At 50.7% G+C, this 49,347-nt stretch carries 46 protein-coding genes; 12 read left to right on the forward strand and 34 right to left on the reverse strand.

Annotated features, from left to right (window positions below; translation table 11 throughout):
* Window positions 1–135 precede the first annotated feature (135 nt).
* A complete protein-coding gene (locus ACSZLD_RS15630; RefSeq protein ID WP_444685725.1) occupies window positions 136–1,182 on the reverse strand; it encodes an acyl-CoA dehydrogenase family protein in 1,047 nt (348 codons plus the stop codon).
* Window positions 1,183–1,205: 23 nt separating this feature from the next.
* Window positions 1,206–1,730: a DUF4242 domain-containing protein gene (locus ACSZLD_RS15635; RefSeq protein WP_444685726.1), complete on the reverse strand. Its 525-nt coding sequence runs from the start codon at window positions 1,728–1,730 to the stop codon at window positions 1,206–1,208.
* Window positions 1,731–1,881: 151 nt separating this feature from the next.
* On the opposite strand from ACSZLD_RS15635, the gene ACSZLD_RS15640 reads away from it, so the two are divergent.
* Entirely contained in the window at window positions 1,882–2,328 is a 447-nt protein-coding gene (locus ACSZLD_RS15640; protein WP_377910461.1) for a winged helix-turn-helix transcriptional regulator, read from the forward strand.
* Window positions 2,329–2,648: 320 nt separating this feature from the next.
* Here the strand turns inward: ACSZLD_RS15640 and ACSZLD_RS15645 are convergent, their stop codons facing one another.
* The 6 genes from ACSZLD_RS15645 to ACSZLD_RS15670 all read right to left on the reverse strand — a co-directional run bounded on the left by ACSZLD_RS15645 (window position 2,649) and on the right by ACSZLD_RS15670 (window position 7,887).
* Complete coding sequence (locus ACSZLD_RS15645) at window positions 2,649–3,563, reverse strand: phosphate/phosphite/phosphonate ABC transporter substrate-binding protein (RefSeq protein ID WP_444685727.1); 915 nt, start codon at window positions 3,561–3,563, stop codon at window positions 2,649–2,651.
* A 166-nt stretch (window positions 3,564–3,729) separates the two neighbouring features.
* A complete protein-coding gene (locus ACSZLD_RS15650) occupies window positions 3,730–4,494 on the reverse strand; it encodes an ABC transporter permease (RefSeq protein WP_168004497.1) in 765 nt (254 codons plus the stop codon).
* On the reverse strand, window positions 4,494–5,462 hold the full coding sequence (locus tag ACSZLD_RS15655; protein WP_444685728.1) for an ABC transporter substrate-binding protein: 969 nt from the start codon (window positions 5,460–5,462) through the stop codon (window positions 4,494–4,496). Before ACSZLD_RS15655 ends, ACSZLD_RS15650 begins: the two co-directional genes overlap by 1 nt.
* Before the next feature lie 21 nt (window positions 5,463–5,483).
* Entirely contained in the window at window positions 5,484–6,266 is a 783-nt protein-coding gene (locus ACSZLD_RS15660; RefSeq protein WP_444685729.1) for an ABC transporter ATP-binding protein, read from the reverse strand.
* A gap of 132 nt (window positions 6,267–6,398) precedes the next feature.
* Window positions 6,399–6,944: a GNAT family N-acetyltransferase gene (locus ACSZLD_RS15665; RefSeq protein WP_444685730.1), complete on the reverse strand. Its 546-nt coding sequence runs from the start codon at window positions 6,942–6,944 to the stop codon at window positions 6,399–6,401.
* Complete coding sequence (locus ACSZLD_RS15670; RefSeq protein WP_444685731.1) at window positions 6,937–7,887, reverse strand: GNAT family N-acetyltransferase; 951 nt, start codon at window positions 7,885–7,887, stop codon at window positions 6,937–6,939. Before ACSZLD_RS15670 ends, ACSZLD_RS15665 begins: the two co-directional genes overlap by 8 nt.
* Before the next feature lie 155 nt (window positions 7,888–8,042).
* On the opposite strand from ACSZLD_RS15670, the gene ACSZLD_RS15675 reads away from it, so the two are divergent.
* A complete protein-coding gene (locus ACSZLD_RS15675; protein ID WP_444685732.1) occupies window positions 8,043–10,847 on the forward strand; it encodes a DUF3427 domain-containing protein in 2,805 nt (934 codons plus the stop codon).
* Here the strand turns inward: ACSZLD_RS15675 and ACSZLD_RS15680 are convergent.
* The 4 genes from ACSZLD_RS15680 to ACSZLD_RS15695 all read right to left on the reverse strand — a co-directional run bounded on the left by ACSZLD_RS15680 (window position 10,844) and on the right by ACSZLD_RS15695 (window position 14,584).
* The gene (locus tag ACSZLD_RS15680; protein ID WP_377910471.1) at window positions 10,844–11,245 is read right to left on the reverse strand and encodes a (deoxy)nucleoside triphosphate pyrophosphohydrolase; all 402 of its coding nucleotides are present in this window, start codon (window positions 11,243–11,245) and stop codon (window positions 10,844–10,846) included. The genes ACSZLD_RS15675 and ACSZLD_RS15680 overlap by 4 nt on opposite strands.
* Before the next feature lie 444 nt (window positions 11,246–11,689).
* Window positions 11,690–12,823 carry an alcohol dehydrogenase catalytic domain-containing protein gene (locus ACSZLD_RS15685; RefSeq protein WP_377910474.1) on the reverse strand — a complete coding sequence of 378 codons (1,134 nt, stop codon included), beginning with the start codon at window positions 12,821–12,823 and terminating at the stop codon, window positions 11,690–11,692.
* A gap of 113 nt (window positions 12,824–12,936) precedes the next feature.
* The gene (locus ACSZLD_RS15690; RefSeq protein WP_444685733.1) at window positions 12,937–13,473 is read right to left on the reverse strand and encodes a transcription repressor NadR; all 537 of its coding nucleotides are present in this window, start codon (window positions 13,471–13,473) and stop codon (window positions 12,937–12,939) included.
* Window positions 13,445–14,584, reverse strand: coding sequence for a cysteine desulfurase family protein (locus ACSZLD_RS15695; RefSeq protein ID WP_444685734.1), 1,140 nt, complete (start codon window positions 14,582–14,584; stop codon window positions 13,445–13,447). The genes ACSZLD_RS15690 and ACSZLD_RS15695 overlap by 29 nt, the downstream gene beginning before the upstream one ends.
* An 85-nt stretch (window positions 14,585–14,669) precedes the next feature.
* Between ACSZLD_RS15695 and ACSZLD_RS15700 the strand changes: the two genes are divergently transcribed.
* From ACSZLD_RS15700 to nadA, 3 genes are read left to right on the forward strand one after another with little or no spacing between them, the layout of a single operon-like run.
* Window positions 14,670–16,118, forward strand: a complete 1,449-nt coding sequence (locus ACSZLD_RS15700; protein ID WP_444685735.1) for an L-aspartate oxidase — start codon at window positions 14,670–14,672, stop codon at window positions 16,116–16,118.
* A complete protein-coding gene (gene nadC / locus ACSZLD_RS15705; protein WP_444685736.1) occupies window positions 16,075–16,911 on the forward strand; it encodes a carboxylating nicotinate-nucleotide diphosphorylase in 837 nt (278 codons plus the stop codon). Before ACSZLD_RS15700 ends, nadC begins: the two co-directional genes overlap by 44 nt.
* The gene (gene nadA, locus ACSZLD_RS15710; RefSeq protein WP_444685737.1) at window positions 16,908–18,023 is read left to right on the forward strand and encodes a quinolinate synthase NadA; all 1,116 of its coding nucleotides are present in this window, start codon (window positions 16,908–16,910) and stop codon (window positions 18,021–18,023) included. The genes nadC and nadA overlap by 4 nt, the downstream gene beginning before the upstream one ends.
* Window positions 18,024–18,106: 83 nt before the next feature.
* Here the strand turns inward: nadA and ACSZLD_RS15715 are convergent, their stop codons facing one another.
* The 7 genes from ACSZLD_RS15715 to ACSZLD_RS15745 form a co-directional block, all read right to left on the reverse strand.
* The gene (locus tag ACSZLD_RS15715) at window positions 18,107–18,550 is read right to left on the reverse strand and encodes a GNAT family N-acetyltransferase (protein WP_444685738.1); all 444 of its coding nucleotides are present in this window, start codon (window positions 18,548–18,550) and stop codon (window positions 18,107–18,109) included.
* Window positions 18,547–19,419: an immunoglobulin-like domain-containing protein gene (locus tag ACSZLD_RS15720; protein ID WP_444685739.1), complete on the reverse strand. Its 873-nt coding sequence runs from the start codon at window positions 19,417–19,419 to the stop codon at window positions 18,547–18,549. The genes ACSZLD_RS15715 and ACSZLD_RS15720 overlap by 4 nt, the downstream gene beginning before the upstream one ends.
* Window positions 19,420–19,537: 118 nt before the next feature.
* The gene (locus tag ACSZLD_RS15725; RefSeq protein ID WP_444685740.1) at window positions 19,538–20,083 is read right to left on the reverse strand and encodes a GNAT family N-acetyltransferase; all 546 of its coding nucleotides are present in this window, start codon (window positions 20,081–20,083) and stop codon (window positions 19,538–19,540) included.
* 39 nt (window positions 20,084–20,122) lie between these two features.
* Window positions 20,123–20,674 carry a GNAT family N-acetyltransferase gene (locus ACSZLD_RS15730; protein ID WP_444685741.1) on the reverse strand — a complete coding sequence of 184 codons (552 nt, stop codon included), beginning with the start codon at window positions 20,672–20,674 and terminating at the stop codon, window positions 20,123–20,125.
* A 19-nt stretch (window positions 20,675–20,693) separates the two neighbouring features.
* Window positions 20,694–21,893, reverse strand: a complete 1,200-nt coding sequence (locus ACSZLD_RS15735; protein WP_444685742.1) for an MFS transporter — start codon at window positions 21,891–21,893, stop codon at window positions 20,694–20,696.
* A gap of 509 nt (window positions 21,894–22,402) precedes the next feature.
* Window positions 22,403–22,522: a SpoIIAA family protein gene (locus ACSZLD_RS15740; RefSeq protein WP_444685743.1), complete on the reverse strand. Its 120-nt coding sequence runs from the start codon at window positions 22,520–22,522 to the stop codon at window positions 22,403–22,405.
* Window positions 22,519–22,758 (reverse strand): SpoIIAA family protein, encoded by a 240-nt coding sequence (locus ACSZLD_RS15745; protein ID WP_444685744.1) that lies wholly within the window; start codon window positions 22,756–22,758, stop codon window positions 22,519–22,521. The genes ACSZLD_RS15740 and ACSZLD_RS15745 overlap by 4 nt, the downstream gene beginning before the upstream one ends.
* A 243-nt stretch (window positions 22,759–23,001) precedes the next feature.
* Between ACSZLD_RS15745 and ACSZLD_RS15750 the strand changes: the two genes are divergently transcribed.
* Window positions 23,002–23,607, forward strand: a complete 606-nt coding sequence (locus ACSZLD_RS15750) for a potassium channel family protein (RefSeq protein WP_444685745.1) — start codon at window positions 23,002–23,004, stop codon at window positions 23,605–23,607.
* A 24-nt stretch (window positions 23,608–23,631) separates the two neighbouring features.
* Here the strand turns inward: ACSZLD_RS15750 and ACSZLD_RS15755 are convergent, their stop codons facing one another.
* From ACSZLD_RS15755 to ACSZLD_RS15765, 3 genes are all read right to left on the reverse strand, one after another.
* Window positions 23,632–25,368 carry an EAL domain-containing protein gene (locus tag ACSZLD_RS15755; protein WP_444685746.1) on the reverse strand — a complete coding sequence of 579 codons (1,737 nt, stop codon included), beginning with the start codon at window positions 25,366–25,368 and terminating at the stop codon, window positions 23,632–23,634.
* Between the two features lie 111 nt (window positions 25,369–25,479).
* Window positions 25,480–25,725 (reverse strand): hypothetical protein, encoded by a 246-nt coding sequence (locus ACSZLD_RS15760; RefSeq protein ID WP_377910511.1) that lies wholly within the window; start codon window positions 25,723–25,725, stop codon window positions 25,480–25,482.
* Between the two features lie 342 nt (window positions 25,726–26,067).
* Window positions 26,068–29,367 carry an efflux RND transporter permease subunit gene (locus ACSZLD_RS15765; protein ID WP_444685747.1) on the reverse strand — a complete coding sequence of 1,100 codons (3,300 nt, stop codon included), beginning with the start codon at window positions 29,365–29,367 and terminating at the stop codon, window positions 26,068–26,070.
* Window positions 29,368–29,499: 132 nt separating this feature from the next.
* On the opposite strand from ACSZLD_RS15765, the gene ACSZLD_RS15770 reads away from it, so the two are divergent.
* The gene (locus ACSZLD_RS15770) at window positions 29,500–30,111 is read left to right on the forward strand and encodes a TetR/AcrR family transcriptional regulator (RefSeq protein WP_444685748.1); all 612 of its coding nucleotides are present in this window, start codon (window positions 29,500–29,502) and stop codon (window positions 30,109–30,111) included.
* Window positions 30,112–30,212: 101 nt separating this feature from the next.
* Here ACSZLD_RS15770 and ACSZLD_RS15775 read toward each other — a convergent pair whose 3' ends face one another.
* Window positions 30,213–30,428 carry a hypothetical protein gene (locus tag ACSZLD_RS15775; RefSeq protein WP_444685749.1) on the reverse strand — a complete coding sequence of 72 codons (216 nt, stop codon included), beginning with the start codon at window positions 30,426–30,428 and terminating at the stop codon, window positions 30,213–30,215.
* 117 nt (window positions 30,429–30,545) lie between these two features.
* Here ACSZLD_RS15775 and ACSZLD_RS15780 point away from each other — a divergent pair, with 117 nt between their 5' ends.
* On the forward strand, window positions 30,546–30,764 hold the full coding sequence (locus tag ACSZLD_RS15780) for a hypothetical protein (RefSeq protein ID WP_444685750.1): 219 nt from the start codon (window positions 30,546–30,548) through the stop codon (window positions 30,762–30,764).
* Between the two features lie 77 nt (window positions 30,765–30,841).
* On the forward strand, window positions 30,842–31,378 hold the full coding sequence (resA, locus tag ACSZLD_RS15785; protein ID WP_444685751.1) for a thiol-disulfide oxidoreductase ResA: 537 nt from the start codon (window positions 30,842–30,844) through the stop codon (window positions 31,376–31,378).
* 514 nt (window positions 31,379–31,892) lie between these two features.
* On the opposite strand, the gene ACSZLD_RS15790 is transcribed toward resA, so the two are convergent.
* From ACSZLD_RS15790 to ACSZLD_RS15805, 4 genes are all read right to left on the reverse strand, one after another.
* Window positions 31,893–32,987 carry an acyltransferase family protein gene (locus ACSZLD_RS15790; protein WP_444685752.1) on the reverse strand — a complete coding sequence of 365 codons (1,095 nt, stop codon included), beginning with the start codon at window positions 32,985–32,987 and terminating at the stop codon, window positions 31,893–31,895.
* Window positions 32,988–33,380: 393 nt separating this feature from the next.
* Complete coding sequence (locus ACSZLD_RS15795) at window positions 33,381–35,621, reverse strand: heavy metal translocating P-type ATPase (protein ID WP_444685753.1); 2,241 nt, start codon at window positions 35,619–35,621, stop codon at window positions 33,381–33,383.
* A 103-nt stretch (window positions 35,622–35,724) separates the two neighbouring features.
* Window positions 35,725–35,934: a copper chaperone CopZ gene (gene copZ / locus ACSZLD_RS15800; protein WP_377910519.1), complete on the reverse strand. Its 210-nt coding sequence runs from the start codon at window positions 35,932–35,934 to the stop codon at window positions 35,725–35,727.
* A 21-nt stretch (window positions 35,935–35,955) separates the two neighbouring features.
* Window positions 35,956–36,243: a metal-sensitive transcriptional regulator gene (locus ACSZLD_RS15805; RefSeq protein WP_168004467.1), complete on the reverse strand. Its 288-nt coding sequence runs from the start codon at window positions 36,241–36,243 to the stop codon at window positions 35,956–35,958.
* A 640-nt stretch (window positions 36,244–36,883) separates the two neighbouring features.
* Between ACSZLD_RS15805 and ACSZLD_RS15810 the strand changes: the two genes are divergently transcribed.
* A complete protein-coding gene (locus tag ACSZLD_RS15810; RefSeq protein WP_444685761.1) occupies window positions 36,884–37,264 on the forward strand; it encodes a methyl-accepting chemotaxis protein in 381 nt (126 codons plus the stop codon).
* An 88-nt stretch (window positions 37,265–37,352) separates the two neighbouring features.
* Here the strand turns inward: ACSZLD_RS15810 and ACSZLD_RS15815 are convergent, their stop codons facing one another.
* The 7 genes from ACSZLD_RS15815 to ACSZLD_RS15845 form a co-directional block, all read right to left on the reverse strand.
* Window positions 37,353–37,520 (reverse strand): hypothetical protein, encoded by a 168-nt coding sequence (locus ACSZLD_RS15815; protein ID WP_444685754.1) that lies wholly within the window; start codon window positions 37,518–37,520, stop codon window positions 37,353–37,355.
* Between the two features lie 20 nt (window positions 37,521–37,540).
* A complete protein-coding gene (locus tag ACSZLD_RS15820; RefSeq protein ID WP_444685755.1) occupies window positions 37,541–38,218 on the reverse strand; it encodes a hypothetical protein in 678 nt (225 codons plus the stop codon).
* A gap of 292 nt (window positions 38,219–38,510) precedes the next feature.
* The gene (locus ACSZLD_RS15825) at window positions 38,511–38,714 is read right to left on the reverse strand and encodes a hypothetical protein (protein WP_444685756.1); all 204 of its coding nucleotides are present in this window, start codon (window positions 38,712–38,714) and stop codon (window positions 38,511–38,513) included.
* Between the two features lie 258 nt (window positions 38,715–38,972).
* On the reverse strand, window positions 38,973–40,466 hold the full coding sequence (locus ACSZLD_RS15830; protein ID WP_444685757.1) for a sensor domain-containing diguanylate cyclase: 1,494 nt from the start codon (window positions 40,464–40,466) through the stop codon (window positions 38,973–38,975).
* Between the two features lie 305 nt (window positions 40,467–40,771).
* Window positions 40,772–42,223 carry a S8 family peptidase gene (locus tag ACSZLD_RS15835; RefSeq protein WP_377910524.1) on the reverse strand — a complete coding sequence of 484 codons (1,452 nt, stop codon included), beginning with the start codon at window positions 42,221–42,223 and terminating at the stop codon, window positions 40,772–40,774.
* Between the two features lie 139 nt (window positions 42,224–42,362).
* Window positions 42,363–43,004: a response regulator gene (locus ACSZLD_RS15840; protein WP_377910525.1), complete on the reverse strand. Its 642-nt coding sequence runs from the start codon at window positions 43,002–43,004 to the stop codon at window positions 42,363–42,365.
* Complete coding sequence (locus ACSZLD_RS15845) at window positions 42,964–44,823, reverse strand: sensor histidine kinase (protein WP_444685758.1); 1,860 nt, start codon at window positions 44,821–44,823, stop codon at window positions 42,964–42,966. The genes ACSZLD_RS15840 and ACSZLD_RS15845 overlap by 41 nt, the downstream gene beginning before the upstream one ends.
* A 252-nt stretch (window positions 44,824–45,075) precedes the next feature.
* On the opposite strand from ACSZLD_RS15845, the gene ACSZLD_RS15850 reads away from it, so the two are divergent.
* Entirely contained in the window at window positions 45,076–46,860 is a 1,785-nt protein-coding gene (locus ACSZLD_RS15850) for a bifunctional metallophosphatase/5'-nucleotidase (RefSeq protein ID WP_444685759.1), read from the forward strand.
* A 558-nt stretch (window positions 46,861–47,418) separates the two neighbouring features.
* Window positions 47,419–49,203 (forward strand): bifunctional metallophosphatase/5'-nucleotidase, encoded by a 1,785-nt coding sequence (locus tag ACSZLD_RS15855; RefSeq protein ID WP_444685760.1) that lies wholly within the window; start codon window positions 47,419–47,421, stop codon window positions 49,201–49,203.
* Window positions 49,204–49,347: the final 144 nt, after the last annotated feature.

The raw sequence follows: 49,347 nt of genomic DNA on the forward strand, positions 1-49,347 counted from the left end.
TTGGTTTTGTCGCTTACACACACAGGTTCGGCGATTTTTTTCTGTTTCCTTCTATAAAATTACTTCTATACATAAAAAGGGGCTGTCCCGTCGATAATATCGACTTATGGGACAGCCCCATTTATTATTCTTAATCTAATTGGCCAGCATTCGCTCCAGATGACGTGCTGTCGGAGTCAGGTTGAGGAAGAAATATGCTTCACGAAGCCTTCTTCCGTCTGCACTCGTCTGCAGATACGCCGAGCCGCCTGCGTGCATCATCGCCGCCTGCACCGCATCGAGCGTCAGATAGACTGTACTGCGGCGCACTTCCAGAATCCCTTTCCACGTCACGCCTTGCTCAAGCTGATCGCGAAACGATTGGTTGACGTGGTCAAGCCGCTCCTGAATATGCTCCGGCTGAACCGGCAGCACAGCGTTGGCGCCGTTTTGCTTGCTGCTGCACTTATTCATTGATGCAACCGCCGCTTCTGTGACTCCAATTCCAAGCGGCACCTGGTACGTGACGAAGTACGGGCGCATTTTCGGAACGAAGGTGTCCGCATCCTCCGCTAAAATCTGTTCATCCGGGATGAAGACATGTTCAAACTTGCAGGCGTACGTCGCACTTCCGTTTAAGCCAAGATAGGAGACCTTCTCCTTTAGACTGAGGCCTTTGGCATCGCAGGAGATAAACGCCATCACCCTCGTATTCTCAGCGTGCGCAATCGCACCGAACCAGTGGCCCTCGCCAAGATTGGAGACTGCCGGCAGTGCCCCGTTCAGCACGTATCCGCCTTTTACACGCTCCGCGCGAAGATGAAGCTTTTCCAGATCAGCGTAAAATTTCATCGGGTTGGAAAGTCCGGTTGCACCGAGCAGCTCACCGTTTTCAAGCGGCTCCAAAAACCGCTCGCGCAGTGCCTCATTGTCCGTATGGCGCACATACGTGAGAGCTGCCAGGTGACACCAGAGGTTAAAACCGGTCGTCATGCAGACAGAGGATACCGCCCGTACGACTTCCGCCTCGGACTGCGCGGCTTCGGCGATCGTTTTCCCTTTTGAAGACAACAGGCCGTGACGGCCCAGAGAAAGCAGAAACGATTCTGGATAGTACGCTTTCTCATCCACGGCTCGGACGAGCGGCTTCAATTCCTCCTGGAGGAGACTGCTGAGCACTTCTTCCTGGTGTACTGTCTGCACGGTCGGATTCCCCTTTCAAAATGTTACTTCTTTTTGGAAAGCTGCGTGATGCTGTCGATCGGTGCTTTTACTGCTTCACGGGCACGAACGACGGCTTCGTCATCCGGTGCATCATAGAAGCAGAGGCACTTACTCATATCTTCACAGACGTACGTGCGGGAAAACTGCACTTCCGGTACTTCCGCGTAGTGAACGGAGTTTTTCTTTTTACGTTCCAGGTATGCGTCCATCGTCAGGTTTTCCGGCAGGTTCCATTCGACGAGATAGTTGATTTTATCTGTCTGCTTTTTCGCTTCTTCCAGATCCTGACCGACGATGCGGACCTCTTTCTTCAAATCAACCGGCAGTCCCTGCGCCTGCAGGTTCATTTCCAGCAGCGTATCGTCATCTGCTTCAAAAATAAAAAATGCACGGCCGAAGTCAGCGGAAACTTGCACTTCAATCAGTTCTTCCTGCAGCTTCTCCTGCAGCTGTGCCACCTTTGCTTCAAATGCTTCTTCCGTTTTTACGTCCTCGTTTAATGATGATTCAATGAGATACAGTGCCATATGATAAAATCCTCCTTGAATTAATTATTCCTATCAATCTTATATGTTTTATCATACAGGACTAAGTTAGAAAAAACAACCCAACCACACTTTTTTAATTCCGAGTTTTTTGATATACTAAGTGCAACTTAGAAAACAGGAGGCTGACCTGATGAAGAACCGCTATCCGCTGGAGTGCAACATCGCCCAGACGCTGAATCTCGTTGGAGACCGATGGACGATGCTCGTCCTGCACGAAGTGCTCGTCGGCCGGTCTACCTTTAATGCGATGAAGCAGGAGTTAACTGTCATTTCAGCGAACGTGCTTTCCGATCGCTTAAAACACCTTGAAGAACTCGGATTAATTACGAGTACGATCTATTCCCAGCATCCGCCGCGCTATGCGTATGAACCGACCGAAAGCGGACGTGCTTTTACGACCGTCTTTGATGCCATGCTTGTCTGGGGACGGGATCATTTGGATGAGTGCTACAAAAAGCTCGTTCATACTGAATGCCGTACGGAAGTCGAGATCGGCTACTACTGCCCTTCCTGCGAAACGCGCGTCGATGCAGATGCCGTCGCACCGGAAAAGCTTACCGTAACCGAAACCGTCTGACGTACAATTCCGAGTCCATGCCCCTGTGATAGAAAAGCAGGAAAGGGAGGTCCCGAATCGGGGCCTCCCTTTTTCATGGTGAAAGTTGCTTTTGTTCGGTTTTGTGTTCGTTTTGAGAGAGCTTAAGTTGTTTTATTCGTTATAAGGGCCTGTTAAGTTGCGCAAATCACTTTTGCCCGCTGCAAAGTTGCTTTTGAACAGAGTTACGTTCGTTTCACGCGGCGTTAAATCGCTTTCCGCCCTACTTACGTTACTTTCCAAGGCGGCTGTCTCTCGCCGCTTCAGCCGAAAGCCTCCTTCATAGCGCTTCAACTAACAGATTACAAGTCATCGACGTCGATTTCATCACGGAAAGCTTCGTACGTTTCGCGCACGATGTCGTAGTCGCTGTCTTCCGCTTCGACAATAGCGTCCCAGCGGTACACAACGTTCATGATCTGAATCATCTCTTCCTCTTCATTGAACTGCAGAAACGCTTCCTTGATGTCATCTGCGAGCCCCTCATCTAGCTCCGGCATGATGCTGATCGTGTCATTCGGAATGTTGTCTGTATAATCGATCACCGTTAAGTCTTCCATAGCGTCTGGATAGTCGTCCAACATAACCTCTCTTGCGTCCTCGTACGTAGTTGCCACATCCATTTCGCCTTCCATGACAGCAATCAAGGCATTGTCATGCGAACCGGCTTCAAGCACGCCGCTGAAAAATTCCGTTTCTGCGTCCTGAACACCATCGATCTCTTCACCAATATGAGCTGCCGGGAACAGATAGCCGGCAGGAGAAGCAACGTCCGGAAACGTCCACTGTGTTCCTTCCAGATCCTCCAATGTTTCCAGTCCGGAATCTGCTCTCACGACGTACTGAGCTCGATAGGAATCCGCCCCGTCACGCTCGGACTTCAGCATAACCTCAATGCCATACTCTTCATTTCCCTGCACGTAGCCGAAGGCCGGTAGAAATCCGATATGTGCCTGGCCGTTGCCCATCGCTTCCACGAGCACCGAGAAGCTGGTCATGACCGTCCCCTCAACCGGACGATCCAATATTTCTGAAAGGCGTTCGGCAAGCGGCTCCACAGTAGAGGCGATCTCATCCGAATCGGTTGTTGGCACAAACCCCATGACAATTTCATCAGGGTTTCCTTCTGTTTCTGCGGCTTCGTTATCATCGTCTCCGCAGCCTGACAGCAGCATTGCTCCTGTCAAGATACTGAACATGTACACATAACGCTTCACACTTCATTCCCCCATCATGAATTGATTCAGCCTCCACCTTACAGGACGATTATCAAGCTCATGTAAAGCACGGATAAAGATTGAATCAAGTTTATGAAGGAATCATGAACGGCCGGAGCTTGCCTGAACGCGAAAAAACCGGCGCTTAGGCCGGTTCTTCGTATTCCTATGATGTTTTCGCCCCCCACTGCCGGCCGATCCAGCGCTCGAACAATCCGAGGGACTTGTCGAGAATCAAGCCGAGAATCCCGATGAAGAAAATGCCGGCCAGTACGAGATCCAGGTCGAGGGCGTTTCTGGAATCGACGATCAAATATCCAAGACCGGACTGGGCGCCGATCATTTCCCCTGCGACAAGGAAAATCCAGGCCGTCCCTACCGCGATGTGCAGGCCGTTTGCAATGTACGGAAACGATGCCGGAAAGATGATTTTCCACAGCAGCGATGTGCGGCTTAACTCCATGTTGCGCGCGAGCTTCACGTAGGTCGGATCAATTTTTTTCACCGCAGATACGGTCGACAGCAGCACCGGGAAAAAAGCGGCGATGAAAATGATCACGATCGCGGGCATATTGCCGATACCGAACCAGAGTACAATGAATGGTGACCAGGCGACCGGCGCGACCGGGCGCAGCACCTGCACGATCGGATCAACGATGCGCCATACGTGCGTGGACTGCGACAGCAGCAGCCCTAAGATGACCGCGACGACAACGGCACTGATATAGCCGGTAAAGAAGCGGAACAGGCTGATGCGGACGTGTTCAAACAGCGTCCCGTCAACCGTGATGGAAACGATGCCTGAAAATACCGCGAGCGGTGACGGCAAAAGCGCCTCCGGATAATCTCCGACGAGGACGACAGTCTGCCAGATTGCGATAACGACGACGAATGCGATGGCTGCATACCCTAGTGATTTGAAAAATGACATCAGCTCTCCCTGCCTTCCAGATACGTCCGATTCACGAGCTCTTCATAGCGCGGCGGCTGATCGACGAGCTGCATTTCTACCAGCTTGCGGCGCAGGTAATCAAATTCCTCTTCTTCAATGTCGAGGTTGCTGTAGGAAATCCACTCCAGCGACAGCTCCAGCGCACTCTCCTCTACCGGCAGATACGACGCATGCACGGCTCTAGACTCTTCGGAATTTTCACCGGCACGTTCGCTCGCTGCAAAATACCCCTGCATAAATTCATCGGCAGCGTCCGGAAATTCCTCCATAAAGTCCTCGCGAAGGACAAGGGCGCAGCAGAGGCAGTTATCCGGGCAAAAATCATTTGACTGGTACAGCACTTCGCCAACTTCGTTCTGCACCCCGAGCGCTCCGAAGGGCTCTGCCACAATATAGCTTGATACCCGCCCTTCTGATAAAGCTGCCGGCATTTCCGGCGGCGGCATTTCCACGACGTTCACATCGCCATACTCCATACCGGCCCGCTGCAGCATTTCATCCAGCAGCAAATTGTGCGCAGAAAGCGTGTGCGGGATAGCAACGGTCGTGCCCTCGAGGTCTTCTACACGATCCACCTCGGGGTCTACGATGATTGGGTTTCCTTCCCGATGTCCAAGGGCCACAGCTTCGATGCCGATTCCGCGTTCGCGGGCTTTAATCGCCAGCTCAAACAGCACCGATGCGCCGTCGATACGGCCGGCATTCAGCGCATCCATCAGCTCAATCCAGCTGCTGAAGCGGATCAGCTCGACTTCGACCCCATCCAGCAGCTCGTCCTGATAGTGATCAAGAAAATAAGCAGGAGCTGCATGCGTGATCGGCAGGTGACCAATGCGGATCACCTGCTCTCCTTCTGCCGTCTGGCCTCCGCCGGGCTGGGCACATCCTGTAATAATGAGCGAGGAGACGAGCCCCCAGCTCATGAAAAATTGCTTGCGACGTTTCATGCCTTATCCTCCTGCCTGACGTTAAATGTTGTATTCAAGCTGCTCTTCCTGGCGGCTGAAATTGAATTCATCCAAAATGAGCCTGCGGTAATACTGAAAATCCCGGTCACTCCGGTCCCGCGGCTTCGGCAGCTCAATCGGCACCGTGCGGCGGATTCTGCCGGGATTTGCGTCCATGATGAACACCCGGTCCGCCAAATAAACGGCCTCATCAATGTCGTGCGTGACGAGCACGATATTCGTCTTTTCTTCCTGCTGAATCCGCAGCAGCTCATCCTGCAAATAATAGCGGGTGAACGTATCGAGTGCCGCAAATGGCTCATCCATCAGAATCATTTCCGGCTGAATCGCAAGCGCGCGGGCGATGGCCACACGCTGCTGCATGCCTCCGGAAAGTTCTGACGGGAACTGGCCAAGGCTGTCTTCCAATCCAACAAGTTTTAAGTATTTCTCTGCACGAGCCCGCTGATCGTCAGCGTTTAATCCTTCCGGCTCAAGCGCGAGCTCCACGTTGGCAAGCACGTTTTTCCACGGCAGCAGCGCATAGTGCTGGAAGAGCATAATCGCTCTTCTCGACGGTCCCTGCACTTTCGCCCCATCAAACAGCACGGTTCCTTCTGTCGGTTCGTGAAAGCCGCCGATCAAGTTGAGGAGCGTGCTTTTACCGCAGCCGCTTTTCCCAAGCACGGCAACTGTTTCCCCTTTTTTAATTTCCATCGAAATATCCTTCAGCACGAGTTCGGCTTTTTCGTTTTTGACAAAGGATTTTTGCAGCTGTTGCACATGTACCAGGGTGTCTGCCACGGCGTAATCCCCTCCATTATTTATAATACATACCTGTTTACTTTGCTTTAGGTTATCATAATATACCTGGTCAGAAAAAACAACCCGTTCTCTAAAAAGAGACGGGCTGTATGAGAGCAGTCTTGTGCTGCGTTACGAGGTCAGCCACTCGCTTCGAAGCAGTCCGAAAATCGTGCGGTCCAGAAAGCGGCCGTGCAGCTTTTCGTAGCTGCGGATCGTTCCTTCCTCTTGAAAACCGAGCCGCCTTGCTACGGCAGCGCTTCGTTCGTTTCCCGCAGCTGCACCGATCTCGATTTTGTTTAATTCTAATTCTGCAAACGCGGTATGTATGAATTCTCTCGCCGCGCGGGTCACGATGCCTTTTCCTTCAGCTTCTTTCACGAGCCAGTAAGCAAGCTCTGTTTTTCCCGTATCCTGGTCGACATAGAGCAGCCCGATTGATCCGACAAGCTGGCCCCCGTCCCAGATGAGCGCCCACCAGCCATCCTCCTCCGCCCAACGGAGAAGCGATCGTTCGATGAAGGCCTCGGTATCGCTCACCTGCTTTGTATGCATTGGAAACGCCAGCCAGGCGCCGATGCTTTCCCGGTTCTGATCAATGGCCGCAAACAAAGTCGTTGCATGACGTTTTTCGAGCAGCGTCAGCTTCAGTCCATCCCCCAGATCGCGCTTAAACATAGGTTTCCTCCCTCACTATCGGCATCGACAGCACCAGCTGCCGCCCTTTCGGTCCCTCGTATCGCTCCCCTTGATCAGTGAAACCATAGCCCAGGTACAGCGACTGTGCCGCTTTGTTACGTTCGTTCACACCAAGCACTACTTCATTCACCTGAGGAAAATGGAGCCGGACATAGTCTTTGAGCTCTAAAAGAGCATTAGCAGCCACACCTTTTCCCTGGAACGCTGTAGTTATAGAGAAAGAAGTGAGCAGCACAGCTGAAGGATTGGCCGTATAACGGTCTTTTTTCTCCCCCTGCTCCAGGCAGAAATACCCCGCCGCTTCCCCGTCTTTCACTACGACGACGTGATGTGCATCGGGTACCATTGCTATTTTTCTCAGCGGAAGAGAGGTAAAAACGTGCTGCTCATCCGGGAGCTCGAACCGGCTGAGTGCATCGCGGAACGTTTCGTCGAACGGCTGCAGCTGGACTCCTGCTACGCGTTTCACAAGCTTCCACTCGTCCCGCACCGCGATCCCGCCATCACCTGTAAATGGAATAGACGGCTTTTGTTTGCGCGCCTCATCTGCAGCACCCACGATAACCTGCGTGAGGCGAAACCCGTTTTTCTGATAGAACGCAAGTGCACGTACGTTATCATTTGTCGTTAAAACGGTTATGGCAGCAAATCCATCCATTATCGCTTCCTGCTCGACCCGCTTCAGCAGCCGCTCTCCAATGCCTTTGCCTGGCACCTCGCTGTTTAAGGAAATGATCATCAGCTCATGATCGACTTTGGCATATGTCACGATCCCCGTCAGCTGATCATTTTCTTCATACACAAATCCATCCAGCTCGTCATAGCGGAACGTGCCGGCGGAGAGCACCATTTCTTCGCCGCCCCAGCGCTCCCGCAAAAAATCCTGAACACACTTCTGATTCACCTGCTTCAATGACAACATCTGCATCGTTTCCTTTCTCACCGAATTCCGTCTATACCTTCACGTTCGACTCTTTGCTCTATTTTCCTTTTTTTTGCATGTTTGTTGTTTTATCCTGCTTTATTATTCTCTACAATGGAAGAGCACAGGATTTTAAAGACTGGGGGCTGAGCCCGATGACAGAACGTTTATTAATTAATGGCGGTACTGAACATTTATTAAAGGAGCTTACCAGCTCGCTTGAGACATGCGAACGGTTTTATTTCGGAGTCGCATTCTTAACATACAGCGGTGCACAGCTACTGCTTGATACGTTAAAAGAAGCAGGGGAGCGCGGCAAATCGGGTCGCATTCTCTCCTCCACCTACTTGAACTTCACTGATCCAGAGGCTGTAGCACGACTGTCGGCCTTTCCGTTCATCGATACAAAGATGTTTAATTCTGAGGAAAACGGTGGCTTTCACACAAAAACGTACATATTTGAGTACAAAGAGCATTACAAAATAATAATCGGTTCTTCTAATTTAACGAGAGCTGCATTAAAAACAAATGTCGAATGGAATGTCGAAATCATCTCTAAAAAGGACGAATCGTTCGTACAGCAAGTATTAACAGAATATCAAACGCTGTGGAATCGAAGTCAGATTCCGACCGAAGACTTTCTTGATCAATATAGAAACATCTATCGAAGTACACGACAAGTGAAAGAGCGTCAGCAGTCCCTGCATACACTTCCAGCGTACATCGCACCGAACAGCATGCAGAGCCGGGCAATGAAAAGCCTAGAGCGCCTCCGATCTCTTGGTGAAAACAAAGCATTGGTTATTGCTGCTACTGGAACAGGGAAAACGTACATGGCTGCTTTCGATGTGCAAAAAACACAGCCGAAACGCCTCCTGTTTCTCGTTCATCGTGAAGACATTTTAGTAAAAGCGAAAGAAACCTTTTCACACCTGCTTCACCAGCAACACTCGTTTGGCCTGATGACCGGCTCCAGAAAAGATACCGAGGCTGATTATCTATTCGCTAACATACGCACGATGGCGAATCACTACAGCCAGTTTGATCCTGCCCATTTTGATTACATCGTTTACGATGAAGCTCACCATACAACCGCACCTCAATATCAGCAAGTGATGGACTATTTTCATCCAGCTTTTGCACTCGGGATGACGGCGACTCCAGAGCGCAGTGTTGAAGCTTCTGTATTTGAAGTGTTTGATCATAACGTAGCAGCAGAAGTTCGGCTTCATGACGCACTGAAGGATGAAATGATTGCACCTTTTCACTATTTTGGCATCACTGATGTAGATGGCATTCGTTTAGACGACGTTGCACCGAACGATCAAGCCGAGCTTTCCAGAAGACTGCAAGTGCACTTTCGTGTGGAACATATTTTAACGAATATGTATTTTTACAAGCATGATGGCGCTGTACGAAGAGGGCTCGGTTTTTGTGTCAACATTGATCATGCTATCTATATGGCGGATGCATTCAGCCAGGCCGGGGTGCCGAGCATTGCCCTGACCGGTGATGATCCTGCACCCGAGCGAAAAAAAATGATTGAAAAACTCGAAGACGAGCACGACCCTCTTGAATTTATTTTCACTGTCGATATTTTTAATGAAGGTGTCGATATCCCGAGTGTGAACCTTGTTCTGATGCTGCGTCCTACAGAATCTCCAATTGTATTTATTCAGCAGCTTGGCCGCGGCCTTCGAAAGCATCCGGACAAAGAATTTTTGACCGTACTCGATTTCATCGGCAATCATAACCGCGCCTTTCTAGTCGCTATCGCGTTAAACGGTAGCCGCTACTACGATAAGGAAAGCTTAAAAGTTGCTGTTGCAACCGATTTTGCGACTGTTCCGGCCCCCGTTCATATTCAAATGGACCGGATTGCCAAGGAGCGGATCATTGCGCAAATTGATCAGGAATCCTTTTTCAGCATGAAATACTTAAAAGAGGCGTACTTGCAGTTTAAACAGATTCGCAATGGCAAAGCTCCTAGCGCATTAATGGATTATTTTACGTACGACGGCGCTCCGGATCCGATACCATTTATCGAAAAAAGCGGCAGCTATCTTCATTTTTTAGCAAAAGTAGAAAAGAACGATTTGTTTCAGATTCCATTTGAAGAAAAGTCCTCGGAGCTTGTCTACAAGTCCCTTTCCAGCCACCTTCCATTAAAGAGACCGCATGAATTTGCACTTCTGGATGCGTTAATGACAAAAGACAAGTTAACAAGGGAGGATGCAGAAGCCGCCATTCTGCACTGGCTGGATACGGTACCACCTTCATCTGTCGCCCATGCCATGAACACAGTTGCACAGCAGTATATGGATAAAAGAGAGCAGCAGCGTTCACCTGCGTTAGCAGAGTGGCAGCATGATTGCTTAGTAAGAACCGAACATTTTACACACTTGCTAGAAAGTCGGGACAACTATGAACGCCTTCATGATGTGATCGAATATGGTCTGCACCGCTACGAGCGTGATTTCGGTTCTGCCGATCATGGACTGCCCTTTTTAAAGGTAGGAGCACAATACCAAATGAAAGACGCCGCTTTGTTATCCAATTTTTCTAAGACCCACTCTTCCTTCAGAGGATCCGGTCTGCTGGCCAATGAGAAAGATTATTTTTTGTATGTCGACTTGCATAAAGACGCGGACGTTGCAGAGCGGCTGAACTATCACGATGAGTTCCTTGACCGCTCAACGTTTCTTTGGGACAGCCCAAATAATATGACGCCAGATTCGCTGCGAGGGCGCAATATAATGGAACACGAAGCAAGAGGCTACAGGCTGCATTTGTTTGTCCGTAAGTATAAATCAATCGAAGGAAATCGAACGGAGCCGTTTATTTATGTCGGAGAATTGACAGTGGTTGAAGCGAGCGGCAGCAGACCCATCCAGTTTCGCATGCACCTGAAGCAGCCTCTCCCGTCGATTTTGTATAAAGAGCTGATCGAAAAGGTTTAGCGACTGACTTTTGTTGTAAGAAAATCAACTGCTGGAATATCTGCCGGAGCCCAATGCAGGGAGGTCAGGTTTTCTTTAGGCAGCCAGAGCAGCTTAGCATGTTCAGATGCGTGAGGCTCCCCTTTCTCAATCACTGCGCTCAAGCAGTTAAGCTCGACGATCGCTTTTTCATATTCATGAACGTGTGTATGGAGGAGTTCACCAGCTCGGATGCTGCAGTGGAGCTCCTCTTTTATTTCCCGCTCCAGCGCTGTGCCAAGATCTTCACCGTTTTCCACTTTCCCACCGGGAAATTCCCAAACGTTAGGCAGTGACATGTCGTGACTCCGCAGCGCACAGAGAAGCTCACTTTCACTATTTTCAATTACAGCTGCTACTACTTTCACGCGTTTTTTCATGTATGTACAACTCCTCATTCCAATATCGTCTTCTATTTATCTAAACGCGTTTGATGAAAAAACGCAACCGGCTACATGCAGTATCAGACAATTAACGTTATGGCAACGTTTGATACCATTACGTAAGGCTTTTCTTTTGTATGTATTGGCTGACCTATTAGGACATGACTCCGAAAAAAAGTTAAACGTTTGTGGCAAATGTTGAACGTTTTGCCGCTCTGAATGAACGTTTTTTCGTTATAGCAGTCCTAAGTTGATGCTCGTAAACATTTTCCGTCCGAGGATAATGCTTTTGCAGCTGAAGTTGAAGCTTTCATGAGCCAAGTTAACGCTTTTACACGAGAGGTTAAACACTTTCCCTGCAGCAGCCTTGCTCCCATCAGAAAGAGTGCCGCCTTCCGCCCCCAAAAAAGGCTCCCGGCATCAGCCGGAAGCCTCTTCTGCTTATGGTTTCAGCACGAATTTGATGCTGTTTTCTTCCTTTTGATCGAACATGCGGTATGCCTCTGCTGCCTGATCGAGCGGAACTGGATGGGTGATAATATCTTTCGGATCAAACAGCTTGTTCTCGATCATTTTGTACAGTGCCGGCATCATGTGAATGACAGGAGCCTGTCCCATCGTGAGCGCGACATTGCGGGTGAAGAAATCGCCGATCGGGAAATTGTTGGCTTCGGTACCATAGACGCCGGTTAGCTGCACGACGCCAAATTTCTGAACGGCCTGGGAGGCTGTAATGATCGGGCTGATCGTACCAAACTGATTGTCTCCATCAGATCCGTGCTCCACTCCCGGCGGCACAGTGCCGTCCATACCGACACAGTCAATGACAACCTGTGCGCCGCCCTTTGTTTTTTCGTGAAGCAGCTTGCCGATCTCCGGATTCTTCTCAAAATTGTACGTTTCCACGTTATTGGTGCGGCGGGCATGCTCCAGCCGGTATTCATAGTGGTCCACCGCGATCACGCGTTCAGCACCTTTGAGCCAGGCAAACTTCTGCGTCATCAGCCCGACCGGTCCACAGCCGAGTACGATGACGGTATCACCGTAGGAAACACCGCTGTTTTCCACGCTCCAGTAAGCGGTCGGGACAACATCGGATAAAAACAGCACGCTTTCGTCATCCAGTTCGCTGTTTTCCGGCACTTTAAACGACGTGAAATCTGCATACGGAACGCGCAGGTACTCCGCCTGTCCGCCTGGGAAACTGCCGAAGTCTTCCGAAAATCCAAACAGACCGCCCATTTCCGCGTGCGGATTCGACTCGTCGCACTGGCTTTCCATCTGATTTTGACAGAAGTGGCACTGCCCGCATCCAATGTTAAAAGGAATAACGACGCGGTCGCCTTTTTTCAAGGATTCAACGCCTGGACCGACTTCCTCCACGATGCCCATCGGCTCGTGCCCGACGATATAATCCTGCGGTGCGGGAATTCCGCCTTTGTATAAATGCAGGTCAGAGCCGCAAATACCGCTGGCGGTGATTTTCACGATCATATCGGTATCTTTTTGAATCGACGGGGCCTCTACTTCTTTTACTTCCATGTGATCCTTGCCTTGATACGTTACAGCTTTCATCGAACCATCCTTTCATCCATGGTAATGGGCTTATTGTATGTACCATTCACGAACGAAAGGAAAGTAAAACAAAAAATGGGCATATTGAACAGTTTGTCCTAGCAGGGGTATTTTTACGCTTCGTGAAGCAGCAGACCGGCTTGCTTCAGCGCCTGAACGGCTTCAGACAGCTCTTCTTCGGTGTCCGCCTCCAGCGTATGAAGGTGAATGCCGTCGGTCAGCTCAGACAAATAGCTTGCTTCGGTCCTGCGAACTTTTTCAAGAAACTGCTGCACCTGACGACGGTTTTTGACCATGATGCTCGCGCGCAAATCTCCGTAGACGGGATGCTCCACGCGGACGTCCTTCACGGTCACGCCGTGGTCTACCAACAGCAGCAGTTCTTCCTCTGTCCGTTCCGGGGGATGAATACAGGCGACAATTTTCTCAATCCGGCCGCTTCCTTCATCACGCCAAATGTAGCCTTGGCTCGTCGCCGTGATCGGCAGGTTCTGCGCCTTTAAGAGCGTAATATCCTGTACGATCACCTGCCGGCTGACGCCGAACTGATCTCCGAGCGCTTTGCCGGTGCGCGCCTTCCCGGACTGCTTCAGCTCCTGAATAATAGCTTGACGCCGTTCTTCACCGAGTACTTTTGCTGACATGTTCATTCCTCCTGACTGCTTCCACGATATCACAAATTGCTTCCGCTGCCTGAATAAGCTCCTCCGGCGTTGTCGTATGCGTAAACGAGATCCGCAGAAACCGCGATCGTTCAGCATGGCTGTCCGGGTGCAGCGCCTGCATCATCATCGAGGCATCGGTTTCTCCCTGTGTGCACGCTGTTCCCGTCGACACGTAAATTCCCTTCCGATCGAGAAGAGCCAGCAGGTACTGACCTGAAACACCCGGCACACGAATACCAATGATATAGGGGGACTGCTGAGGCGCTTCATCCACCTCTGCTCCTGCAGGCCTCAGCGCCCGGATGAACAGCCTCCGCTTTTCCAGCGCTTCCCGGGAGGCAACGCGAAGGTCGGGTAACGCCTGTACAGCAGCTGCAAACGCAGCCGTACCCGGTACGTCAACCGTACCCGGTCGGAAGCCGTGTTCCTGCGTTGTATTCGGCCACACCTCTTTCCAGCACATCCGATCTTTCAAATAGACTGCTCCCATGTGCTTCGGTCCGCCGAGCTTGTGGGCAGATACGCTTGCCGCCTCCACTCCCAGCTTGTTCAGAGAAAGAGGCAGCTTTCCAAAAGCTTGCACCGCGTCCGTATGAAATAGCGTATCACCGGCTGCCTGTTTCAATGCCGAAACCGGCTGCATGATTCCAGTCTCGCTGTTTACAAGCTGGATCGAAATCAACGCCGTGTCCGGTCGCAGCACGCGAGTAAGCTGCTCTGAAGTCAGCACCCCGCTGCGATCCGGCACGAGTCTCGTCACCTCTGTTCCGTTTCTTTCCAGCCGCCCGAAAAATGAAGCAGCAGAGGGATGTTCAATCGTTGTCGTGACCACATGCTTCGGGTCTTTCCCCTGCAGCAGGCTTCCGAGTGCTAACTGATTCGCTTCGCTGCCCCCTGCTGTGAAATACAGCTGCTCAGTTTCTGCGTCCAGCCTCGCTGCTGTTTCCTTTCTGGCAAGCTCCAACAGCCGCGCGGTCCTTGTTCCCGGCTCATGCAGGCTCGACGGATTGGCGGCAAATTCGTTCTGTGCCCGGCACCATGTGTCTATCGCTGTTGGGTGCATCGGGCTTCCTGCTGCGTGATCCAAATATATCATCGCTCTTCTCCTTTCCAGTACTTGTCCTTAGTGTAGTTTTGTGTAAAGATAAGTGTCAAGACACTTATAAAGACAGGTGACGTTTATGAACGTGATTGTAATAGGAGGCGGATTAGCTGCCTGCAGCGTGCTCTCTCATCTGCCGCCAGAGGCGAGCTGCACGGTGCTTCTAAAAAACAGCCGGTACTCCGGCAATTCTTATCTTGCCCAAGGAGGCATTGCCGCGCCGTTTCATCCTGATGATTCGGTTGAAAAGCACTGGCTCGACACAATGGAGTGCGGGTCGTGGAAAAATAACGGTACACGGGTGCGGGAGCTGATACAAAATGGGAAGCAGCTTCTGACCGAACAGCTTGATCTGTTCGATCAAAATCATGAAGGATCGCCGGCTCTGGCAATGGAGGGGGCCCATTCCCTCCCGCGCATTCTTCATGCTGGAGGAGATCAGACCGGATCCAGACTCATGGAGCAAGCAAACGGCATTCTGAAGCACGTCCGTGTACTCGAACAGGCACCGGCCGAGGATCTGCTCATCGAGCACGGACGCTGTACCGGTGTCATCTACCGCCATCGCGGCGAGCGGTTTCAGCTTCGAAGCGACGCTGTCATCCTTGCCGCCGGCGGAAGCGGATCGCTGTTTCCCTATACGTCAAATGCTCCCGGGACGACCGGAGACGCAGCCGCAATGGCCTCCAGAGCCGGCGTGATCCTTACTGATATGGAATATATGCAGTTTCATCCGACGCTTTGGGTCGAAAACGGGCGCACCATACAGCTCATTTCAGAAGCCGTCCGCGGCGCAGGTGCTGTGCTGCGCAGGGAGGATGGCTCGAGATTGATGCGGGAAGAGGACGGCGGTGACCTGGCTCCGAGAGACGTTACTTCCCGGGCAGTCGACCAGGAGCGCCAGCAGGGCCGGAGCGTTTGGCTTGATCTCAGCGCCGTCGAAAAGCTGGCTGAACGATTCCCGTTTCTCTATCAGGAAATGAGCCGCCGTAAATCCGGCCTTCGTCTCCCGGTCGCCTGCGGCGCTCACTTTCATATGGGCGGGGTTCCGGCCGACTTGGACGGCAGAACTGAGCTCCCTGGGCTTTTTGCTGTCGGCGAGGCAGCCTGTACCGGGGTTCACGGAGCGAATCGTCTTGCAAGTAATTCACTGCTTGAAGCCATCGTTACCGGAACGCGCTGCGGAGCTGCTTTACGCGAAGAGCCGATTCCAGGCCTTAAAGGGGTGACAAAGCTCGCCCCTCCACTTCCTGCTGAAGAGCCGGATGTGAAGGAGCTGCAGCGTCACATCCATGAAGGGCTCGGCGTGGTCCGCAACAATGCAGCGCTTGACGGACTGCTCGATTATTTACGGTCCTTTTCTCCTGCGCTTGAAAAGACAACGGCGCTCGAGACAGCTAATAGGATCCAGACAGCGACTTTAATGGCCGAAGCAGCCAGAAAAAACAATACGCCGCTTGGCGCCCATTGGAAGGAGACTACACATGAACCGATTGCTTTTACGCGAACAGCTGATCCAGTTTTTTAATGAGGACATCGGCTTTGGAGACCGCTCAGCAGCTGCACTAGGCAGAACAGAAGCTGAAGCCGCGATTATGATGAAGGCAGATGGATGCTTTTACGGACATGACATTATACATACCGGGGCTTCTATTCTGGGACTGTCCGTGTCGTTATGTCTGGAAGACGGCGTCAACGTAGAGGCTGGAGATACAGCGGTACTGCTTCACGGACCTGCCTCAGCCCTATTGTCTGGAGAACGAGTGCTGTTGAACCTGCTGCAGCGGCTGAGCGGTACGGCGACGCTCACACAGCAGGCGGCGGCCCGTCTTGCAGGAACCGGCATAAGGGTGACCGATACCCGGAAAACAACACCCGGACTTCGTATGCTGGAAAAGGACGCAGTTCGTGCCGGCGGCGGTGTCAGCCACCGGGCCCGGCTTGATGACGTCTGTATGATAAAAGAAAATCACATTGCAGCGGCAGGGTCGATCACGAACGCCGCGGAAGCGATCCGTCGCACCGCAGGACCGCTCACCGCGTTAGAAATCGAAATTGAAACAGAAGCTGAGCTTTTAGAAGCTGTGCAGTGCGGACCTGACGTGATCATGCTCGATAACTGCACGAACGAGGAAGCGATTCGCTGGGCCCGCCTCGTGCCTGAAACCATTCGAATTGAACGTTCAGGAGCGATCACGCTCGACACGATCCGCGAAGCAGCCGTTCCAGGCATTGATTATATATCTCTTGGAGCACTGACGCATTCAGCACCTGCTCTTGATATGAGCATGCGACTGACAATAAAGGAGGCAGTTCGATGAAGTCTATGCTGTTCGACCAGTTGACACCGGCAATTCCCGCTGCATACAAGCAGCTGTCTGATAACGAGCTCCAGCAACTTGTCCGGGAAAAACGGGCCGCACTTGGCAGCTCGCTGTTTCTTCCCGGCCACCACTATCAGCGCGACGAAGTGATCCGCTTTGCTGATGTCACCGGTGACTCACTTCAACTCGCCAGACAATCGGCAGCCCGTCCCGAAGCGGATGTGATTATCTTTCTCGGTGTGCATTTTATGGCAGAAACCGCTGATATCCTCACCCCGGACAGACAGCGCGTGATTCTGCCCGATTTACGCGCCGGATGCTCGATGGCTGACATGGCCGATGACCAGCAGTGCGAAGAGGCTTGGGGACTGCTGACGGGCCGATATGGAGATACTATTCTTCCTGTTACCTACGTCAATTCTTCTGCGGCTGTAAAAGCGTTCGTCGGCCGGCACGGCGGTACAACCGTTACGTCTTCAAATGCCAAGCAGGTCATGGCGTGGGCCTATTCGCAGAAAAAACGGGTGCTGTTCCTGCCCGATCAGCACCTTGGACGAAACACTGCGTATAAAGGAGGCATGAGCCGCGAAAAAATGGCAGTCTGGGATCCGATTCGTGCCGAACTGGTACCGGATCAGCCGGGTGCGGCACTGGATGACGCGGAGCTGCTCCTTTGGCGGGGACACTGCTCCGTACACGAGAATTTCAGAATGGAACACATTCAGCAGTTTCGCAGCGAAGAACCGGACAGACAGATTCTGGTGCATCCCGAATGCACATGGGAAGTGACGCAGGCAGCCGATTTAGCAGGATCCACCTCCTACATTATTAACCAGATTCAGCAGGCTGCCCCGGGTTCAAAGTGGGCCGTCGGAACAGAAATGAACCTCGTGCAGCGTCTCGCTGCCGAACATCCGGAGCAGTCCATTGTGTCGCTTAATCCGGATATGTGTCCGTGCCTCACGATGAACCGGATTGATCTGCCTCATTTGGCGTGGGTGCTTGATGAAGTTGCATCTGGAAAAATCGTTCATGAAATACGCGTACCGGATAACATAGCAGCAGATGCCGGGCTCGCTATCGAACGAATGATGAGCCTAACATCGTAGGATGCTCCTATTTCCCGGGAAATAGCGAAGAGGCTGTACCGCCTTATACGTGGGAACAGCCTCATTCTTTAAATGTCTGACAGCTATTGTTGCGGTTTAGTGAGCGCTTTTTCCAGCACTATTTTTAACCCTTTTTCTCCTTTTTCTGTGCCGGTGATGAAGAATTCGTGCTTCAATGCGAGGATCAACATTCCGCGCCAGCGGTTCATCGTTTTCATGCAGACGCTTATATACCCCTGTTTCCTGAGCGCTTCATGCTGACCTCTCATTAGTGCGCTGCCAACTCCGGCCCGGCGTCGGTCCGGATCGACCGCTCCAAGCCAGCTGTAAAACGTCGTTGCTCCTGTCCTATACCCGATCTTAAATCCAATGAGAGTCTCACGCTCCCAGGCTGCTGTAACGTGCAGAGCAGGCTTTGCAGCTGCTTTTTCCTGAAGCGTTCGGACGTCGCTAAACACACGCTGGTATAACGGCTCCAAACGAGCAAGCAGTGCCTCGTCCGCCTCTTCTGTCACCTGAACCTTCATGGCCGCTCCACCTCGAACGGCACGGCCAGTATGCCCTCATCGGTAAAACCATCGGGATGGACCTGCTTGACGAGGCGGTACTCTCCCGCTGTCAGCTCCGGAAGCTCTACCGGCTCTTCCACGCTCTCTCCAATGCCAATAACAATAGCTTCATTTGTAAACGCCTGCTCAGTCGGTACGGTGCGCCACGTGTCGTTAACACGCTTTTCGACCGTATAATTGCTCCCTGTCACAAGCGGAACAGGGCCGGTGTTTTTGAGAATCATTGCATCGTTCTCATACGACAGCGCTGCTCCAATTTCGTTCGGTGTGGTCAAGATAAATCCGCTCAGCGTATCCTCTGTCTCCCTGGTGTCAGGATGAAGCACGCTCAGTTCTGACAGATAGAGCATGCCGTCCGGTCCGGGAATCTCACCGGAAAAGAACGTTTTCTTCTGATCGAATGAGCCGATCCCGATACGCTCCTGTACAATGGTTTCTCCTGCTTCACAGCTGCTGTAATCCATTACCTTCAGCTCCAGCTCCCGATCAACATCCACGCTTTCCGCTTCATGCTCAAACAGGACCACTTCGTACGCTGTTCCGGATGGCATCGTTCCATGGGGCCATCCGTAGCCGAAAATACCAGCACCATCATGCAGAAACCATTCTCCGGTAAGCTTTTTTGGTTCTGGTACTCCACCGAAATCCGCGCCATGATTCAAGTCGTTCTCACGCAGACAGGCGAGGATGTCTTCCTCATGAGCGAATTCACTTTCGATGGCCTCAGGCAATTCGCCGTGCCCTTCTTCCCACTCTGTTTCAGCACTCAATTCTCCTGATCCGCAGGCGGCCAAAAGCAGCACCATTCCAAACCCTGCTTTACGCATAGGCGTCATTCCTCTCTCTTTTATTCAAAAGACGCTGTTAAAACTCTTCTGTTTCAGCCTCTCTTATTATGTTTACAAAAGCAGCTGGAGCCTTTACTACCTGCAGCTTTGCATGCAGCTATGGCTTCATGTTTGCTTGTAAGTAGGACATGCTTTCTTCCAGATGATTAATACGGGTGCCGAACCGCTCCCCTGTTAGAAGCTGAAATCCAATATCTGCATAGAGACCGACAGCACGATAGCTTTCCGGTTGTGTATGCAAGTAAACCGGCAGCTTAGCCTCTTCGAGAAGCTGGGTCATCAGCGCCCTTCCGATCCCCTTTCCTTCCCAATCCGGAACGGTTTTCAGCCAGTGTACGGTTTCCAGCTTGCCGTATGCCTTCCACCTCGTACAGACACCGATGATTCGCTTTTCGTCTTCCACAATCGTCGTTTGCCTGAAGAAGCGCTCCATGTCAGAGCTATAGACGCGTTTCACGTACTCTTCCATAAACGGTCGGTACGCGCTGGCATCTGCCGGATCGTCAAACGGCATCGCCATCCAGGCTGGTAAATCTTCCGCTCTCATCGACCGCACGGACACGTCACTTGGAAATGCCGTAAAGGCCTTCCTGTTCGGTTCATGACAAACCATAAACAGATTTATCTCAGGCAGCTGTGCCATTTTCCTTCCTCCTCAAATCGCAGCCTGACACCGAGTTCATCAGCTGCCTCGTGCCTCCCATTCCCGCTTCAGCATGCCATATACGACATGATCCACCATGCCGCTCTGAAGGTTCTCCGCTTCGCGTATCGTTCCTTCTTCGATAAAGCCGAGACGCTCGGGTACCGCCCGGCTCGCCCGGTTATTATCGGCTACCCGAACCTCCACTTTGTTCATGGAAAGCTCCTTTAAGGCGAAATCCGTCAATGCTTTTACCGTTCGCGTCATAATCCCGTTCCCTTGAAACTCTGCAGCGAGCCAGTAGCCGACAGAAGCAACGCCATTTGTCGTATCGATCCGATTGAATCCGGCTATCCCGGCAGCCTCCCCGTGATACAAAATAACAGCCTCAAGCGATTTCTGCCCGGCAAACCGTTTTCTGCAGCTCTCAATAAAAGCAGCCGTATCTTCTTCCCGCTCGACTTGATCGACCCACGGCAGCCACTTTCCAAGATACGCCTTGTCTTTCGTCGTCAGTGTAAAAATATCTTTTTTATGCTTTGCCGCCACAAGCTCCAGCTTCAGCTCTTTATCAATATCGAATGTAAACATTGGTCTTCTCCTCTCCTGTCTATGGTTCCAGCTCCTGTACTGGCGAACGTCCTCCCCGAAACCAAAAGCTTGTGCCCGCACTTCCAGCGAGCAGCACGCTGAGTCCCATCAATCCAAATGCCGGGAAAAACCATTCGGATACACTTCCTGCAAATGCATTACCTGCAATGGCAGCGGCCCCTCCGATGAAGGCGGAGCCTGCCAGCACGCGCGCCAGCCGGTCATCGGTTGTCACTGCTGTACGGGCAGATCCATTCAGCACAAATGCCATCGACAGCGCTCCGTCAAACAAAAACATGCCAAGTGCCAGAAGCAAAAGTGCTTCTGTCACACTGATGAGAAGCAGGCCTGCAGCTGCGAGCAGCATCAGGCCTCCGTAGAGGCTGCTCCATGCCAAGCGGCTGACGCTCCGCAATAGGAGCACCGCTGTGATATTGCCCGCACCGGCCGCTGAGAGAACAACGCCCGTTTGCCAGGCGGCAAATCCGACTGATTCACTCGTATAAATAATGACGAGCAGTACAGCGGCCGTTGTGGTGCTGTTCAGGATGACGTGCTGCATCGTGATAAATTGTTGGCGACTGCCCGTGATCAGCATGCGCATCCCCGCAAGCAGCGGCTCTTTGGACGATGGCTGCTTCGCTACCGGTTTCTCCTTCAGCGTTAAAAAGGCGATCCCTAAAAAAGAAACAGCATACGTAGCAGCATCCACCGCCAGTACAGCAGCCGTTCCATAGGCCGACAAAATCACTCCGGCTAAAACAGGACCGGCAAAGGTACTGACAGCATCCGCTCCTTCAAACCATCCGTGTGCTTCGACGAGCCGCTTGCGTCCTGCAACCTGCGGCACTAGTGCTCCAAAAGAAACCCGAAAGAAAAGGCCCGCAGCCCCGATGACGAACAAGCCTGCTCCGAGCAGCCAGACGGTAAGCAGGTCAAACAAAACGGCCAGCGTAAATGCACTCATTACCGTAAAGCTGACTGCTTCCGCCGACATCGCCACCGCACGTTTCCTGCGGCGCTCCATCCAATTTCTGGCCGGCAGCGCAAGGATCAGCGGAGCTGCTTGGGAGCAGATGACTACCAGCGCCGCCTGCAGGGGTGACCCCGTTACCTGCAGCACAATCAGCGGAATCGCAATTTCACTGAAGCGGTTTCCAAAAATCGTCGCAAGCTGGCCGATCCACATTGTCAAAAACGATCGTTCTGTAATCAGCATAGTTTTCACACCTTTATCGATATTCAGTTATGTTTTTTGATAAAGGTGCTTTTACATGGCGTCTGCCCTCCGTTTCAGCTTCATCTTTGCTCTATCTCTTTTGATTCGATAAGTGGGAGAAAATTCCTGCCAACATTTGACGTCTCTTTTACCAGGCCATTGGATGACAGCTGCCTTTCGCGCGTTACTCTAGGCGATAAACGTTATACAACGCCGGCCTGATCGGCGCCGTTGCCTATCACAAGCTGAAGTATGCCAAACTGGAAGACGCCGGCCGATTAAGCCTGTAAAAATTATGATGAAAGCCCGGCCGGATTCTATTCCGGACGGGCTTTTTTGTACTGAAGAGGGCGCCCTTTCAAAAACAACTTAACAGCCGGCGAAAGCTGCACAACTACCTGCGAAAGGAACACTGAGGCAAAAGCAGCATTAGATATTCACGGGTACGGTGAAGAAAAAGCCTCCGGCGTCATGCCGAAAGCTTTCCTAATTCATTGATACATCTTCCCTTACTCCTTCACCCACGTCCTCGCCTGCTCCAGCTCGTCTGGTGAGAAGGTCTGAAAATCGGTTTGTGCGAGCTTGTCGTAGAGTGTCACCGCTGCGGCGGCTGTGTTGGAATCCGTCACAAGCGCGTACTTGTCGATGAGCTGAGGTGTTCTTTAGCAAAGCGCAGCCGGTCGTTTACAGCCGATGCTTCAATCGATGGAAACTCCGGGAGCACGACAAGCAGTCTAATGGTTCCATATTTGTGAATTCGCTCCTTTAACTCTGTAAAAACGCGCTCATGTTCCTCCTCCGTCAGCTTGCCCTCCGCCTCATACTCCACGTAATTACCTTCCGTTTGCGGACGCATATGAATCATGCGAATCCCTCCTTTCTAGTCTGTATCACCGCCGTGCTCCATATAAACCTCACCGCCTTTCTGCCCGTGTCATCCTGCCTTCTCTCCTGTATACTTTTTGTCAGATGCTTAGGGGGTATTCATGTATGAAGCAGAAGCTGCAAATTGCCTATGAAGTGATGCTCGTCCTGCTGATTCTCTGGTCAGCTTCTACTGTTTTTTTATGAATCGAATCTCGTTTCTCTCGATCATCTCGTCTGGATCGTGCTGCTTACAGATGTCCTTATACGTCTTTTCCGTTCAGATAACAAAGCTGCATTTATCAAGCGGAATCCGTTTGATTTTATTGCTGCCATCCCGCTTGATTCGATCTTTCAATTCGCCCGTCTGATCCGGCTTTTCCGTCTGATCCGGGTCGCTCTGCTGCTGAAACGGACGCCGATTTATACCATTTTACGGACGAATGGTCTGATGAAAACACTCGCTGCAGTCGGCATCTTAATCTTTCTCTCTGCCATCCCGGTCACCTACCTTGAACCGGGTGTCGAAACCTTTATGGACGGCGTATGGTGGTCAGTCGTCACGGCTACAACCGTCGGCTACGGTGATATTGCGCCGGTGACGACCACGGGACGGGGTATTGCCGTGCTTCTGATGGTGTTCGGAATCGGTCTGATCGGAATGGTCACGAGCTCCATTGCGACCTATTTTCTCGACAAAAAAGAGGACCCTGTCGATAACGACACGGTCCAGTTTATCCAGAGTCAGCTGCAGCAGTATGAGACGCTCTCCGCTTACGAGTATGACCGTCTGATTTATATGCTCAGCTCGCTTAAAGACGAGCAGACGGCTGAAAAAAAGAAGCTGTAAGACGTATTTAAGCTCATCCTTTTGTTAAGAGCCTGCACGTCGGTAGGTATTCAGCTTCAGTTTTTCCTTAAGAGATTCAAGCGGCATTGGGCGTGCAAAGTAATAACCCTGTACGAACGGACAGCCGCACTCTTTTAAAAACGCCAGCTGCTCCTCCGTCTCGACTCCTTCTGCAATCACTGACAGCTGGAAACGCCGCCCCATCGTCACCATCGCTTTGACGAGCCAGCGATGGGCGCTGTCCGTGTCTAAATCCTGAATGAACGTCCGGTCCAGCTTCAACGTATGGATCGGCAGCCGCTGAATGTAGCTCATTGAAGAGTATCCTTTGCCGAAGTCATCCAGTGCGATTCGCACTCCTGTCTCTTTCAGCGACTCCAGAAACAAATGAAGCTGCTCGGTTGATTCCGGCTCCGGGTTCTCGGTCAGTTCAAACGTCAAGTGTTCGGCTGAGATAAGACCTTTTTCAGCCGTTTGGCGAATGACGGCTGCGAGTTCGTGCGGATCGGCGTGAAAAGAAGATAAATTAATCGATACTTGAAACGGCTGGATCCGATAAAGCGGACTCAGCTCCTCGACGGCTTTCTGCATAATCCAGCGGTCCATTTCCAGAAGCATCCCTGTACGCTCGGCTACTTCAAACACCCATTCCGGATTCACGAAGCCAATGTCCGGATGCTCCCAGCGCAGCAGCACCTCTACGCCGGAAAATGCGCCTGTTACCGTATGAAACTGCGGCTGATATACGAAAGAGAATGCTTCTTGTTCAAGAGCGTGCGGCAGATCTCTTGCGATAATCGATTTCGTTTCAGAGGCTGCTTTAGCTGCCGGCGGCGTAAAAACCGTCTTTGCCCGGTGTGTCGCTTTGGAGCGCACAGAGCCAATGTAGGCTTTCTGAATCAGCGACTCGGTATTGGTCTCCTCCCCATATTCCGATACCCCTACTGCCACTGCTGGCTTGATGAAACGATCGCCGGATTTTACCGGTTCAGTTAAATGATCGTGCAGCTGGCGCGCCGCATAAAGCTTGTCGAGCGGCTTCTCATCATCGTAAAGGAGCAGCAGGTAGTTGAGCGGCTCCAGCTGAAACAGCGTCAGCTCTCGCTGCGTATACTGTTTCAAACGGGTGGTCAGTACGTGCTCCACGTGTGCCTGATCGGTTTCCTCCAGCATGCCGTTCCAGTCCGGATACAAATCCAACCGAATGCTGTAGCAGACCAGACCGGGAATCTCCGCCGGAAGCAGAGACAGCGCTGCCCGTTTATAAGTGCCTGCTTTCACGTTCCTGCAGTGCTCATACTCCAGCTCGATTGCAGCAGCAAGAAACGCTGCTATCACCTTCAGTGTTTTCGCATCTTGATCTGAAAAGGCATTTGGCTCCGGAGCTGCCAACCCGATCGTTCCAAAAAAAACACTGCCGTTCAGCAGGATCGGCGCACCGAGGTACGAACGAATCTGAAGCTGCTTCGTCACTTCCAGCCCGGCCGTTTTATCATAGCTGAGGGCGTCTTGAATGTGAAGCACCTCTGCAGAAGAGCGGTCCGTTAAGGCACAGTATGTATCGTTAAAGTCAAACGACAGGTGCCGTGGAAAAGGGGTACCGTCTGTTTTGACTCCATCGATAATCGTATAGGCATCATTATAATGATGGGACACATAGCGCATACATGTTCCATTTATACGTTCTGCTAAATAGAGCGCACGCTGCACCGCTGGCCGAAAATCCTCCAACGCATCGAGTTCTTCAGGAGAAATATACATTTGACTACCCCCTCTATGATTCATTAGTACCTTAATCATAGAGGTTTATGCCCCTTCTTGCATGGGTCTATTCTTTATATTTCCAGAAAATTTAAAAACCGTCGTTTTAGTTTACGACGGTTCTGTATGTGCGATAGCAGCTTCGATTTTCATCAGACGGCTTTCCAGACGACGTATTTTCGTACGAATCGTGAACAGCTTATCGTCGTATTTCTTCAGCATGTGACGACTTGTGTAGCGGCTTTTGCGGCACTGAATAATCGACAGCTCCTTCTCCAGCTGCTGTATTTCCAGTACCACCACTTCTTTTTCCGCCTCCAGTATTTTGCGTTTCTTATACTCGGCTTCTCTTCTCATAAGCGTTGCTCCCTGTAGCCGATTCCGGCAGCTCATAAACAACCGGAAGCGGCCGGTGCGCTTCCGAGTGCTCCAGGGACGTCTCGTGTTTACATGTCAAAGCAGGTGTCCCATTCCATGGTTACGTTGAATAGCTTATAGCCTATCTACCCAAAATTAACATTATACAAACATTAAAATAAAGTTGTAAAAACCTTTTTCAATATGAACGTTTTTTCCCCGAAACAAATAATCCGTGTCCGCTCAGCGGTCGCGAATGGTAAAAGCCAAACCACGGTTATGACACCTGCCATTCTTTCTTTACAAACGAAAGCACCGGGCTCATTACCCGGTGCTCCAGCGTTACTCCTCTTCTCTGCGGCGCCGGTTCTCTTTCAAGCGCTCAAGCAGATCTTCCATTTCTTCGACAAGTTCATCATCTTCGTCTGCCTCCGTCCGGCTGTCCGGCTTTGATGCGTAACTGTCCGGCTCTACTTCGTCAGGCAGCAGCCGTGCTTCGATGCGGAACGGTTCATTTCCGGTCGTCTGCATCGATTCCAGATCACGGCCGTACACCACCTGTCCATCCGGAGTCATGTATTTCTTGTTCATGTTTCTTGTTGACCGGTCAAAAAAGCTGTAGATGACCGGTATGACAAACAGTGTCAGCAGCGTGCTGCTGATCAATCCGCCGATAATGACAATACCCATTGGCTGTATCAGTTCTGCACCTTCACCAAGACCGATGGCGAGCGGCACAACACCAAAAATGGTTGTGAGTGCTGTAATCAGAATCGGACGGGCTCGGTCCTGCACCCCAGCTACGATCGCATCCGCTGCAGGCATGCCTTTTTCCTTCTGCTGGTTGATATAGTCCACGAGCACGATCGCGTTATTGACGACGATACCGGCCAGTACGATGATTCCGATAAACACCATCACGCTCAGCGGGTTTTGCGTTACTGTTAGAGACAGCATCACCCCGATGACGAACAGCGGCACCGTGAACATGACGATGAATGGATATTTAAACGACTCGAACTGTGCAACCATCACCAAGTAGATAAAGGTGATACCTAGAACGAATGCCAGAGCTACATCGAGAAAGATATCATCCAAGAGCTCCTGATCGCCTCCGACAATAAAGGACGTATTGTCGTCTAAATCAGCTTCATCGACTGCATCCATAACGAGCACGCCTGCTTCCTGCAAGGAAATATCGGATACATACCCGACGTCGATATCAATGGTGCGTTCCTGATCGGCCCGGTTAATCATGGCCGGCCCTTCCCCATCTTCGAATTCCGTCACGTCGGAAAGCTCAATAAAGCCTCCCTGCTGATCCGGTATCAAAATAGAGCCGAAACTGTCGGTGCTGCTCAGTACGTCTGCGGGGTAGCGCACGCTCAGCGGCAGCGGGCTCTCATCATCCAACTCCAGCGTTCCGGCTGTAATTCCGCCTGTCGCATCCAACACCGCCTGGCCGACCTGAGCAGGAATGAGTCCCTCTTCTCTCGCAGCATCCCGGTCAATGGTGACCTGAAGCTCCGGAGAGGTTTCTTCTTCAGAGGAAGAAACCTGACGGATATCTGCTTCATCCTCTAACAGCTCCATAATCTCATCCGCTGCTTCTGTCAGCCGCGCCTCGTCTTCATCCTGAAGACTGAAGCTGTACGTGTTCGGCTCACCGCCAAAACCAGCTTGGGCAAAGGCGAGTACGTCAATCTCCGGTACATCATCCACCCCTTCGATATCTGATTCGATTTCTTCAATGAATTCAAAGGAAGAGACGTTCCGATCGGCGGCCTCCACCATGGTAACAATGATCTCCGCTGTGTGAGAGGAGCTTGTCATTCCACCTTCCATCGAGCTCGACCCGATTGTACTCAAATACATCTCCACTTCTGCATACTCGTCCAACTCATCTTCAATTCGCTCTACCGTTTCTTCCGTACGGCTTAGAAGCGTTCCTTCATCATGCTCCACTTCGATCAGGAACGTTCCTTCATCAGAGTCCGGCAGCAGATCCACACCTGTTCCTGCTAGTCCGACAGCGCCGATAACCAGTGACGCAAGCGTGATCCCGATCACAGTCAGACGGTGGCGGAGCGTCCACCTCACAGCCGACCCAAGCCTCTTCATATAAGGCTTTTCTTTCCGCTTCGCTTCCAAATCTTCATCCGGCGGTGAGAGGATGCGGCTTGCAATCATTGGTACAACCGTGACCGCAACAAACAGCGAAGCAAGCAGACTGAACGCAACAGTGATCGCAAGCGGTGCGAAAAGATCGCCAACAAGTCCCGTAACAAACACAATCGGCAAAAATACCGAGGCGGTTGTCAGCGTAGAGGCGGTAATCGCACCGGCTACTTCCTTCGTTCCGTCAGCCGCTGCCTGCCGGGATGCCTTGCCCATCGACAGGTGCCGGTAAATATTTTCAATGACGACGACGGCGTTATCGACAAGCATCCCGATCCCGAGAGCCAATCCTCCGATCGTCATGATGTTCAGACTGATATTCGTAAAGAAAAACAGCGCGAACGTCGTAATCACCGAAAACGGAATGGCAATCCCGATAATAAACGGTGTTTTCAAGTTGCGCAAAAAGGCAAACAGCAGCACCATTGCGAGGATTCCCCCGCCAATCAGCGACATCATCACGCTGCTGATCGCCTGATCGATGAATTCTCCTTCATCGTACAGAAAGCCTGCGGTCAAATCCTCATACTCGTCTTCTTCAAGCTGGCTGTCAAGCTCGTCACGCACGTCTTGTGCGGTTCCGGAGGTGTCTGCTTCTGACTCAAACATCACATCGAGCTGAATAGAATTTTCCTGATCCAAACGAGTAATGACATCCTGGTCTTCTTCTGTTAACGACACCTCACCTGCATCGGCAAGCGTCAGCTCATCGCCGGTTTCCGGATCTTCCGTGATGACCAGATCCTCCAGTTCCTCCAGCGTGGAAATATCGCTGAGGAGCCGTGTCGTCATTTGTTCTTCTTCCTCTTCGTCGACAATCGTTCCCCCGGGCATCGACATGCTGCTGCCCTGGATCACGTCGACAATATCGTTTTGCGTAAGGCCGTTATCTTCCAGTACGTCCAGATCCAGCTCTACTTCATAAAGCTCATCAATCGTACCGGATTCGTCAACGGAGGCGACACCATTGACCCGGGACAGCTCCCGCTGCAGGTCGGCAACGTCGTCCTGAAACGCCGATACCTCATCCCCCTGCGATGAAATCGCAAGCTGCATGCTCGGGAACATCGATGGATCAAACTGCAGGAAGTTCGGCTGTCCGGCGTCATCGGGCAGGTCTGTCTGGTTAATCGTCGTAATGATCTCATTTTCGACATCTTCAATTGATGTATCGAACGTAAACTCCATGATGATGATCGAGCTGCCTTCCTGCGTTTGGGAGGAAAGCTGATTCAATCCCGAAATGTTGGAAAGCTCGTTTTCCAGCGGTTCGGTTACATCATCCAGCACTTCATTCGGTCCTGCGCCCTGGTAGCTCGTGACGACTGCAGCAGCAGGTGCCTCGACGTCCGGCAGCAGCTGCACAGGAAGCCTCGTCAGCGAGACGGTGCCCAAAAGCAGCAGCACAATCATAATGACGACCGTAAATTTCGGTCGTCTGATAGAAAAATCCCATATTCTCATTGTATTGAATCCGCTCCTTCATCTGGTTGCGTTACCCAACAACGTGTTGTACGATTACGCTATCATACGCCGATTTCCCTATCAATCAACAATCAGATGGGATCTGTCGGGTAACGAAAAGGAGCTGGACCTATGCCACGCCGACCAAAACCAGAAGAAACGAAGCAGACACTTCTCGATCACTTCTGGCAGATCTACTGCGATAAGAAGATTGACCGGATCACGGTCCGTGAAATTACTGATGCAGCCGGCTTTAACCGCGGAACGTTTTATGTATACTTCACCGATGTATACGATGCTCTGCGCACCATTGAAGAAGCGATTATACCCGATGAAGCAGAATTTGAACAAATGATGAAACTTCATCATGAAGGAATTGATTTTTATACGAGCATGGAGCATTTCACCTCTTTTTATGAAACGCACGGTGACAAATTAAGAGTGCTGCTCGGCCCGAATGGCGATCCGACTTTCGCTCACAGGCTCAAAGACAGAATGCGTCATTACTTGCTGTATTATTCTGCCTCCGAACTGGCAGAGCTGTCCGTGCAGGATCGCCTGAAAATGGAATACATCGTCGAAGCGGAAATGGCCTCCCGTCTCGGCATGCTCACCTTGTGGTTCAGCCGCGGCAAAGACCTGACGCTGGAGCAGTTTCATCAGCTGACCTACAGCCTGACGAGAAACGGCTCTCTCCGAACATCCGCTGAGCTGTACGACAAGTCGAAAAAGCAGGATTCGTGAGAGGGGAGGCTGTCTCAGCAGATTGACAGAGACAGCCTGAAGCAGACGCGGGAAATATCGCAGCTGACTGGCCGCCCTCTCACCTGGACTGCGGCAGCCTGTTACTCATCTTTCTCCGCCAGTGAAAGGGTGCGTACGATAATATAGACGAGGCTTACCAGATAGACAGCCATGAACAGCGAAAAAAACGCCTGCAGCCTGCGGGGAAAGGATATGCCTGTGATGACACCGAGCGCGAGCAGTCCTGTCTTTAATACGGCAAAATCCGCAACAGAATAATTCTTTGCCCCGTCCATCAGCTTAGATACGAATCCCATATTCGCCTCCTCCTTTCATATATGGAACTATACCCGTTTTCGAAAACATTCCTCCGACATTCATGTGGCACTTTTCCCCATTTCAAGCTATAGTAAAAAGAAAAAGGACTGACGCTTATGACATCGCACCTTCAGCACCTGATCTGGATGAAGTACGGCTCGCTTCTTCTTATGCTGGTATTCACTCTGTTTCTCTTTTTCCCTCAGGCAACGTTCGCCGCTCCGGATGCTTATGCATTCCTGTTGGAAGAACGCCTGCTTACTTTCGTGCTGCTTGGTGCAATTTTTCTGCTTTCCACAGCTGCGCTGGCCGTGGTCGAAGTGATCAGGCACTGATGCTTTCTGCCTGTTGAATGCTTGCTTTTCAGCTGGTACGCTTGCACGAACGATGTTTTGTTCGAGGAGGAACCAGCATGAAAAAGAAACGGCTTCTTATCCGCTCCAGCATTCTGCTTGTCATGATGCTTGCGATTGGCTATACCTTTTATAATCATTTTTCAGAGGATCAGGGTCTCGTCGCCGAAGGAGATGAAGCACCTGATTTTGTGCTCGAAAACATGGACGGCGAAGAAATGTACCTGGAGGACTTTGAAGGCGAAGGAGTTTACCTCAATTTCTGGGCTACTTACTGCACATACTGCCGCGATAAGATGGACTATTTAAATGAACATTTTGAGGAGTATGAAGAGCGCGGCTTACAGGTGCTGAACGTAAATGTAGATGAAACGGAGCTTCAGGTCGAGCGCCACGAGCAACGTTTTCAGCTTGATTACGAGCTTTATATCGACCGCAATATGCTTGTGAGCAGCGCATATGGAGTCGGCGTTCTTCCATCTGTTTTTCTGATTGACGAAACCGGTGAGGTGCAGGAGCATCATGTCGGCGGCAAAACGGAACAACAGGTGGTAGAGTCCCTGGAAAGTCTCGTGCCGGATCAATCCGCTTCCTAATCGCACTGAAAGGTACTGAACAAGCCAGCTTTGGCGGCTTCAGTACCTTTTTTGTGTAACAGAAATCCGACTGGTCTCCGCACCTCTTCGAATGAAAGTGTTTAACTTTTCCGCTGAAAGCATGAACTTCGGCAGCAAGATGTTCAACTCTGACCGCATAAGCGTTAACCTCGCCTCGCAACTGTTTACGAGCATCAACTTAAGACTGCTATAACGAATAAACGTTCACCCAGATCAAGCAAATGATTAACTTCTCTGCTGAAACGCTCAACTTTTCTGGAACTTCAGACCGGATGGCTTCCGGCGGCCGGAAGCTTCTTTATGAAGTTGGGTAAAGTTAGTTAAGTGACAGCTGGCGTTATCAAACAGAAGCACCAAGTTTTCATTCTCCTGCATGAACGTTTCATGCTTGAACCTGATCTTATCAACCTCGTGACTGCTTTCAACGACGAATTCACTGCCACTATTAAAAGCCGCCGGAAAAGCTTACTCCGCTTTTCCGGCGGCTTATCTATTATCGGGAGACCGTTCTGCCCTGCGGACGCAGCCGCTCCTTTTTAGCAGCCTTATCATGTGGCACAGGAAGCTGCTTGCCGATGATGTAATCACTGCCGGGCAGCTTTGCAAGAATAGCCGCTGCAGTGATCGAAAGCAGCAGGGCAGCCGTAAGCGCAGTTGCTGCATATACTAGCGGCGGCAGTCCCGGAATTGGTGGGGCATGCAGCAGAAACAGATTATGAAGAAGGTAGATATTAAAGGAATAGCGGCTAATCCAGAGCACTGGAGGCGGTGCCTTTTCTGTAAATCTTGCCAGATAGAAAATTAAAAAAATCATTGCGGTTGTATACAGCAGCATGTCGATACGCTTAGAGGAAACGACAAGGATTGTATCTGTCCGAACGAGCACAATCAACAGCAGGATGGAAAAAACAGGCAGGATTCGGATCAGCCAACGATGTTCATCAAGCCGCTGCTTCAGCTGATCATAATAGATGCCTGCATAAAAGCCAAGCGTGAAATAAAAAAGCCATCCGATGAACGGAAGCCAGTATCCGCGCTGCCAGATGTATTCCGCGACCGCTCCTGCCGGCGGCTCGGTCAAATTAAAAAACAGCAGATAAAGGGCGCTGATCACCAGACTGCAGCCGAGAACGGGCCATGGTTTCCTGCAGTTGAGCCAGCGGGCTGCCAGCAGATGAAGCAAATAAAATTGAAAAATGATCAGCACAAAATATCCAGTATAGCCTCCTGCCAAAATGTGAAGCGCCGCTCGATCCGGCACGGCCGACCATGACGGTGCAAGTGCAACGGCAAAAACCACTCCCATCACAGCAAACGGAATAAGCAGGTACCGTACTCTTTTCCGGAGAAAAGAGGCCGGTACCTGCTCCCGGTAAGCTCTTGCAATTAGAAATTCGGATAAAAACACAAATGCCGGTGTCCCAAAGTACGCCATAAACCGCATTAAAATTAGCAGATTTTCTTCCAGCCAGCCAATCTGATTTTCATAATGAAGCAGTGTCACGTCGACGGTATGCGTCATCATTACCGCCAGACAGGCGATCGTACGCAGCCAGTATGCCTCATATAATACAGGGCTTTGCCTCATTATGTATCATCCCCTGTCCATCCACTTCCCCCATTCAATCATATGTGTATGAAGAAAGTGTGAAGCAGAAGTAGAAAACATACAGATAAATCTCTAAAGAGATTACACGATCATGTCACTTTTCAGCACCACTGAAATTGTTCAGCGAATCAACCTTTCGCCCTCACCATCGGCCTGGATGTAAAGAAGCTGCGGTGCCATTTTAATGAGAATCATTTCCCTGCTTGGTACGAGTCCGCAAAGCGTTCAGCTGTATACCCCTTACTGTATGCATCTCTAATCTACATGGGGCAGCCGATTGGTAAGACGCAGCTTCAACACATCCTCCTGATCAGAAGCATCATCAGCTAAACGTAATGGGCACCAGAGTTTATCCTCTGGTGCCCGGTCCAGCTAAGCAGCCGGAATTGATTTGAATTTTCGCAGTCTCAAGGTGTTCAGCACAACAGATACGGAGCTGAGTGCCATTGCAAGACCGGCGAGCATCGGATTCAACAGGATGCCGAACACCGGGAACAGCACACCAGCTGCTACCGGGATGAGCACGACGTTATAGCCGAATGCCCAGCCGAGGTTCTGCCAGATCATGCGCATCGTCGAACGAGAGAGCCTCACTGCCGTCACTACTTTTGCGACGTCACCCTTCATCAGCGTGATGTTCGCCGTTTCCATAGCAACATCTGTGCCGGTTCCGATCGCCATGCCGACATCTGCCTGTGCAAGTGCCGGTGCATCGTTAATGCCGTCCCCGACCATTGCGACGACCCGACCTTCTGCCTGCAGCTTTTTCACGGCATCTGCCTTGTGCTCCGGAAGTACTTCCGCGATGTAGTCATCGATGCCGGCTTCTCTGGCAATCGCAGCCGCGGTTCCTTCATGGTCCCCTGTCAGCATCAGTACTTTCATGCCAAGGTCCTGCAGTGCCTGCACGGATTTTTTCACATCCTGCTTCAGCGTATCTGCTACAGCTACGAGCCCTGCAGCTTCGCCGTCGATTGCCGTAAACATCGGTGTTTTACCATTCTCGGCCAGCTTCTTCGCGTCACCCTGAAGTGCAGACGTATCGACGCCGCGCTCCCGCATCAGCTTGTCATTGCCGATCAGAATCGTCTGACCGTTCAGAATGGCTTCGATGCCGTGGCCCGTAATGGACTGAAAGCGCTCCGGCTCTTCCAGCTTATAGCCGCGCTCTCTGGCTGCAGCGACAATCGCTTCGCCGAGTGGATGCTCCGAGCTGTTTTCCACAGAGGCTGCTGCGCGAAGCAACATTTCTTCTGTGAAAGCACCTTGCGGCAGCAAATCGGTGACCACCGGTTTGCCTTCCGTAATCGTGCCAGTTTTATCGAAAATAATCGTATCAACGTGCTTAACCCGCTCAAGACTCGTCGCGTCTTTGATTAAAATGCCGTTTTCTGCTCCTTTTTCCGTACCGACCATGATCGCGGTCGGCGTGGCGAGGCCAAGCGCACACGGACAGGCTATGATCAGCACAGCAATGAAGGTGGTCAGCGCCATGATCGTCGCTGGTTCTGGTCCGATAAAGAACCAGACTGCAGCACTGATGAGCGCAATGAGAACTACAGCTGGCACAAAGTAGGCCGCAATTACGTCAACAATTCGCTGAATCGGTGCTTTGGACCCCTGAGCTTCATTGACCATGCGGATAATTTGAGACAGAACCGTATCCTTCCCGACTTTGGAGGCCTGCATCGTGAAGCTGCCGGATTTATTGATCGTCGCACCGATAACCGGGTCATCGAGCTGCTTTTCTACAGGGATGGATTCACCGGTAAGCATCGACTCATCTACGGTCGAAGCGCCTTTCAGAACGATACCGTCCACCGGAATTCTCTCACCCGGCCGCACGATCAGCTCATCGCCGATCTGTACGTCTTCAAGCGGGATCTCTACCTGCTCGCCGTTTCTGACAACACGAGCTGTTTTTGCCTGCAGGTTCATCAGCTTTTTAATCGCTGTGGATGTCTGCCCTTTAGCCTTCGCTTCCAGATAACGTCCCACGAGAATGAGCGTGGTAATAACGGTTGTCACATCATAATAAAGCTCATTCGGGAAGCCAAGACCTGTCAGATAAGCCGGGAAAAGCGTTAGCGCCCCGCTGTAAAGCCAGGCAGAGGTCGTACCCATCGCAACGAGCACGTTCATGTCCGCCGAACCGTTTTTCAGTACTTGATAGCTTTTCGTATAAAACCGGCGTCCAGGCCCGAGCTGCACGAACGTCGTTAAGATGAGCAAAACGTAAGGGCTGGCCAGAAACGCCGGGACCCATGTACCCCAGTGGGGCATCATGTGCGGAATACTTCCGACTAGGACGACCGCAGTGAGAATACTGCTCCAAAGCACACTTTTTTTCAATGAGGAGGCTTCCGATTCCTGTTTATCTGAGCGATCCTTTACCGATCCATCCTCATCCACATCCGCACCAAAGCCGATCTTTTCCACTGCCTGAATCAGCTGTTCAGTCGTGACGGCATCACTCGTGCGAACCTGCGCACTGTGCGATGCCAGGTTCACGTTAGCCTCTTCCACGCCTTCCACTTTTTTCAGCGATTTTTCCACCCGGTTCACACAGGAAGCACAGGACATCCCGGAGACGGACATGTTCACTTTTTTCATGAGCACTTCACCTTCCTTTCACCAGATACTTATACCCCCAAGGAGTATTAAAGCAGGTAAAAAGCAGGGCTGCACGGTTTTCCCATGTCAGCCCGGCCTCCTTTTAAGAAACAACGTCGAATCCCTGATCATCAATCGTTTCTTTAATCTGGTCTTCCGTTACCTGATCCGGGTTAAATACAACATCAACCGTTGCCTGATCAAGGTCTACCTTTACCTTATCGACACCTTCCAGACTTCCGACGCTTCCCTCAACAGATGATACACAGTGCCCGCAAGTCATTCCTTTTACGTTTATCGTTTTATTCAGCATACTTTCTTCCTCCTTCATTATTTATTTGAGCAGTCGTTCCATTACATCAAGCACTTCGTCGATCGCTTCTTCTCCGTTATCATTCTGCACGGCTCTCGCCACACAGTGGTGCGTATGATCCGCGAGAAGCGCCATCGACACTTTATGAAGCGCGGAGTTCACGGCAGACACTTGATTGAGCACATCCACGCAGTAACGGTCTTCGTCCACCATCTTATGAATTCCGCGGACCTGGCCTTCTATCCGCTTGAGACGGTTCAACAGCTGCTGCTTGTTCGGCTGCACGACTTTCTTCTCCGGAGCGGCCATACCGATCCCTCCCTTTTTGTATTTGATTCCACTATACAATACCCCTGTATAGTATTTCAACCTTTATAGCAAAAAATATTGTTCTTCTTCACGAAATAGGTCTTTCTGCCGATTAGAGAAGAGGACAGATTTGACGAAGGACGTGATGGCCATGATGGATGTGTTGCAGAAGGATCAGCTCGCTCAAATGACCGATGAAGAGATTTTACAGGCGCTGGTCGTAGCGGCGCCGATATTCCAGCAAATCTCAAAAGATGATTTTATGATGGATATTGTTACAAAGGAACGGTTTCTCGCCCACTTTCCCGGAAAGACAATTGATGTTCCGATTCAGGCAGGGGATCCGGTTCCGTCTGATGACGAAGTGATGCAGGGGGCACTGCGTGGGACGCCTCAATCCGGACGTCCCCCGTTTGAAGCGTACGGCGTGCATTTTCTTGGGCGCACCTGGCCGGTTCACAACGGACGCGGCGAGGTGATCGGTGCTCTCGGGATCGGGTATAACATAGAGCACTTGATTCAAATAGAGGAAAACATTAAAAAGACAGAAACTGTTCTCGAGTCGGTAACCGACTATACAAAACGGCTCGAACAGGCAGCTGAAGGACTCAGAAGCTCAAGCGAAGGTCTTGAAATCCGCATGGAACAGGTAGAAAAAAGTATTAACAGCGTTGACGCTGTGCTGAATATGATAAACAAGGTCTCTTCCCAGACGAATATTCTCGGTCTCAATGCCTCTATTGAAGCAGCGAGAGCGGGCGAAGCCGGCCGAGGCTTCAGCGTCGTTGCAGAAGAAGTAAGAAAACTGGCTGAGGAAACGTCGAAAGCATCGGGCTTGATTGACTCGCACATGTCTGAAATCCGGACTGCCTCGGAAAGCCTGAGCACCTCATTTAATCAGGTAGATCGCTCCGTGGAAGAGAACAACCGCGTCATTGAACGATTTGCAGATATCAACCGCGAGCTGACGTCGATCAACGACTCCATGACGAAATCGCTGCATTACCTGCTGGAGGCATAAGGCGGCCCTCCCTAAAAAAAACCGAGCGATCGCGGAGTCCCATTGAGGAAATCCGCGATCGCTCGGTTTTTATATTCATCGTATTTTGTCAGCTCAGCAGACGCTGCACAAATTGATAGACCGTCCTATTTTCTGTGATGTACAAGTGCGGCGGCAGGTCTTCCCGCATCGGTGTCAAGGCAATGTAATCCATTTTTTTGCCGGCATCTGAGGATTGAATGGAAGCAGACAGACGATATGAACCGCTCTCATGCAACAGCCTGATCTCCTGCAGTGTCAAAGCAGCACCCTTTCTGGGGCAGGAGCGCGCACCGGAGTCGTCCATCCGTTTCGAATGGCGGTAACGACGGCTTTCGTGACGCTGTCAGAGGCCGTTTCCTCCATCAGTTTCTGTCTTGCATGCTGCAGAGAAGCCTGCGTATACCCATACTTAAACCTCAGCGTGCGGCTGTCAGCTCCGTTCAGAAGAAGCAGCAGCAGCTTCCTGGCCTGCGGATTCATTTTTTCCGGAAGATTGGACTCCTCCAATACAAAGTATTCAATCGGCGTCCCGGGTGCCTGCAGCGCATACATGTTTGTAACCAGTCCGTCATGCCCATCCGGACAAAGTCCGGCCGGATACGTGTTTAGGTCCTGTAGAATACTCTCCGTATTGGTGAAGAAGTAATCCCGGTTGAATATTCCCGCGATCGGAAACTGAAGCGCCGGTAAAAAGGAAACGATTGCTTCTTTCGGAACAATCAGGAGAAGCGGATTATCGAGAATGCAATGTCCCGTGTCCTCAGCAAGGATTTTGATCGCGCTGTCGGCTTGATCCATAAACAGGAAAACCGCGTCATATGGACGACGTTCTGCAGCATATTGCTGAAAGTTGCCCTGCTGCATGCTCCAGCCCGGCATTTCAGACAGAACCCCGTGTTCGTGCTGCTCATGTATGACATACCCCTCTTTCATACCTTACCTCCTGACCGTGAAACAACCGCAAAAACAGGACTGCCGCGGAGGCAGTCCGGACCTTCCTGTTGATCGTGCTGCGTACGATTCAAGTGATGTCCGGGTTGTACAACGCGTTTAACGTGTATGTTGATTATACAAAGGACCCGTTCTCTCCGCAAAACCTTTGTACCACTCATTTTCAATATATTTAAAAAGAGTCCTTTTAAATGCACCAGCACATTGATTGCTCACGGTCGTTTTCCTTATTATGGAATAAATAAACCATCGTTTTTAATCATCGATCGACTCACTAAAAACGGCTTTGATTCGTCCAGACGTCGATAAACGCGTTCTGCTTGCCGAGCAATTGAAACGCTTCTTCATAACTGCTGCATCGACTATAAAATTTCCCTTTAAAATAGAGGTCGATCTCTTCCTTTCTGTCAATCAGCTCATCTGCCCGCCAGTTCCATTTCAGCTCTTTATTCCGATCATGAAGATACTCTTTAAACATAGCGCCCTCTCTTCCATTATTATGTAATAATATTAATAATGTAAGTATCCTCTTTTCAGACGCAGTTGAAAATAGCTCATTCGTCAAAACTTCGGCAAATTCAGCAGTTAAAAGTCCTGTTGTTCGTCGATTGAACTGCGGTACCGGCGTTTTTCCAGAAAAAACGATCGAAAGAGGCGGTCCTCCCGATCGTCCCAGTTGCTTATTGACAGCTACACTCCGTTTACACTTACCTTTTTATTTATCTGCGTGTTGCATTCAGGCATTTCTGTCGACCGGCTTCTTCTCCTCATTCTGCGCTATCAGCTCCCGATAGAGCATCACCCGACCTTTACCCGACTGCTTCACCTCATACATAGCAGCATCCGCTGTTTTTAACAGTTCGGACAGTGATGCGGCATCGTCCGGATACGTGCTGATACCGACACTAGCAGAAACGCTCGCACGGTATGTGCCAAAGCTGTACGCGCGTTCGATCAGCTTGATGACCGCCGTTCCTGCTTGGCGGATATCCTCCTCGCGGTCATACGCCATCAGCACCGCAAATTCATCTCCGCCGACACGAGCGGTGATAAACCGGGAGGCTGCAAAATGCTCCTCAAGCCGGCAGGCAGCTTGCTGCAGCAGTTTGTCTCCTGTATCATGTCCCCACGTGTCATTTACTTTTTTGAAGCCGTCTAAGTCCAAAAACAGCAGTGCTGCTCGTCCATTATGTTTTGCCAAAAATAAATCAAACTGGTTAGTCAGGTAAAATCGGTTCCCGAGCCCGGTCAGCTGATCGTGATAGGCCATTCTGGAAATTTCCTGATTAGCCTCCCGGATATTTGCGAGCATCGTATTGATCTCACGCTCCAGTTGGATGGTTTCAGCGTTTCTGCCGTACGCTATTACCTCTCCCCCCACAGCTGGGTCAATTTGCTTTACCTGTTCGGCAAGCTTTGTTATCGGGGTGCCGATAAAGTAGCGAAAAGCGGCGAAAAAGAGCCCCGCAATTATAAGCAGCGCAGCTCCGGCCGCAACCTGAAGATGAACAAGGTTAGCTGATTGGGAATCGTAGTAAAACCGGTCGCCCGCAACGCTCAGCACCGCTCCCTCTGTGATGGTATAGGTGCCGCTTATTTTATTTTCCTCCTCGAGATAAGCCACACGTTCATCCGAAAGCAGCGCCAAATCAACAGAAAGCGTATCTGCCAGCATGGCCGTATACGGCTCGTCCACGAGCCTGCCCATCAGCAGCGTCCCCTGTGGGTCGGATCCATCATTACGCGTAATCGGATGACTCGTCATCATCATCAGACCGTGATTCGATTCTTCAAAGAAAGACGTCTCTCCTTCCTCCACATGATCTTCCATCAGTTGGAAAAACGTCTCAGGCTGACTAAGTCGATCACCCTCCTGATCAATCCCTTTTTCATAAAAAAGCTTCCCGTCCTGGTCCAGAAACACAATTTGCTGCACCCGAATGTTGTAAAGCATCTCATCATCGAGGTTAAGCTCGACGTAGCCTTCAAAGTCACCGGTTATAAACTGATGCGAATCGTCCCATTCAGCCCAGTCGATCGTCTGCCGGAGCAGATCGTCCTTTTCCTTCTCGAGAAAATTTGCCGTTCGAAGCACGTTTTCTTCCACCGCATTGCGATCGGCCTCGTTTGCTTCTGTTAAAAGCATCGGTGCAATAATCACCTGCATAATCATGACAGCCCCTGCCAAAAGTCCGCTGACGACGAGAAATGCCCACGTACGAATTTTCATCGTCTGCCCCTCATTTCTATCTTTTTTATTGATTATATCGACAGCTTAAGACAAAAGAGTTAGGCCTAAAGATTAATATTTATGCAATTTTTTATGAATTTAAGTTTAAAGATGCATGCTGCTTTACAGTTGAATAAGATAAGTGATAAATGTTTGATTCATACGTATGATGGAGCTTACATGAAAGACGCAGGCTTTTCTATCTTTTCGAAGTTTTCATTACGTTAAATGCATTTGTTTTATATAAAGGTCTCTAGCATGAAAAAGCATCAGACCGGCTGTGCCTGTCTGATGCTCTCATTCATTTACCGCTGATTTCCTCGTCCCTGGTTACTAACTTCTTCTTCAAATACGGCGCTTACAGCTTCATATGCATCTACGTAGCCAGCTCCAGCCTCCCATGAAGCAAGTCCTTCCATTGGAGAAGCTGTATCCTGAAGAATATCCTTTACCTCCTGCGGAGAAAGTGTCGGATCTGCTTCCAGCATCAGAGCAGCAATACCGGCAACGTGTGGAGCTGACATGGACGTGCCGCTTAGTGTTGTATAGTAAGGCAGATAGGCCGGATCGATGTACTCGGCATCATCTTCCAGTGCGAGAGCTGAAAGCGGAGCGATGACACGGGTTGAAATAATATCAACTCCTGGTCCAGTGATCGTTGGCTCATCCTTCCACTCCCATTCCTCTCCGTTTATCTCAAAGGAGCCTCCCTTCCCTTCTGTACCACGTGAAGAGAAATCAGCAAGGGTGCCGTCCTTATTTCCCGCAGCGACGGAAATGACCCACGGTGCTTTTGCGTATGGGTTATGGGTGTTTTCTTCCGGACCACTGTTACCGGCAGAAAAGACGGTCACAATGCCGCGGTCATATGCTTTTTTCGAAGCAATGTTGATCGGGTGGTACGGATCAAAGTCGCCGGAGCCGCCCCATGAATTATTGATCACACGGATATTGTAGCGTTCCTGATTGGCAATCGCATAGTCAAATCCGCCAATACCGTCGAGTATGAGCAGCACAGCGCCGGATCCGTAACCAATCAGGTCAGCACCGGGTGCAACCCCTTCGTATTTACCCGAAGATTTAGCCCCGGTCCCACCGACTGTTCCAGCTACGTGCGTGCCATGACCGGAATTAGTATCGGTATTCACCACATCCTCCTGATACACAATCGGGAAAAGACTGCTTTCAATGCTGTTCAGATTTGTATTAGCTAACACATTTTGTACGAGGTTGTTTCCGAATTTGTGATCCTCGTGCGTGCCATCAACACCACTGTCATTGACGACGACTCCAATGCCGCTTCCGGTGACAGGCAGTCCGCCGTTCTTCTGGCGGAAATCATCATCCGTTCGTACTTCATCCACTCTTGTCAGGTCTGTTGATTCCTCATTGAAGTAGTCCAGCTCTTCATTCAAATATACTGATAATACATCATCGGCTTCGCTCAAAGCTTCCACCTGGCTTTTCGTGACAATCGCTCCCGCCATCGGCAGAGCTTCCATCGTCACCACGTTTGACAGGCCGAGATCCTCCAGTAATGACAGGCTGCTGTCTGCTAAAGGCCCTTCCTCATCAAATGTAATGACGACTTCGGCAGTACCGGCCTCTTCTACATATGTAAGAAGGCCGTCCTCAATGACTGTATCCAGAACAGGAAGGCTGCTTGTCAGCGCCTTTCCCTGCATGCCGGCCGGCAGGACGAGCAGAAACGAAAGAACAAATGCTGCTGCTGTTTGACGCACGGATCGTTGTTTCATAAAGTATCCCTCTCCTTTGCTGAAATGGTAATGAATGACTTAAGTATGAACTTGTCAAACTATTTCATCTATTCAGCAAAGGATATATCTTTTTGCCGGATACTACTACCAATGGTCTAGCAGCATCCCTGCAAAGGAGCTAGTCTTCTATGTGAACAAGCTTCTCCTGAATCGCCTTAATTATCGCCTGGGAGCGGCTTTTTACACCCATTTTTTTAAACATATTGCTGACGTGTATTTTCACCGTCTTATCGCTGATTACCAGTGCTTCCGCAATTTCTTTATTCGTCTTTCCTTCAACCAGCAGCTCCAGCACCTCTTGTTCCCTTGCAGTTAAAGCACCCTCTGCTTTCTCAGCCGGGGGATTCTGATGCAAATCAAACAGTTTTTTCGTTAATGACGGGTGGACGACTGCCTCCCCTTTCATCGCCGACCGCAGGGCGTGGACCACCTGGTCCGATGGCGTGTCTTTAAGCAGGTAGCCGTCCGCCCCTTCCTGAATAGCCGAGATAAAATATTCATCGTGTTTATACATTGTCAGCATGAGAATTTTGATAGACGGCTGCTGCTTTTTCATTTTTTTCACGGCTTCAATCCCGTCCATGCCCGGCAGGTTGATATCCATCAGCACAATATCCGGCTGTTTTCCTTTTTCCAGCTGACGAAACGCTTCTTCCGCTGAATCCGCCTCTGCGATCAGATCAATATCCTGCTCCAGAGAAAAAATCGTCCGCAACCCGTCACGCAGGACCCGATGATCCTCCACAATCATTACCTTCATCTACATCTTCCTCCTCTGCCGGCATCAGCAGCTGTATTGTCGTGCCCTCTTCCTTTTCCGATATCAGCTCCAGACGGCCGCCTGCTCTCTCGGCCTCTTCATGCATTTGGCTGATCCCAAAGTGACGCCCGCTTCCGCTTTTTACAAGTGCTTCACTCAGTGAAAATCCGCTCCCATCATCCTTGATCGTCAGCTCCAGGCCTGCACGCCGTTCCCGGAGTCGAATGTGCACCGTACGTGCGCGACTGTGTTTGCCTGCATTTTGCAGTGCTTCGCGCAGGATGTGATAGACTGCCTTTTTTTCATGCGGTGTCAGAGAAAAAGTACAGGTCTCCCCTTCAAACTGCATATCCAGCTCAGGAAATCTCTCGTTTGCTTTTTTCACTTCTTCCCGCACGACATCAGCTGTTTCCCGGCTTTCTAATGGATCAGGCCGAAGCGAAAAGATCGATTCCCTGATTTCTTTCAGACTCTCCCGCAGCTCGGGGAGCACTTCCTCTACCAGCTTATGACCCGTTTGCGGTGCCTGACCAAAATGTTTGTTGGCCGCTTCAAGCTTTAACACGGCACCTGCAACAGACTGCGCAATGCCATCATGTATTTCCCGGGCAATACGATTTCTTTCCTCCAGCAGCACGCGTCTGTCCGCTTCCTCCCGGTACATGCGGTCCCGGACAGCTGTTTCAATTTGATCCTTCAAAGCATCCATCATCTGCAGCTCGGCAGCCGGAACGCGCCTGTTTCGAATAAAGGAGACGACAATCAGCCCTTGGCGGCGGGAGTTATTCATGATGGGAAGAAAAACAGCGGTCCGATAGACGTTCGACACATAGGACGCCTCTTTCAGACTGCTTTTATCTGTGCGTTCCACTGCTTGGCGCTCTTCGCCGATTAAAATAGAAAGCTGCTCAGCCTCCTTCTCTGTCAGCGCCAATTCCAAGCCGGCCGAGAGCTTTCTTTTCCATTCCTGAGCTTCTGTCACCCAGATTTGCAGACTGTCAAAATCAAATAGTTCCCGGATCATACTCTCCGACCCTTCCATCCAGTCTTCGTCCGATAGTCTGCTGTAATAATGCTCTTTTAACCGAATCAAGCTCTGAAGCCGGCTTTTTTCCTTGCGGAGGCGGGTATTGCTGCCCCCAATTAATGAAATAGCGGCGAGCGGGAAGAAAAAGAAGAAGAAGCTTGTAAAATTAATCGTCGTATCGGTCTCAGCGCTGAGAATAAAGAACAGGCAGAGGTAGCTGTAGGAAAGCAAAAAGCCGACGCTTTCCACTAACGCTTTGCTGCTCCATTCCTTTGCTTTAAAGGGCTGCGGCCGAATCCATAAAGCCGCATCTACGAGCAAATTATTGGTGATGTAGAATACCAGCGTCAGAACAAGGCCAAAGACCAGCTGTTCTGCAAGCGCGTAAGAAAAAACCTCCTCCATCGGCAATAACTGTTCAGCCGCTGCCCTCGCGGCTGCATAGCTGATAATCAGCTGAGCCGGGTTAAACAGCTGAACCCGAAGCGGCCGCTGATAACTAGCGTGAACAGCAAATACAACGATACCGTACACGAGTAAAGCGGTGCCGATACCAAAGAATAAATCCATGGCAAAGACCAGCGGAAATCCAAGCGTCGTCGAACTTTTAAAAACAGGAATAGCCGAATATTCAGTGATAAATAAAAACAGCATAAACAAAAGTAAAATCGGCAGCGAAAACGGCATGTCTACAGCTGGCAAATAGCTTAAAAAGACGATCAGCCCTGCTGCCGTTACCGTGCTTAAATAGAAGGCAGAAACTTTTTCTCTTTTTACAGCTGGACGAATCAACAGGCTCCCTCCTTTCTGCGTAATCCCGGGAAAATCATATCCTGCTTCCGCTATGTTTCAGACTGATTTTAGATTATCACATAATACGACTTAGAAAGGTGCGGGTTTTTCGTCACGTGGATTGGAAAGGATTATCTGCTGAAGAAAAAATCACTGCATCGTATGAATGGAAAACGCCTCCCCATATTTACTTCGCCTCCCTTAGTAATTTACGCTGAACCCGTCATGTTGATTATTCGAGGAGGTACGTATATGCAAACAACGATGAAACGTTCCACCAAGCTTTCCCTGTCGGTGATCAGTACGGCTCTGCTGGCTGCAGCATTCGGCACAGGCGCTTCTGCTTCTGACAATGCACAGGGTCCAAACCGTACAGTAGAAGGAATCTCTGCTGAAGACAGCACAAGCTTCACTGTTGATTTTGACAAAACCTATCCTGCCGGCATTAACATTGACCGGATGATTGAAGTAGAAGTAGAGCTGGAGGATGGCACGGTAGTCGAGCCTGAATTAACGGATTACCACGTTTCTGGCAGCGACCGGTCACAGGTAATCGTTGAGCACGCTGACGACGATCTGGACGGCCTATCTGGCACACTTTCGGTAAACGATGTTACGATTGATTTCAGCTATGCGGATGAGCCGGTAACAATTGATATTTTTCATACGAATGACATCCACTCCAAGATTGACAACCTCGGACTGATATCCCATTTTATTAACGAGCAGGGAGAGGCCGCGGATAACCACCTTTACCTAGATGCCGGCGATATTTTCAGCGGAAATGCCGTCGTTGATTTGCAGGAGGGCGCACCGATTATTGATATCCTGAACGAGATGAATCTGGATGCGATGGCGATCGGGAACCACGAATTTGATTACGGCCAGCAGGCGTTCGCGGACCGTGTTGCGGAATCTGAATTTGACTGGCTCAGCGCCAACACCGAAATCGTCGATCCGGATGTGCCGATTGAGCAGCCAAAGCCGTATGAAATTTACGAGGTCGACGGCGTTGAAGTCGGCGTCTTCGCATTGACGCAAAATCCACCATCCACCCGTCCTTCCGGCATTGAAGGTATTGATTTCCATGATTACGTAGAAACAGCCGAACAGTATGCCTATCTGGAAGAGGAAACCGACGTACTGATTGCGCTCACGCATATCGGGCATAGCGCGGACATCGCCCTTGCTGAAGAAGTTGATTTCTTCGATGTGATAATCGGCGGACACTCGCATACACGGACGTTTGAGGAAGTCGTAGTAAATGATACGCCGGTCGTGCAGGCAGGTGCCGATTCCCTCTTTGTTGGTCACTTTAATTTGGAATACGATAATGGGGATGTCAGCTTCAACGATTTTTACCTGCAGGACGTTGACGAATTGTCAGAAACGAATGAATCTGTGCAGGAACTGATCGACATGTACAATGAGGATGCGGAAGAGCTTCTCAGCGAAGTGGTCGGCGAGACGAATACCGGACTTTACCGCGAGGCACGCTACGAGCGCGACACCTCTCTTGGAAACTTCTGGACGGATGCAATGAAGGAAGCACTTGATGCAGACATGGCGGTGACTAATAACGGCGGCATCCGCGCAAGCATCGAACCGGGCGACATTACTGCCGGCGATATTTATGTGATCGAACCGTTTGCGAACGAGCTGAGCGAAATCGAGATCAGCGGCGCAGAAATGCAGAATGTGATCGAAGGTTCGCTTCGCTCAGATGGCGGAATTGACCTGCAGACATCCGGTCTCACGTACACGCTGTATGTGAACGATGAGGACGAAGTCGTCGATGCGGATCTTTACGTAGACGGCGAACCGATCGATCCGGATGAGACATACACCCTTGCTACAAATAACTTTATGGCAGAAGGCGGCAGCGGCTACGATTTCTCCAACGCGGACATCATCCAGCCGGAAGCAGGCTATGTGACGATGGCGATGTTCCAGCACCTGGATTTCCTCATGGACACAGAAGGCGCAGTTGACTACGAAGACGGCGAAGGCCGCATTTCCATTGAACAAGCAGACTAATTGTATGAGCAGCCGGCGGGATCTCCCCGCCGGTTTTTTTGAATGCGGTTTGAAATGATAAGTTGGTGGTCGAGAATGAAAACTTTCGGTACCAGCTCAATAAGATTTTCGTTATAAAGAACGAAAGTTGATAACCGTAATAAATTTCAGCCTGAGGTTAATAAGTTGAGCGTCGAGGTTGAAACGTTTGCGCCTCGACTTAATAACTTCAGCAGTCCAAATGAAAACTTTCCTCCCCGTATCCATGAGAAAGTTTCTGATAGGAGCCGTACTGATTTGCTTTCGTTGTCCTCTGTTCAGCTCTCACATATATACGGCGACTTTTTCTTATAACTGGATGTGTTAGTATGCTATGCCTTATCTTTCTAAAACAGTCGACGATAGGCCTCAGGTAAAGGATACAGCCTTTTCACCTAATTCTTCCGGTAATGTGACAACCTGCGCGCCTATTATACTCTTCTCCACCTAAAACGTTTACTTCGATTTCCGGTATATATACGCTGAAATTGAGCTTTTTTTCTGAAAGCTTGGAATTCATTTTGGGGAGGAATATACATAATGAGCAAAGGGATGAAGCGTTCTAAAAAGCTTTCGATCGCTGCGATCAGTGCCGTGATGCTGGCAGGAACCATCGGATCAGGTACCGCTTTGGCCAACAATGGCAATGGCCAGGGTCCGAACCGCACCGTTGAAGGAGTGTCTGCTGAAGACAGCACCAGCTTTACTGTTGACTTTGATAAAACATATCCAGCAGGTATTCATATCGAGCGCATGATTGATGTGGAGGTCGTGCTAGAAGACGGAACAGTGGTTGAGCCGGAGCTGACCGACTTTGATGTCGTGCAAAGCGACCGCTCTCAGGTGACCGTGGAGCACGCAGATGATGATTTGGATGGCCTTTCCGGTACACTCTCTGTAAACGATGTGACGCTTGACTTCGATTACACAGCAGAGCCGGTCTCTATCGATATTTTCCATACGAATGACATCCACTCCAAGATCGATAATCTTGGGCTGATTTCCCAGTTTATTAACGATCAGGGAGAAGCGGCAGATAACCATCTTTACTTAGATGCCGGCGACATTTTCAGTGGCAATGCTGTCGTTGATCTGCAGGACGGCGCTCCGATCATTGATATTCTGAATGAAATGGATCTGGATGCGATGGCGATCGGAAACCACGAATTTGACTACGGCCAGCAGGCATTTGCTGATCGTGTAAATGAATCGGAGTTTGACTGGCTCAGCGCAAACATGGAAGTCGTAGATACAACGATTCCGATTGAGCAGCCAAAGCCGTATCAAATCTACGAAGTAGATGGTGTTGAGGTTGGCGTCTTCGCATTGACGCAAAACCCTCCTGCTACCCGCCCTGCCGGTATCGAAGGCATCGCTTTCCATGATTACGTGGAAACGGCAGAGCAATATGCCTATCTGGAAGATGAAACGGACGTGCTGATCGCACTCACCCACATTGGACACAGCGCCGACAGACACCTTGCAGAAAACGTTGATTTCTTTGATGTGATCATTGGCGGCCATTCGCATACGCGAACGTTTGAGGAAGCAGTTGTAAACGGCACGCCGGTCGTCCAGGCTGGTTCTGATGCCAACTTTGTCGGCCACTTCAATTTGGAGTATGATAACGGCGACGTGAGCTTCAACGATTTTTACCTGCAGGATGTTAACGATCTGTCAGAAACGAACGAATCCGTGCAGGATCTGATCGATATGTATAATGAAGAGGCAGAAGAACTCCTCAGTGAAGTTGTCGGTGTTACCAACACCGGTCTCAGCCGCGATGGCCGCTGGGAACGCGACACGTCTCTCGGGAACTTCTGGACGGATGCAATGAAGGAAGCGCTCGACGGTGACATAGCGATCACGAACAACGGCGGCATCCGCGCCAGCATTGAACCGGGCGACATTACCGCCGGCGACATTTACGTGATCGAGCCGTTCCAGAACGAGCTCAGCGAAATTGAAATTTCCGGTGACGAGCTTCAGCGACTAATTGAGGACTCCTACGAGGAGGGCAACGACCTGCAGACGTCTGGTCTGACGTTCACATTCTACGTGGATGAAGAAGACGAAGTGGTTGAAGCTGAACTCCTCGTTGACGGCGAGCCTGTTCAGTCAGATGAAACGTACACGCTGATTACAAATAACTTTATGGCTGAAGGCGGCGACGGCTATGATTTCTCTAACGCCGATATCGTGCAGCCGGAAGCAGGCTATGTGACCATGGCGATGTTCCAGCACCTTGATTTCCTTATGGAAACAGAAGGCGCAGTTGACTACGAAGACGGCGAAGGCCGCATTTCCATTGAACAAGCAGACTAATTGAAGGAGCAGCCGGCGGTTTTTCCGGGGCCACTGAAAATCTAGCGATTTTTCGTTTCGTATCGCAGAATCTCATATGAAAACCGCCCGTTTCTCCCCAACCTTGGAGAAACGGGCGGTTTTTTGTTGATCGTGTGGTTTGCA

The sequence above is a fragment of the Alkalicoccus luteus genome, from assembly GCF_052061695.1.
In the GTDB taxonomy this organism is placed as follows: Bacteria; Bacillota; Bacilli; order Bacillales; family Salisediminibacteriaceae; genus Alkalicoccus; species Alkalicoccus luteus.

Excerpts from the sequence above, each read along its gene's own strand:
- ACSZLD_RS15720 (WP_444685739.1), bottom strand. The coding sequence starts at position 19,419 with ATGCGTAAAGCAGGGTTTGGAATGGTGCTGCTTTTGGCCGCCTGCGGA.
- ACSZLD_RS15725 (WP_444685740.1), bottom strand. The coding sequence starts at position 20,083 with ATGGCACAGCTGCCTGAGATAAATCTGTTTATGGTTTGTCATGAACCG.
- ACSZLD_RS15735 (WP_444685742.1), bottom strand. The coding sequence starts at position 21,893 with ATGCTGATTACAGAACGATCGTTTTTGACAATGTGGATCGGCCAGCTT.
- copZ (WP_377910519.1), bottom strand. The coding sequence starts at position 35,934 with ATGCTGAATAAAACGATAAACGTAAAAGGAATGACTTGCGGGCACTGT.
- ACSZLD_RS15655 (WP_444685728.1), bottom strand. The coding sequence starts at position 5,462 with ATGAAACGTCGCAAGCAATTTTTCATGAGCTGGGGGCTCGTCTCCTCG.
- ACSZLD_RS15825 (WP_444685756.1), bottom strand. The coding sequence starts at position 38,714 with ATGTTTAAAGAGTATCTTCATGATCGGAATAAAGAGCTGAAATGGAAC.
- ACSZLD_RS15795 (WP_444685753.1), bottom strand. The coding sequence starts at position 35,621 with ATGAAAAAAGTGAACATGTCCGTCTCCGGGATGTCCTGTGCTTCCTGT.
- ACSZLD_RS15765 (WP_444685747.1), bottom strand. The coding sequence starts at position 29,367 with ATGAGAATATGGGATTTTTCTATCAGACGACCGAAATTTACGGTCGTC.
- ACSZLD_RS15685 (WP_377910474.1), bottom strand. The coding sequence starts at position 12,823 with ATGAAAGCTGTAACGTATCAAGGCAAGGATCACATGGAAGTAAAAGAA.
- ACSZLD_RS15780 (WP_444685750.1), top strand. The coding sequence starts at position 30,546 with ATGACATCGCACCTTCAGCACCTGATCTGGATGAAGTACGGCTCGCTT.
- ACSZLD_RS15850 (WP_444685759.1), top strand. The coding sequence starts at position 45,076 with ATGCAAACAACGATGAAACGTTCCACCAAGCTTTCCCTGTCGGTGATC.
- ACSZLD_RS15775 (WP_444685749.1), bottom strand. The coding sequence starts at position 30,428 with ATGGGATTCGTATCTAAGCTGATGGACGGGGCAAAGAATTATTCTGTT.
- ACSZLD_RS15665 (WP_444685730.1), bottom strand. The coding sequence starts at position 6,944 with ATGTTTAAGCGCGATCTGGGGGATGGACTGAAGCTGACGCTGCTCGAA.
- ACSZLD_RS15805 (WP_168004467.1), bottom strand. The coding sequence starts at position 36,243 with ATGGCCGCTCCGGAGAAGAAAGTCGTGCAGCCGAACAAGCAGCAGCTG.
- ACSZLD_RS15855 (WP_444685760.1), top strand. The coding sequence starts at position 47,419 with ATGAGCAAAGGGATGAAGCGTTCTAAAAAGCTTTCGATCGCTGCGATC.
- ACSZLD_RS15700 (WP_444685735.1), top strand. The coding sequence starts at position 14,670 with ATGAACGTGATTGTAATAGGAGGCGGATTAGCTGCCTGCAGCGTGCTC.
- resA (WP_444685751.1), top strand. The coding sequence starts at position 30,842 with ATGAAAAAGAAACGGCTTCTTATCCGCTCCAGCATTCTGCTTGTCATG.
- nadA (WP_444685737.1), top strand. The coding sequence starts at position 16,908 with ATGAAGTCTATGCTGTTCGACCAGTTGACACCGGCAATTCCCGCTGCA.
- ACSZLD_RS15810 (WP_444685761.1), top strand. The coding sequence starts at position 36,884 with ATGGAACAGGTAGAAAAAAGTATTAACAGCGTTGACGCTGTGCTGAAT.
- ACSZLD_RS15715 (WP_444685738.1), bottom strand. The coding sequence starts at position 18,550 with ATGAAGGTTCAGGTGACAGAAGAGGCGGACGAGGCACTGCTTGCTCGT.
- ACSZLD_RS15840 (WP_377910525.1), bottom strand. The coding sequence starts at position 43,004 with ATGAAGGTAATGATTGTGGAGGATCATCGGGTCCTGCGTGACGGGTTG.
- ACSZLD_RS15755 (WP_444685746.1), bottom strand. The coding sequence starts at position 25,368 with ATGTATATTTCTCCTGAAGAACTCGATGCGTTGGAGGATTTTCGGCCA.
- ACSZLD_RS15730 (WP_444685741.1), bottom strand. The coding sequence starts at position 20,674 with ATGTTTACATTCGATATTGATAAAGAGCTGAAGCTGGAGCTTGTGGCG.
- ACSZLD_RS15690 (WP_444685733.1), bottom strand. The coding sequence starts at position 13,473 with ATGAACATGTCAGCAAAAGTACTCGGTGAAGAACGGCGTCAAGCTATT.
- nadC (WP_444685736.1), top strand. The coding sequence starts at position 16,075 with ATGAACCGATTGCTTTTACGCGAACAGCTGATCCAGTTTTTTAATGAG.
- ACSZLD_RS15640 (WP_377910461.1), top strand. The coding sequence starts at position 1,882 with ATGAAGAACCGCTATCCGCTGGAGTGCAACATCGCCCAGACGCTGAAT.
- ACSZLD_RS15760 (WP_377910511.1), bottom strand. The coding sequence starts at position 25,725 with ATGAGAAGAGAAGCCGAGTATAAGAAACGCAAAATACTGGAGGCGGAA.
- ACSZLD_RS15745 (WP_444685744.1), bottom strand. The coding sequence starts at position 22,758 with ATGATTCATATGCGTCCGCAAACGGAAGGTAATTACGTGGAGTATGAG.
- ACSZLD_RS15695 (WP_444685734.1), bottom strand. The coding sequence starts at position 14,584 with ATGATATATTTGGATCACGCAGCAGGAAGCCCGATGCACCCAACAGCG.
- ACSZLD_RS15790 (WP_444685752.1), bottom strand. The coding sequence starts at position 32,987 with ATGAGGCAAAGCCCTGTATTATATGAGGCATACTGGCTGCGTACGATC.
- ACSZLD_RS15770 (WP_444685748.1), top strand. The coding sequence starts at position 29,500 with ATGCCACGCCGACCAAAACCAGAAGAAACGAAGCAGACACTTCTCGAT.
- ACSZLD_RS15670 (WP_444685731.1), bottom strand. The coding sequence starts at position 7,887 with ATGTTGTCATTGAAGCAGGTGAATCAGAAGTGTGTTCAGGATTTTTTG.
- ACSZLD_RS15635 (WP_444685726.1), bottom strand. The coding sequence starts at position 1,730 with ATGGCACTGTATCTCATTGAATCATCATTAAACGAGGACGTAAAAACG.
- ACSZLD_RS15650 (WP_168004497.1), bottom strand. The coding sequence starts at position 4,494 with ATGTCATTTTTCAAATCACTAGGGTATGCAGCCATCGCATTCGTCGTC.
- ACSZLD_RS15835 (WP_377910524.1), bottom strand. The coding sequence starts at position 42,223 with ATGAAACAACGATCCGTGCGTCAAACAGCAGCAGCATTTGTTCTTTCG.
- ACSZLD_RS15680 (WP_377910471.1), bottom strand. The coding sequence starts at position 11,245 with ATGAAAAAACGCGTGAAAGTAGTAGCAGCTGTAATTGAAAATAGTGAA.
- ACSZLD_RS15820 (WP_444685755.1), bottom strand. The coding sequence starts at position 38,218 with ATGAAAGAGGGGTATGTCATACATGAGCAGCACGAACACGGGGTTCTG.
- ACSZLD_RS15675 (WP_444685732.1), top strand. The coding sequence starts at position 8,043 with ATGACAGAACGTTTATTAATTAATGGCGGTACTGAACATTTATTAAAG.
- ACSZLD_RS15830 (WP_444685757.1), bottom strand. The coding sequence starts at position 40,466 with ATGAAAATTCGTACGTGGGCATTTCTCGTCGTCAGCGGACTTTTGGCA.